43 protein-coding genes, 1 pseudogene and 1 riboswitch are annotated in these 51,539 nt (G+C 73.0%); of the genes and pseudogenes, 29 read left to right on the plus strand and 15 right to left on the minus strand.

Annotated features, from left to right (window positions below):
- On the minus strand, positions 1–122 hold a 122-nt coding region (locus ACZ4XX_RS34180; protein WP_468511775.1), incomplete at its 3' end, for an acyl-CoA dehydrogenase family protein.
- A gap of 128 nt (positions 123–250) precedes the next feature.
- Positions 251–931 carry a ScbR family autoregulator-binding transcription factor gene (locus tag ACZ4XX_RS34185; protein WP_468511738.1) on the minus strand — a complete coding sequence of 227 codons (681 nt, stop codon included), beginning with the start codon at positions 929–931 and terminating at the stop codon, positions 251–253.
- 130 nt (positions 932–1,061) lie between these two features.
- Here ACZ4XX_RS34185 and ACZ4XX_RS34190 point away from each other — a divergent pair, with 130 nt between their 5' ends.
- Genes ACZ4XX_RS34190 through ACZ4XX_RS34200 form a run of 3 tightly spaced genes read left to right on the plus strand, consistent with a single transcriptional unit; the run spans position 1,062 to position 3,764 of the window.
- Positions 1,062–2,012: a ScbA/BarX family gamma-butyrolactone biosynthesis protein gene (locus tag ACZ4XX_RS34190; RefSeq protein ID WP_468511739.1), complete on the plus strand. Its 951-nt coding sequence runs from the start codon at positions 1,062–1,064 to the stop codon at positions 2,010–2,012.
- 14 nt (positions 2,013–2,026) lie between these two features.
- Complete coding sequence (locus tag ACZ4XX_RS34195) at positions 2,027–2,977, plus strand: NAD-dependent epimerase/dehydratase family protein (protein WP_468511740.1); 951 nt, start codon at positions 2,027–2,029, stop codon at positions 2,975–2,977.
- 22 nt (positions 2,978–2,999) lie between these two features.
- Complete coding sequence (locus ACZ4XX_RS34200) at positions 3,000–3,764, plus strand: SDR family oxidoreductase (protein ID WP_468511741.1); 765 nt, start codon at positions 3,000–3,002, stop codon at positions 3,762–3,764.
- A 1-nt stretch (position 3,765) separates the two neighbouring features.
- On the opposite strand, the gene ACZ4XX_RS34205 is transcribed toward ACZ4XX_RS34200, so the two are convergent.
- Positions 3,766–4,428, minus strand: coding sequence for a ScbR family autoregulator-binding transcription factor (locus ACZ4XX_RS34205; RefSeq protein WP_468511742.1), 663 nt, complete (start codon positions 4,426–4,428; stop codon positions 3,766–3,768).
- A 242-nt stretch (positions 4,429–4,670) separates the two neighbouring features.
- A complete protein-coding gene (locus ACZ4XX_RS34210) occupies positions 4,671–5,174 on the minus strand; it encodes a hypothetical protein (protein ID WP_468511743.1) in 504 nt (167 codons plus the stop codon).
- A gap of 328 nt (positions 5,175–5,502) precedes the next feature.
- Here ACZ4XX_RS34210 and ACZ4XX_RS34215 point away from each other — a divergent pair, with 328 nt between their 5' ends.
- From ACZ4XX_RS34215 to ACZ4XX_RS34245, 7 genes are all read left to right on the plus strand, one after another.
- Positions 5,503–7,044, plus strand: a complete 1,542-nt coding sequence (locus ACZ4XX_RS34215; protein WP_468511744.1) for a vanadium-dependent haloperoxidase — start codon at positions 5,503–5,505, stop codon at positions 7,042–7,044.
- A gap of 177 nt (positions 7,045–7,221) precedes the next feature.
- Positions 7,222–7,761, plus strand: coding sequence for an HPP family protein (locus ACZ4XX_RS34220; protein ID WP_468511745.1), 540 nt, complete (start codon positions 7,222–7,224; stop codon positions 7,759–7,761).
- Between the two features lie 72 nt (positions 7,762–7,833).
- Entirely contained in the window at positions 7,834–8,745 is a 912-nt protein-coding gene (locus tag ACZ4XX_RS34225; RefSeq protein ID WP_468511746.1) for a sulfurtransferase, read from the plus strand.
- Positions 8,738–9,163 (plus strand): cupin domain-containing protein, encoded by a 426-nt coding sequence (locus ACZ4XX_RS34230; protein ID WP_468511747.1) that lies wholly within the window; start codon positions 8,738–8,740, stop codon positions 9,161–9,163. Before ACZ4XX_RS34225 ends, ACZ4XX_RS34230 begins: the two co-directional genes overlap by 8 nt.
- A 608-nt stretch (positions 9,164–9,771) precedes the next feature.
- Positions 9,772–10,248 carry a cobalamin B12-binding domain-containing protein gene (locus ACZ4XX_RS34235; RefSeq protein ID WP_030326396.1) on the plus strand — a complete coding sequence of 159 codons (477 nt, stop codon included), beginning with the start codon at positions 9,772–9,774 and terminating at the stop codon, positions 10,246–10,248.
- Entirely contained in the window at positions 10,245–13,544 is a 3,300-nt protein-coding gene (locus ACZ4XX_RS34240) for an FAD/NAD(P)-binding protein (protein ID WP_468511748.1), read from the plus strand. Before ACZ4XX_RS34235 ends, ACZ4XX_RS34240 begins: the two co-directional genes overlap by 4 nt.
- Positions 13,541–15,247, plus strand: coding sequence for an acyl-CoA synthetase (locus ACZ4XX_RS34245; protein WP_468511749.1), 1,707 nt, complete (start codon positions 13,541–13,543; stop codon positions 15,245–15,247). Before ACZ4XX_RS34240 ends, ACZ4XX_RS34245 begins: the two co-directional genes overlap by 4 nt.
- A gap of 233 nt (positions 15,248–15,480) precedes the next feature.
- Here ACZ4XX_RS34245 and ACZ4XX_RS34250 read toward each other — a convergent pair whose 3' ends face one another.
- On the minus strand, positions 15,481–16,059 hold the full coding sequence (locus tag ACZ4XX_RS34250) for a TetR/AcrR family transcriptional regulator (protein ID WP_468511750.1): 579 nt from the start codon (positions 16,057–16,059) through the stop codon (positions 15,481–15,483).
- Positions 16,060–16,203: 144 nt separating this feature from the next.
- Between ACZ4XX_RS34250 and ACZ4XX_RS34255 the strand changes: the two genes are divergently transcribed.
- Both ACZ4XX_RS34255 and ACZ4XX_RS34260 read left to right on the plus strand, forming a co-directional pair.
- Positions 16,204–16,752, plus strand: a complete 549-nt coding sequence (locus ACZ4XX_RS34255; protein ID WP_468511751.1) for a carboxymuconolactone decarboxylase family protein — start codon at positions 16,204–16,206, stop codon at positions 16,750–16,752.
- 148 nt (positions 16,753–16,900) lie between these two features.
- On the plus strand, positions 16,901–17,914 hold the full coding sequence (locus tag ACZ4XX_RS34260) for a LysR family transcriptional regulator (protein WP_468511752.1): 1,014 nt from the start codon (positions 16,901–16,903) through the stop codon (positions 17,912–17,914).
- A 144-nt stretch (positions 17,915–18,058) separates the two neighbouring features.
- On the opposite strand, the gene ACZ4XX_RS34265 is transcribed toward ACZ4XX_RS34260, so the two are convergent.
- On the minus strand, positions 18,059–19,150 hold the full coding sequence (locus tag ACZ4XX_RS34265; RefSeq protein ID WP_468511753.1) for an Lrp/AsnC family transcriptional regulator: 1,092 nt from the start codon (positions 19,148–19,150) through the stop codon (positions 18,059–18,061).
- 63 nt (positions 19,151–19,213) lie between these two features.
- Between ACZ4XX_RS34265 and ACZ4XX_RS34270 the strand changes: the two genes are divergently transcribed.
- Positions 19,214–20,524 carry an MFS transporter gene (locus ACZ4XX_RS34270; RefSeq protein ID WP_468511754.1) on the plus strand — a complete coding sequence of 437 codons (1,311 nt, stop codon included), beginning with the start codon at positions 19,214–19,216 and terminating at the stop codon, positions 20,522–20,524.
- Positions 20,521–21,825, plus strand: a complete 1,305-nt coding sequence (locus ACZ4XX_RS34275; protein WP_468511755.1) for an amidohydrolase — start codon at positions 20,521–20,523, stop codon at positions 21,823–21,825. The genes ACZ4XX_RS34270 and ACZ4XX_RS34275 overlap by 4 nt, the downstream gene beginning before the upstream one ends.
- 30 nt (positions 21,826–21,855) lie before the next feature.
- Here ACZ4XX_RS34275 and ACZ4XX_RS34280 read toward each other — a convergent pair whose 3' ends face one another.
- Positions 21,856–23,364, minus strand: a complete 1,509-nt coding sequence (locus tag ACZ4XX_RS34280) for a right-handed parallel beta-helix repeat-containing protein (protein ID WP_468511756.1) — start codon at positions 23,362–23,364, stop codon at positions 21,856–21,858.
- Between the two features lie 654 nt (positions 23,365–24,018).
- On the opposite strand from ACZ4XX_RS34280, the gene ACZ4XX_RS34285 reads away from it, so the two are divergent.
- The 6 genes from ACZ4XX_RS34285 to ACZ4XX_RS34310 all read left to right on the plus strand — a co-directional run bounded on the left by ACZ4XX_RS34285 (position 24,019) and on the right by ACZ4XX_RS34310 (position 29,610).
- Positions 24,019–24,225: a cold-shock protein gene (locus ACZ4XX_RS34285; RefSeq protein ID WP_468511757.1), complete on the plus strand. Its 207-nt coding sequence runs from the start codon at positions 24,019–24,021 to the stop codon at positions 24,223–24,225.
- 124 nt (positions 24,226–24,349) lie between these two features.
- A riboswitch (cobalamin riboswitch) is annotated at positions 24,350–24,527 on the plus strand.
- 80 nt (positions 24,528–24,607) lie between these two features.
- The gene (locus ACZ4XX_RS34290; RefSeq protein ID WP_468511758.1) at positions 24,608–25,663 is read left to right on the plus strand and encodes an ABC transporter substrate-binding protein; all 1,056 of its coding nucleotides are present in this window, start codon (positions 24,608–24,610) and stop codon (positions 25,661–25,663) included.
- Positions 25,660–26,718, plus strand: coding sequence for a FecCD family ABC transporter permease (locus ACZ4XX_RS34295; protein ID WP_468511759.1), 1,059 nt, complete (start codon positions 25,660–25,662; stop codon positions 26,716–26,718). Before ACZ4XX_RS34290 ends, ACZ4XX_RS34295 begins: the two co-directional genes overlap by 4 nt.
- Positions 26,715–27,584, plus strand: a complete 870-nt coding sequence (locus ACZ4XX_RS34300; RefSeq protein ID WP_468511760.1) for an ABC transporter ATP-binding protein — start codon at positions 26,715–26,717, stop codon at positions 27,582–27,584. Before ACZ4XX_RS34295 ends, ACZ4XX_RS34300 begins: the two co-directional genes overlap by 4 nt.
- A 32-nt stretch (positions 27,585–27,616) precedes the next feature.
- A complete protein-coding gene (locus ACZ4XX_RS34305; protein WP_468511761.1) occupies positions 27,617–27,982 on the plus strand; it encodes an ArsR/SmtB family transcription factor in 366 nt (121 codons plus the stop codon).
- A gap of 107 nt (positions 27,983–28,089) precedes the next feature.
- The gene (locus ACZ4XX_RS34310; RefSeq protein WP_468511762.1) at positions 28,090–29,610 is read left to right on the plus strand and encodes an MFS transporter; all 1,521 of its coding nucleotides are present in this window, start codon (positions 28,090–28,092) and stop codon (positions 29,608–29,610) included.
- A gap of 211 nt (positions 29,611–29,821) precedes the next feature.
- Here the strand turns inward: ACZ4XX_RS34310 and ACZ4XX_RS34315 are convergent, their stop codons facing one another.
- The 4 genes from ACZ4XX_RS34315 to ACZ4XX_RS34330 all read right to left on the minus strand — a co-directional run bounded on the left by ACZ4XX_RS34315 (position 29,822) and on the right by ACZ4XX_RS34330 (position 34,636).
- Positions 29,822–31,102: a radical SAM protein gene (locus tag ACZ4XX_RS34315; RefSeq protein ID WP_468511776.1), complete on the minus strand. Its 1,281-nt coding sequence runs from the start codon at positions 31,100–31,102 to the stop codon at positions 29,822–29,824.
- 155 nt (positions 31,103–31,257) lie between these two features.
- On the minus strand, positions 31,258–32,595 hold the full coding sequence (locus ACZ4XX_RS34320; RefSeq protein WP_468511763.1) for an ABC transporter substrate-binding protein: 1,338 nt from the start codon (positions 32,593–32,595) through the stop codon (positions 31,258–31,260).
- Positions 32,596–32,703: 108 nt separating this feature from the next.
- Positions 32,704–33,705: a carbohydrate ABC transporter permease gene (locus tag ACZ4XX_RS34325; protein ID WP_468511764.1), complete on the minus strand. Its 1,002-nt coding sequence runs from the start codon at positions 33,703–33,705 to the stop codon at positions 32,704–32,706.
- A 4-nt stretch (positions 33,706–33,709) separates the two neighbouring features.
- The gene (locus ACZ4XX_RS34330) at positions 33,710–34,636 is read right to left on the minus strand and encodes a carbohydrate ABC transporter permease (RefSeq protein WP_389041231.1); all 927 of its coding nucleotides are present in this window, start codon (positions 34,634–34,636) and stop codon (positions 33,710–33,712) included.
- A gap of 305 nt (positions 34,637–34,941) precedes the next feature.
- Between ACZ4XX_RS34330 and ACZ4XX_RS34335 the strand changes: the two genes are divergently transcribed.
- Positions 34,942–35,928, plus strand: coding sequence for a LacI family DNA-binding transcriptional regulator (locus ACZ4XX_RS34335; RefSeq protein ID WP_468511777.1), 987 nt, complete (start codon positions 34,942–34,944; stop codon positions 35,926–35,928).
- A 409-nt stretch (positions 35,929–36,337) separates the two neighbouring features.
- Here ACZ4XX_RS34335 and ACZ4XX_RS34340 read toward each other — a convergent pair whose 3' ends face one another.
- Positions 36,338–37,333, minus strand: coding sequence for a LacI family DNA-binding transcriptional regulator (locus tag ACZ4XX_RS34340; protein ID WP_468511765.1), 996 nt, complete (start codon positions 37,331–37,333; stop codon positions 36,338–36,340).
- Between ACZ4XX_RS34340 and ACZ4XX_RS34345 the strand changes: the two genes are divergently transcribed.
- The 3 genes from ACZ4XX_RS34345 to ACZ4XX_RS34355 all read left to right on the plus strand — a co-directional run bounded on the left by ACZ4XX_RS34345 (position 37,272) and on the right by ACZ4XX_RS34355 (position 41,875).
- Positions 37,272–37,442, plus strand: a complete 171-nt coding sequence (locus tag ACZ4XX_RS34345) for a hypothetical protein (RefSeq protein WP_468511778.1) — start codon at positions 37,272–37,274, stop codon at positions 37,440–37,442. The genes ACZ4XX_RS34340 and ACZ4XX_RS34345 overlap by 62 nt on opposite strands.
- A 289-nt stretch (positions 37,443–37,731) precedes the next feature.
- The gene (locus ACZ4XX_RS34350; RefSeq protein ID WP_468511766.1) at positions 37,732–39,183 is read left to right on the plus strand and encodes an RICIN domain-containing protein; all 1,452 of its coding nucleotides are present in this window, start codon (positions 37,732–37,734) and stop codon (positions 39,181–39,183) included.
- A 262-nt stretch (positions 39,184–39,445) separates the two neighbouring features.
- Entirely contained in the window at positions 39,446–41,875 is a 2,430-nt protein-coding gene (locus ACZ4XX_RS34355) for an RICIN domain-containing protein (RefSeq protein WP_468511767.1), read from the plus strand.
- Between the two features lie 82 nt (positions 41,876–41,957).
- On the opposite strand, the gene ACZ4XX_RS34360 is transcribed toward ACZ4XX_RS34355, so the two are convergent.
- Positions 41,958–42,629 carry a DUF4097 family beta strand repeat-containing protein gene (locus tag ACZ4XX_RS34360; RefSeq protein ID WP_468511768.1) on the minus strand — a complete coding sequence of 224 codons (672 nt, stop codon included), beginning with the start codon at positions 42,627–42,629 and terminating at the stop codon, positions 41,958–41,960.
- A 243-nt stretch (positions 42,630–42,872) separates the two neighbouring features.
- Between ACZ4XX_RS34360 and ACZ4XX_RS34365 the strand changes: the two are divergent.
- Positions 42,873–43,598 (plus strand): annotated as a pseudogene (locus ACZ4XX_RS34365) (helix-turn-helix domain-containing protein); the annotation flags it as partial.
- Between the two features lie 228 nt (positions 43,599–43,826).
- On the opposite strand, the gene ACZ4XX_RS34370 reads toward ACZ4XX_RS34365, so the two are convergent.
- The gene (locus tag ACZ4XX_RS34370; RefSeq protein WP_468511769.1) at positions 43,827–45,581 is read right to left on the minus strand and encodes a beta-galactosidase; all 1,755 of its coding nucleotides are present in this window, start codon (positions 45,579–45,581) and stop codon (positions 43,827–43,829) included.
- Between the two features lie 390 nt (positions 45,582–45,971).
- Here ACZ4XX_RS34370 and ACZ4XX_RS34375 point away from each other — a divergent pair, with 390 nt between their 5' ends.
- From ACZ4XX_RS34375 to ACZ4XX_RS34390, 4 genes are all read left to right on the plus strand, one after another.
- Positions 45,972–47,021, plus strand: a complete 1,050-nt coding sequence (locus ACZ4XX_RS34375) for a substrate-binding domain-containing protein (protein WP_468511770.1) — start codon at positions 45,972–45,974, stop codon at positions 47,019–47,021.
- A gap of 299 nt (positions 47,022–47,320) precedes the next feature.
- Positions 47,321–48,937 carry a sugar ABC transporter ATP-binding protein gene (locus tag ACZ4XX_RS34380; RefSeq protein ID WP_468511771.1) on the plus strand — a complete coding sequence of 539 codons (1,617 nt, stop codon included), beginning with the start codon at positions 47,321–47,323 and terminating at the stop codon, positions 48,935–48,937.
- Positions 48,937–49,980 carry an ABC transporter permease gene (locus ACZ4XX_RS34385; protein ID WP_468511772.1) on the plus strand — a complete coding sequence of 348 codons (1,044 nt, stop codon included), beginning with the start codon at positions 48,937–48,939 and terminating at the stop codon, positions 49,978–49,980. Before ACZ4XX_RS34380 ends, ACZ4XX_RS34385 begins: the two co-directional genes overlap by 1 nt.
- A gap of 405 nt (positions 49,981–50,385) precedes the next feature.
- Positions 50,386–50,898, plus strand: coding sequence for an SRPBCC family protein (locus tag ACZ4XX_RS34390; protein ID WP_468511773.1), 513 nt, complete (start codon positions 50,386–50,388; stop codon positions 50,896–50,898).
- 21 nt (positions 50,899–50,919) lie between these two features.
- Here the strand turns inward: ACZ4XX_RS34390 and ACZ4XX_RS34395 are convergent, their stop codons facing one another.
- The gene (locus tag ACZ4XX_RS34395) at positions 50,920–51,339 is read right to left on the minus strand and encodes a hypothetical protein (protein ID WP_468511774.1); all 420 of its coding nucleotides are present in this window, start codon (positions 51,337–51,339) and stop codon (positions 50,920–50,922) included.
- Between the last annotated feature and the right edge of the window lie 200 nt (positions 51,340–51,539).

Below are 51,539 nucleotides of genomic sequence, written 5' to 3' on the forward strand. Positions count from 1 at the left end.
CGGCCCTCCTCGTCCACCGCCGCGGCGAACGGCGCGATCTTCGCCTCCGCGAGCGCACGCACCGACTCCCGGAGCATGTCGTGCTCCTCGGAGGGCCGGTACAGGTCGAAGTCCTTGCCCATGATGTGGAACTCCCCTAGACGCTTTTGGCACTGAGTACCCTCAGCAAAACACACTCAGTGCCATGATGCCAGAGCGCCCCGACGCTGATCTGCGTCGGGGCGCTCAAGGAACCGGTTGGCCGGTTTTTTTAACCAGGAGTATCTGCGAGGTTTCCTTCTCCCCTTTGGAGTCGACGCACGTCGTACTCGGCGGCCAGTCGTCGTGCGCGTTCCTCGGTCATCTCGATCGTGGTCAGCAGGGCGGGGGTGCAGATCGTCGGCAGTACATGCCGGAGCAGTACCGTGATGCGATGGGTGAGATCGTTGCGATCGCACAGGATCTGGGACATCGTCTGGATGCCCGCGAAGGCGCCCGAGAACAGCTCGGCCGTATCCGTCACGTTCACGTGGACGAGAAGCTCCCCGCGGGCCTTCGCCACCGTCAGGACCTCCGAGACCTGGTCGATCCAGGCCCGGAACGGAGCCGCCCGGTCGACCCCCGTGGCGCCGCTGTCCAGGGCCAGCGCGACGCTCGCCCGCACCAGCGCGTCACGCTGCAGCCGGTGGGCGAGGAGGAAGCCCTGGTCCACCAGCTCCTGGAGCTTCACGGGCTGCGGCGTGAGGGGCTCGTCGAGCATCTGGGCGTCGAGCACGCCGAGGGCCAGATCTTCCTTGGAGGCAAAGTGGAAGTACAGAGCCCCCTTGGTCACCCCGGCGCGCACCAAGATCTCCCCGATGGTCGTGCGCTCGTAGCCACGCTCCGCGAAGACGGCCGCGGCCGACTCCAGGATCGCCCGCCGGGTTCGGATCGCACGCGCTTGCTGTGCCAAGGCGCCTCCTGCTGTATCGCTGACTGTGCTCGACGTGTGACGTGAAGCATTGAAAAGAAAACCGCGCTGTACGTACTCTATGGCGGGCGGGCCTGCCGCCCAGGGGTACGCGGGGACGCGAGGGGGAACCATGGATCAGAACTGCCGCGGTGCGACGACGCGCGTCCCCGGGGAGTTCGTCCATCGAGCGGACCCCGCCGACATCTTCCCCACCGGCTGGACGCAGCGGGGGGAGAATCGATTCTCCGTCTCTGCTCACTGGCCCGCCGTACATCCCTTCTTCACTCCGGTGACAGGGGACCGTCACGACCCCGTTCTGGTGGCCGAGACGATACGCCAGGCCACCATGCTCGTGGCTCACGCGGAACTGGGGGTACCCGTGGACGACCAGTTCGTCATGTGGGACCTCCATTTCTCCGCGGACCCCGCGGCGCTCGCCGTCAACGGCCTCCCGTCGGACGTCACCGTCGACATCCACTTCCCCGACCTCGGCACCCGCCGCGGCCGCGCCAGGAACCTGCCCACCCTCGTGCGGCTCACCCGGGGCGGACGCTCGCTCGCCACCGGCGGCGGCCTCGCGGGATACACCTCGGCCGCCGCGTACCGCCGCCTCCGGGGCGACCGGATGGCCGCGCTCGGCAGGCCCGTCCCCCTGATTCAGGGAGTCGCTCCGCACCTGGTCGGCCGCCGTCGGCCGCAGGACGTCGTCCTCGGCCCGGGTACCCGGCCGGGCCAGTGGCGGCTGAGAGTCGACACCAGCCACTCCATACTCTTCCGGCGCCAGAACGACCACGCGCCCGGGATGATGCTCCTCGAAGCCGCCCGACAGGCCGCGACGATCGCGGCCGGCGGCGGTGCGTTCATGCCCACCGCCGTGAACGTCTCCTTCGAGCGCTACGCCGAGCTCGACAGCCCCTGCTGGATAGAGGCCGAGGTCGTGCCCACCACCGACCGCACGACGACCGCGGTCCGGGTCACGGGCCGGCAGGACGGCCTGCCGGTCTTCGTGTGCACGCTCGCCTCCCCGTCCCCGGAACTCGCGGTGGCCGGCGTCGGCCTCGACGGCCGGCTCGCGGGCTGAACCGGCACGGAACGATGGGCCCTCGCATTCTGATCACCGGCGCGACCGGATTCATCGGCGGCCGGGTGGCGGCGAAGGCGGCCTCGGCCGAGGAGCCCGCACACGTCCGCCTGCTCGCCCGTCGGCCGGCGGCCGTCCCGGCGGAGCTCGCAGGACCGCGGACGGAGACCGTCCCCGGCGACCTCGGGGACTCCGGCTCGCTCCGCCGTGCCTGCGAGGGGATCGACGTCCTGATCCACTGCGCCTCGGCGATCGGCGGCGACGAGGAACCGGCCCGCGCGGTCAACGACGAGGGCACCCGTGCCCTGGTCGACGCGGCCGTGGCAGCCGGGGCGACCCGGATCGTCTCCCTGAGCACCGCGTCCGTCCACGGCCGCGGTCCCTTCCGGGCCGCCGCCCCCGGCACCCTGCCGCTCGCCCCGCTGTCGGCGACCAGCCGCACCCGGGCGGCGGGCGACCGGCACGTGAGGGACGCCGGCGGGACCGTCCTGCGGCCCCATCTCGTCTACGGCACCGGCGACCGGCGGGTGATCCCCGGCCTGGTCCGGCTCCTCACCGCCCTGCCGGGCCCCCTCGACGGCGGCACCTCGCTGCACTCCCTGATCGACGTGGACAGCCTGGCGGGCGCCCTGCTCGGTGCGGCGCTCTCGCCGGCGACCGAGCCGGGGCCGTACTACGTCCAGCACCCCGATCCCGTCCCCGTCGGGGAGCTGCTCGCGGCCGGCGAGGACCTGCTCGCCGGGCGGACCGGGAAGGCCCGAGGAGCGGCGGTGGACGTCGCCACCGCCCGCGCGCGGTTCGCCGGGGTCCCCTTCGCGCTGCACCACCTGGACATGCTCGCCACCGACCACTGGTTCGCGGACGACCGCCCCTGGCGGGAGCTGGGCTGCGATCCGGGGCCGGGCTTCACCGCGGGGTTCGCGGACCACGTTCGGTGGTACCGCGGTCTCCTCGACCACTCCTGAACAGAAGGCAGGCACCACCGACATGTCCGCGTTGGCCGGCAGGACCGCGATCGTCACAGGGGCGAGCCGCGGCATCGGAAGAGGTATCGCCGAGCGGCTGGCCGGGGACGGGGCCCTGGTCGCCGCCCACTACGGCAGCAACGAGAAGGCCGCCCGCGAGACGGTGGAGATCATCGAGGAGCGGGGCGGCCGGGCCTTCGCGTTCCGCGCGGACCTCGAAGCGCCCGACGCCGTCGACACGTTCTACACCGCCCTGGACGCGGGTCTGGCGGAGCGCGGTGCGGATCCCGGGTTCGACATCCTCGTCAACAACGCCGCCGCCAGCGGCTCGGGCCGCATCCAGCAGCTCACCCCCGAGGTGTTCGACCGGCTGTTCACGATCAACGTGAAGGCCCCGCTCTTCCTCGTCCAGCAGGGCCTCGGCCGGCTGCGGGACGGCGGCCGGATCGTCAACATCTCCTCCGCGGTGACGCGGCACGCGTTTCCCGACTCGGTCACCTACGCGATGACCAAGGGGGCCGTCGACACCATGACCCTCGCCCTCGCCAAGGAGCTGGGCCCCCGGGGGATCACGGTCAACGCCGTGGCCCCCGGCTACATCGCGACGGACATGAACGCGCGGCGCAGGGCGACCCCGGAGGCGAGCGCGGCCCTCGCGGCACTCTCGGTCTTCAACCGGATCGGGACGCCGGCCGACATCGCGGACGTGGTCGGCTTCCTCGTCTCGGACGACGCGCGCTGGATCACCGGCCAGTACGTGGACGCCACGGGAGGGACCGCGCTCTGACTCAGCCCACCGGTGCGGGTGCCGGTCCAGGTGCGGGGCCGGTGACGGCCGAACTGCCCGCCGGTTCCAGACCGGCGAGTGTCCCGGGGGCGGCGAGCATCGGCAGGAGCGTCCGCCACAGGCCGGTGACGGAGTCGGGCGACAGCCACTCGCCGTTGTCCCGGCACAGGGCCTCCAGACCGACGGTGGCGGCCACCACGGTGCGGGCGAGGTCCTGTCGGCCGCCGTGTCCGGTGGCGAGCAGGCCCTCGTCCGCCGCCTCCGTGAGCCGTTGCTGGACGCAGCTCTGCCACTCCAGCCGCAGGTTCAGGTCCGTACGACGGCTCCGGGAGCAGCTGAGCCGGAACCCGGCGCGGACGACGACGTCCTCGCGGAGCAGCCGGGCCAGGGCGTGCGTGGTGTCGGCGAGGTTCTGCAGGGCGTTGGCCCCCTGCCGGGACACGGTCCGGGCCGTTCTGCGCAGGGCGGTGGACGCCTCGTGCTCGACGGCGGCGGCCACGGCGGGCTTGCTCTCGAAGTGGAAGTGGAGCGCGCCGGGGCTCACCCCCGCGCCCGTGCTGATCGCCGACAACCTGGCCGAGGTGTAGCCGTGCCGGTCGAACTCCCCTGCCGCCGACGTGATCAGCGCCTCGCGGGTCCGTGCGGCCCGCGCTTGTTTGGTCACCCGTGGCTCCCGTAGCACCGTGCGTCGCGGTGAGGGCATGGGCGTGCGCCCCGGCGCGCCGTACCGCTCGACAAGTCCAAACCGACTGCTTGGTATCGTACGGGCTTTTCCTGCACTGCTGAGCGTTTCCGCGTGGATCGGGCGACCGGCGTCGTCGTCCGTTCCGGAGCGCGGACGCGGTGGCCGGGCTCGGCGGCAGAGGGCGTGCTCTGCCGTGACGCCGTGGCCGCGGGCCCCCGGACTCAGGGGCGCGGGTGTGTCGTCACCACGACCACGCCCGCGAGCAGCACCACGTTCTTGACGACGAACTCGCCGACCAGCGTGAGCAGCAGCGGGTTGGAGTGGGCGAAGGCCACCGACGGTGTGAGGACGAGCACCGCGAAGGTGCCGCAGAGGTGGGCGGTGAGCACCGGGAGAGCCAGCGCGCGGGCGCGCCCCGACATCAGCCAGAGGCCGAGCGCCACCTCGGCCCAGCCCAGTGCGGGTACGAACCAGCCGCCCGCAGGGAACGGCAGGACGCCGACGACGAGGGCGGCCGCCGGGCTGAGCCCGATGACCTTGAGGATCCCGAACCACACGAACACGCCGCCCAGGCCGGCCCTGAGCATGCCCAGGCCGTACCGGTGGAGCCGTGGCGCGAGCCGGTCGAAACGGCCGAGGAGAGTCGGGGAGGTGGACGGCGGCGGGGTGGAGGTCCCCGGAGCGGGAGTTGTGGCGGCAGGGATCACCTGCGAGGAAACGGTCATGCGCGGGCATCTCCATCACGAGTCGACGCGGGGCCGGGCGGGGCCGTGCGGGCGGATCGAGGCCGGGTGGGGCGGAGCCGGGGCGGCGGACCGTTCGGATCACGCCGAATCCCGGCAGGAGGGTCGGACGCCGTGGGCCACGCTAACCACGTCCCGAGCACCCCCGCGACGCCCATCGGTTCCTTGCATGGCCGCTATGGAAGAAGTCGATAGGGCGTTGCCGCACGCGATCAAATCTCGCCAGCCTGAGCTCTGTTCGAGTTTGTGTTTGATCCCTCGACTCGAACCGCGTCCATCCGCTCCCGGCAGCATGCGAAGGAATCCACGGATGTCCCACCGACCCGCCTCCACCACGACCCCCGAGGCCCGCACCGCCCTCACCCGGCGCCGGGTGCTCACCACGTCGGCCGCCGCGGCCGGGGTGCTCGCCCTGCCCGGCAGCGCCGCGTGGGCCGTGCCCACCAGCTTCGAGGCGGAGACGCGCACCGGCCGCCGCCGGCCCGGCGCCGTGACCGACCCCAGCGTCGTCATCCGCTGGAACCAGGCCGCGATGGACGCGATCCTCGGCCGCTACCAGGCCGCCGGCAACCGCTTCGGACCCGCCACCGTGAACGCCCGTGCCCTCGCGATCATCCACAACGCCATCTACGACGCCTGGGCCTGTTACGACCGCTGTGCCGTCGGCACCCGCTTCGGCGGCGCCCTGCGGCGGCCCCGCTCGGAGCACACCCTCGACAACAAGAACGAGGCCATCAGCTACGCGGCCCACCTCGCCCTGCTCGACCTGTACCCCGAGTACAAGGTCGCCATCGACAACATGCTCCGCAGCCTCGGACACGACCCCGAGCTGACCAGCCCCCGCCGCAACAGCCCCGCCTGGATAGGCCGCCGCACCGCACAGGCCGTCCTGGACTACCGCCACACCGACGGTGCCAACCAGCTCGGCACCCCGGCGTACTCCGACACCACCGGCTACCAGCCGCGCAACACCCCGCAGATCGCCGGGGCCTTCGACCCGGCCACGGTCACCGACCCGGCCCGCTGGACGCCGCTGATCGTCGGCGGCAAGACGCAGCGCTACCTCACCCCGCAGTTCGCGGTGATGAAGCCCTTCGCGCTGTCCCGCCCCGACCAGTTCACCGTCGCCGCCCCGCCCGCGTACCCCTCGGTCCGGATGACCGCCGCGATCGAGGAACTCATCGACATCAGCGCCAACCTGACGGACGAACAGAAGGCCATCGCCGAGTTCTGGCTCAACGACGACGTCACCCCGCCCGGCGCCCAGCAGATGTGGGGGCGGTACGTCTCCGCACGCGACGGATACGGTGTCGACGAGGACGCCCAGATCTTCTTCGGCCTCAACATGGCCGAGTGCGACGCGGCCATCGGCTCCTGGGCCGTCAAGGCCGACTACGACTTCGCGCGCCCCTCGACCCTCATCCCGTTCGACCGCCGCGGGCAGCAGATCCGCTCCTGGGGCGGCCCCGGCCGGGGCACCGTCACCATGGACGGCCTCGACTGGCAGGCGTACGTGGCCGTTCCGCCCTTCCCGGCCACGGTCTCCGGACACAGCACCTTCTCCGGCGCCGCCGCCGAGTTCCTGCGCCGCTTCACCGGCTCCGACTCCTTCGGCGACTCGTACCGCTTCAAGGCGGGCGCCTCCACCGTCGAGCCCGGCCTCACCCCGCGCACCGACGTCGTCCTGCACTGGCCCACCTTCAGCGACGCCGCCCGGCAGGCCGGCATCTCCCGGGTCTACGGCGGCATGCACTGGAGCTTCGACAACGAGCCCGGCATCGAGATGGGCCACCGCATCGGCAAGGTCGTCCACCGGCAGGCCATGCGCTACTTCGGCGGCACCCACCGCTGACCCGGGCAGGCCCGTCCCGCGGTGGAATCCGCACCCGCGGGACGCGCCGGCCGCCGGCCCGTCCTCCCCGCGCGGCCTGCCCCCCTCGCGCCCCTGCCCCCGCGCGCCCTGTCCTCGCGCGCGCCGCCCCGTCGCCGCCCGCCCCGTCGCCGCCCGCCCCGCCAAGGAGAGAACACCGTGAGCAACCAGACCCAGACCCCCACGGGTGCGGCGACCCCGCCCACCCGCAGCCGCTGGGCGGGCGGCGCCCCGCCCTTCCCCGGCAGCCGGCCCGCCGTCCTCGGCACCCTCGCCACCGTCGTGTCCCTGGTGATCCTGGTCGCCCTCGGCGAGGCCACCGACCAGCTCCTGATGATCGCCCCGCTGGCCGCCACCGCCATGATCATCTGCAGCACCCCCGTGCTGCCCCCCGCCCAGCCCCGCGGCGTCATGCTCGGGCAGGTCGGCTCCGGGGTCCTCGGCCTCGCCGCCGTCGCCCTGTTCGGCCACTCCCTCTGGGTGGCCGCCGTCGCCGCCGGCCTCAGCGTCGGCCTCATGCTGCTGCTGCGGGCCGTCCACGCGCCCGCCGCCGCCACCGCCGTACTCGCCGTCCTCCAGGACCCCGCGCCGCTGCGCTTCCTCGTCCTGCTTGCCGTCGGCAGCGCCCTGCTCGTCCTGGTGGGCCTGATCGCCTCCCGCCTCGGCGTGATCGGCAAGTACCCGACGTACTGGTGGTGACCGGCGTCCACCGGTGGTGAAACCCCCGCACCCCGCCCGCACTTCCGCGTACCCACCCTCAACGGAGCTCCCGTGAACCGAGACAGACTGCTCGTCAGCTGTGAGCAGATCATGGAACAGCTGCGCGACCCCGCGCCCGGGGACGAGAACACGGTCCTCGTCGAGATCACCGACGGCGGCAGCCCGCTGGGCCGGATCCCCGGCTCGGTCCGACTGGACTGGACGGGCGACCTCCAGGACCCGGTACGCCGGGACGTCATCGGCCCCGAGGCCTTCGCCGACCTCCTCGGCCGGCACGGCATCTCCGCCGACCACACCGTCGTCCTCCTCAGCGGCAACAACAACTGGTGGGCCGCCGCCGGATACTGGCAGTTCACCCTGTACGGCCACCGGGAGCTGCGGATCCTCGACGGCGGCCGGCTCCGCTGGGAGGCGCTCGGCGCCGAACTCACCCAGGACGTGCCGTCGCGCGAGCCGGTCACGTACCCCGTGCCGGCCACCGACGAGACGATCCGCGCCCGCCGCGAGGACATGCTCGACCACATCGGACGCCACCAGCTCCTCGACGTCCGCTCCCTGGAGGAGTACCTCGGGCAGAGCAACACCCCACCCGGCGTACCCGAGGACCTCGGGGTGCGCTGCGGCCACGCCCTCTCCGCCGAGCACATCCCCTGGCACACCGCCGTCCGTCCCGACGGCACCTTCCGCGACGACGGGGAGCTGGCCGCCGCCTACGCCGGGGTCCGCACCGACACCCCGACCGTCGTCTACTGCCGGGTCGGCTGGCGCTCCGCGCACAGCTGGTTCGTGCTGAGCGAGCTCCTCGGCCTTCCCGACATCCGCAACTACGACGGCGCCTGGCGCGAGTTCGGCTCGCTCATCGGCGCCCCCATCGTCAACGGGCCCGAGCCGTGGGGCCCCGACGGCATCCCGTCCATCGTCGCCCAGCGCGACGCCGGCTCGGAGGTCCGCGCCCATGCCTGACGTGACCGTCTTCCGCAACGTGCTCCGCAACGGCTTCGACCAGACCGACCTGCCCTGGGTGCCGTGGACCGAACCCGGCCGCGTCGGCGTCGAGTTCGTCGTCCTCTGGGGCCCCGACCCGGACGAGGACGAGGACTCCGCCTCGCTGCTGCTGCGCTTCCCGCCCGGCGCACACGGCGACTTCCACGAGCACCTCGGCCACGAGCTGATGCTGGTCCTCGACGGCACCCTCGACCACAGCGACGGGCGCCGCTTCCACCGCGGGGACCTCGTCGTCGAGGAGCCGGGCACCCGGCACCAGATGTCCAGCGCCGAGGGCTGCACCGTCCTCGCCGTCCGCGCCCGCCCCGCGGCCGCCCGCACACCCGGGGCCGGAGAGATCACCACGGGCGTCGGCGCCGGGCTCCCCGGAGCCTGAGCCACCCCCGGGTACGCCCCGGGCACGCACGCACGAACGCCCGGGCCCCGCACGGCTCCGAGGCCACCGGTCCGCCCCCACGAGGGCCCGGCGGCCTCGGACCCCGTGCGATACGGCCCCGCGCGTCTCGCACGCCTCGCTCGACGTCGTACGCGCCCACACCGCAGGCGCCCCCGACGCCCGACCCGTACGGGCCCGACGCCCGACCGGCACGCCCGACGTCCGACCCGTACGCGGGGCGGGGGCGCGGCGCCCGAACCGTACGCGCCGTGCTGCACGACAGGGGTTCGCCGCGTACGCGGCTGAGGCCCGCACACCGCCACACCCGCACCGCGCACGTACGCCACCCCTGCCCGCATCCGTGCGGACACACCGCCCGCTCCGTACGACGACCCGCTCGCGTCGGCACGGGCCCGGCCCACGCTCCGCACGGGCGGCCCGCCGGCCACGGCGAGCCGAGAGACGCCCTGCTCCGGCGCACCGAGCCGTCCACGCAGTCCGCGCGGCCCACGTGATCCGGGCCCGCCCACGCGGTCCGCGCCGTCCGCGTCCCGCCCGCACCACCTCCGTACGCCCGCCCCGTCCGCACCCTTCCGGAGAGAGACGCCATGACCCCGTCCGCACGGCCCCAGCCCCTGCGCAGCAGTCCCGAGCCCTCCCGCCGGGTCCTGCTCACCACCGGTTCCTCCGACGCCCACACCTGGAACCTCGTCCACCTCCAGCTCTTCCTGGAGGAGCACGGGCACTCCGTGCTCAACCTGGGCCCCTGCGTCCCCGAGCAACTGCTCGTCGACACCGCCCGGATGACCAGCCCCGACCTCGTGGTGCTCTCCTCCGTCAACGGCCACGGCCACCAGGACGGGCTCCGCGCCGCCCGCGCCCTGCGCGCCGACCGCAAGACCCGCACCCTCCCCATGGTCATCGGCGGGCTCCTCGGCATCTCCCCGGAAGGCGCCGCCACCCGCACCGCCGAACTCCTCGACGCCGGATACGACGAGGTGTACGCGGACGGAACCCCGCCCACCGCCCTGCTGCGCCGGCTGGCCGACCTCGGCGGCGCGTGTACCGGGCGGGCCGCGGCTTGACGACCTCCGCCCCGCCCCCGTACGCCCCCGGCGATCTCGGCGCCTTCGTCCAGGAGTCGGCCGCGGCCGGTGAACTGGTCGTCCAGCCCCGGATGGGGATGGTCGCGCCCGAGGTGATGGCCGGCGGAGTCGCCGCCGTCGCCGCCCTGCCCGAAAGGACGGTCTCCACCCTCACCATCGACAGCTACACCCGCGTCGGCGACCACGCCGCCGCCACCGCCGCCCTGCGGGCAGGCCGGCCCCTCAACGGGTTCCCACTGGTCAGCCACGGCCCCAAGACCACCGCACGGGTCGCCGCCGCGGCCGGACGCGCCACCCCCGTCCAGGTCCGGCACGGCTCCGCCGACCCGCTGGCCATCTTCCGCACCATGGCCGCCGCGGGGCTCGCCGCCTCCGAGGGCGGACCCGTCTCCTACTGCCTGCCCTACGGCCGTACCCCGCTCGCCGAGTCCGTCGCAGCCTGGCGCGACTCCGTGCAGTTCCTCACCGAGGAGAGCCGCGCGCACGGCCGCCGGGCCCACCTCGAATCCTTCGGAGGCTGCCTCCTCGGGCAGCTCTGCCCGCCGTCGCTGCTCGTCGCCGTCTCGCTCCTGGAGTGCCTGTTCTTCGCGGCCAACGGCGCCACCAGCGTCTCCCTCAGCTACGCCCAGCAGACCCATCCCGGCCAGGACACCGGTGCGCTCACCGCCCTGCGGCTGCTCGCCGACGAGTTCCTGCCGCCGTCCGTCGACCGCCACATCGTGCTCTACACGTACATGGGCGTCTATCCCAGGACCGTGCCCGGCGCCCGGCTGCTGCTGCGCCGCAGCGCCGAACTGGCCGTACGGGGCGGGGCCCAGCGCCTGATCGTGAAGACCGAGACCGAGGCGCACCGCATCCCGACCGTCGAGGAGAACCTGACCGCCCTGCGGATCGCCGCCGACGCCGCCCGCTCCGCGCCCCGGCGCGGCACGCACCCGGGCGCCAGGTCCGCCGCCGAGGCCGACGCCGAGGAGACGCTCGTCGAGGCGCGCGCCCTGGTCACCGCCGTCCTCGGGCTCTCCGACGACCTCGGCGTCGCCCTCCTCAAGGCCTTCGACCGTGGCCTGCTCGACGTGCCGTTCTGCCTGCACCCCGACAACCGGGGCGCCGTCCGGTCCACCGTCGCACCGGACGGGCGCCTGCAGTGGACGGATCTGGGCGCGCTGCCGCTGCTCACCACCAGCAGGAGGACCATTCCGATGACCTCACGCCAGCTCTCCGGCATGCTCGGCCGGGTCGCCCGTGAGCACGACCAGGCCGCGGCCGCCAACCCGCCGCCGGAACCGGTGCCGCGGGACACTCCGGCGCCCTCCGAAGAGCCGCTGCGGATCGCGTTCGTCGGCATGGGCCCGCGCGGTCTCTCCGTCCTGGAGCGGCTCGCGGCCCGCTGTGCCGAGGCGCCGCCCGCCCGGCCGATCGAGGTCTTCGCCGTGGATCCGTACGAGGCGGGGGCCGGGCGGATCTGGCGGACGGACCAGTCGCCGTGGTTCCTGATGAACACCCCGGCCCAGGAGGTCACCATGTTCTCCGGGCCGGCCGACGCCGGACCGCACCGGCCCGGCGCGGGACCGTCCCTCGGCGCATGGTGGGCCGAGGACGATCCCGCGGGAGCCGAGCCGGAGGGATACGCGCCCCGCGCCGTCTACGGCCGCTACCTCACCCATGTCATGCGGCGGATCGAGGAGACCCTGCCGCCCTCCCTCACCGTCCACCGCGTCCCCGCCCGGGTCATCTGCGCGGACCGGGGCCGCGGGGACGGCGGCGCGGACGGCACCACCCACCGGCTGAGACTCGACCGCGGTGACGTCCTCACCGTCGACCGGGTGGTCCTCGCCACCGGCCATCCCGTGAACGAGCTCGACGCGGACCAGCGCGCCTGGAACCGGTTCGCCCGTGAGCACAGCACACCCGCCCGCCCCGTCCGCTACATCGCCGGCGGCTCGGCGAGCGAGATGCCGCTCGCCGAGATCCCGGCGGGTGCGAGCGTCGGCATCCTCGGCATGGGGCTCACCTTCTACGACATCCTCACCGAGCTGACCCTGGGGCGTGGCGGCACCTTCACCGAGGGCTGCGACGGGCTGCTGTACCTGCCCAGCGGCAAGGAGCCCCGGATCCTCGCGGGTTCGCGCGGGGGAGTACCGCTGCTCACCCGGGGTGCCAACCAGAAAGGGCCCGAACACCGCTACCAGGCCAGGCTGTTCACCGCCGAACGGATGGCCGCGCTCAGGGCGGAGCACGCGCCGCTCGACTTCGAGGAGTCGGTCCTGCCGTGGCTGCTCGCCGAGGTCAACCTCGTCCTCCTCGCCGCCCGGATCCGCCAGGTCCACGGCCCCGAGGCCGCCCAGGAGTTCACCGAGCGCGGTGCGCAGGCCCTCGCCGACCGGCCCGACCCGCGGCCCGACCCGAGAATCCTGGAACGCCTCGCCGCCGGATACCGCGTCGACGCCCGGCCGATCGCCGGACTCGACGCGCTCGCCCGGCCGTTCGGAAGCCGGCGCTTCGGCTCCCCGGCCGAGTACCACAAGGTGCTGACCGAGTGGCTGCGCGCCGACCTCTTCGAGGCGCGCCAGGGCAATGCCGACGGGCCACTGAAGGCCGCCGCCGACGTCCTCCGGGACGTCCGGCAGACGATCCGTACCGTCGTCGACTTCGGCGGACTCACCCCCGCGTCGCACCGCTGGTTCCTCGCCGAGTTCGGACCGGTCGCGGCGATGGTCTCGACCGGGCCGCCGCCCCTGCGCTCGGAACAGTTCCTCGCGCTGCTCGCGGCCGGGGTCCTGGAACCGGTGGGCCCCGGCGCCCGGTTCGGGGCGGATCCCGTCGAGGGGCGGTTCGCGGTGGAGTCGGCGCAGGTGGAGAACTCCTGGGTGCCGCTGGACGTGGTCGTGGACGCCAGGGTTCCGGGCACCGATCTGACCGCCGACCGGGACCCCCTGATCCGGGGACTGATGGTGGACGGGGAGATCCGTACCTTCACCAACGCGGCCGAAGGCGAAGGGGAGTTCGCCACCGGAGGCCTGGACTGCACCGACTCCCCGTTCCACCCGGTGCGGGCCGACGGCTCGGTCGACACCAGCACCCATGTCCTGGGCATCCCGAGCGAGTTCACCCGCTGGTTCACCCAGGTGGGCAGCGGCCGGCCGGGCCTGTGGGGCTCGTTCACCCGGGACGCGGACGCGATCGCGGAGGCACTGTTGAGCGTCGCGACGCACGCGGGAGGCGGGCCGGCGGGCCGCCGGGCGACCGGCCGCGCGCTGCTCGGAGACGCGGGGTGAACGGCGCCGGAACGCCCGCCCATGAGGAGTACCGGGCCGCGCGGGATCTGCTGCTGAGGCTGCGCGGCGACCGGGAGACGGCCTGCGCCGCCTTCCGGTGGCCGCGCGCCGAGCACTTCAACTGGGCCCTCGACTGGTTCGACGTCATCGCCGAGGACAACCACCGGCCGGCCCTCGAACTCCTCGGCCACCCAGGTCCCGACGGTGCCGTCCCCGTCGTCGACCGGGTGTCGTTCGCCGAACTCTCCGCCCGCTCCGACGCGTTGGCCACGGCACTGCGCGAGCACGGCGTCGTACGGGGCGACCGCGTCCTGATCCTGACCGGCACCCGCGTCGAGCTGTGGGAGACCCTGCTCGGCTGCATCAAGCTCGGCGCGGTCGTCGTCCCCGGCTACCAGGACCTGACCGCCGCCGAGGCGGCCGACCGGATCGACCGGGGCGGCATCCGGCATGTGGTGAGCGCACCCGAACTCGTCTCACTGCTCGCCGAGTTGCCCGCGCCGGTATCGGTCCCGGGGGTCCGGATGGCCGTCGGCGGCGCGGGCCGGGCCGGCTGGGTCCCGTACCCCGACACCCGTCGACCCGGGCGGTCCCGCTTCGTCCCGGACGGGCCGACCCGCGCCGCCGACCCGTCCTTCTGCTACTTCACCTCAGGGACGACCTCGCTGCCCAAACTCGTCGAGCACAGCCACGCGGGATACGGCGTCGGGCACCTCTCCAGCCTGTACTGGAGCGGTCTGCGCCCCGGTGACCGGCACCTCAACCTCTCCGCGCCCGGCTGGGCCAAGCACTCCTGGTCGAGCTTCTTCGTGCCCTGGGCGGCGGAGGCGACCGTACTCGCGCCCCCGGACGGCGGCCTTCCGCCGGCTGTGCTGCCGGGCGTCCTCGCCGCACAGCGGGTCACCAGCTTCTGCGCGCCGCCCAGCGCGTGGCGGTCCCTGCTCCCGTACGTGAGCGGGGGCGCGGCCGCCCCCCGGCTGCGCGAGGCGACGGCGGCCGGAGAACCCCTGACCGCCGAGACGGTGCAACGGATCGAGGCGGCGTGGGGCGTACGGGTCCGCGACGGCTACGGCCAGACGGAGGCGACCGCACTCATCGGCCGCGCCCCCGGCGGCACGGAACCCCTCGCCCCGCTCGGACACCCGCTCCCCGGCTACCGGATCGTGCTGCGCGACCCCGAGACGGGGGAGCGGGGCGAGTCGGGCGAGGTCTGCGTCGATCTGGCGGAGCGTCCGCCCGGCCTGATGCGCGGGTACGCGGGCCTGCCCGAGCGCACGGCGGAGGCGTTCGCCGACGGTGTGTACCGCACGGGCGACCGGGGCGAGCGGTGCGCGGACGGCTCGATCCGGCTGCTGGGACGGATGGACGAGGTCTTCAAGTCCCACGGCCACCGGGTCTCCCCGATGGAGATCGAGGCGGTGCTCCGCACCCACCCGGAGGTGGCCGACGCGGCGGTGGTGCCGTGCGAGGACCCGGAGGGCGGTCTCGCTCCGTACGCGGTCGTGGAACTCCGCCCACAGCGGCGGGAGTCGATCACCGACGTACAGGGGCGCATCGGCGCGGAGCTGCTCGCGCTGGCCGCCGAGCGGCTCGCTCCGGTCTTCGTGCCGCGCGGGGTCGAGGTGATCGCACACCTCCCGCGCACCCGCTCGGGCAAGGTGCGACGGAGCGAACTGCGCCCGGGGGCGCCCGTCACGCGCTGACCGCGAACGGTCCCGAAGCCGCGGGCCCACATCTGTCCGAGTGGTGGGCCCGCGTCTGTTCCAGCGGTGGGCAGGCACCCGTCCGGGCGGCGGGCCGGCATCCCTCCCGAGCCGCAGTCCGGCCCCCGTCCGGGCGGCGGGCCGGGCGGCACTCCGCCCTCCGCCCGGGCCGCGGTTCGAACCCGCGGCCCGGGCGGGCGCGCGGACGGCTCCTGCACCCGCGGGGACGGCTCCTACACCCGCGCGGACTCCCTCTCCGCCGTCCGCAGCAGGATCTCCGCGACGCTCCTGGCTCGTACCGCCGCCTCCGGCGTGCCCTCGCGGAGGGCCGTCACGATCGCTCCGTCGCCGAGCAGGGCCAGTTGGCGGGCCAGTGCCTCGTGGTCGCGGTAGCCGCCCTCGGTGAGCAGGCGGTCCAGGACCGCGATGACCTTCTCCTTGTGCTCGGCCGCCACATGGTGGGCCGGGCTGTCCGGATCGGCCGTCTCGACCATCGTGTTGATGAAGGCGCAGCCGCGGAAGGACGCCGCGGCGAAGCGTTCGGCGAGGCCGTCGAAGAGTGCCAGCGGCAGCTCATCGGGGGAGCGCTCGCTCACCGCGATCCGGCCGTCGAGCCAGGCGCGCCACATGTCGTCCCGGCGCCGCAGGACCTCGACGACGACATCGTCCTTGCTGGGGAAATGGCGGTAGAAGGAGGCGCGGCCCACTCCGGACTCGGACAGGATCCGCTCGATGCCGACGGCCCGGATCCCCTCTTCGTAGAACAGACGCTCCGCCGCGCTGAGGAGCCGTTCTTTCGCGTTCGTGGCCATACCAGACGGTACCACTCGGTGCCGTATAGGTGATCCCGCAAGTAAAAGGGGAGCGACCGCCTCCCGTTGCGCCAGACGGAACCGATCGGTACCGTCCTGATGGTACCGATCAGTTCCGTCTTGGTCCGGCTCAAGGAGAGCTCCATGCCCCGCCTGCCCCAACTGACCGTAGAGACCGCCGACGAGGAGCAGCGCGAGCTGCTCGAAGGCACCCTCAAGCAGCTCGGCAAGCTGCCCAACCTGTACGCCGCCCTGGCCAACGGCCCCGCCGCCCTCCGCGGTTACCTCGCCATGCGCGAGGCCCTCGTCGGCGGCAGCTTCAGCGCCCGGCAGCGCGAGCAGCTCGCCCTCTTCATCGCGCAGCACAACGACTGCACCTACTGCGTCTCCGCGCACACCCTGCGCGGCGGCAAGGTCGGCCTCAGCGAACAGGAGCTGCTCGACACCCGTCACGGCACCGACGCCGGCGACCCCCACATGGACCAGGTCCTCCGCTTCGCCGCCGCCGTCATGGCCACCGGCGGCCGCGTCAGCGACGCGGCCCTCACCGACGCCCGCGCCGCCGGCGTGACCGACGCCGAGATCGCGGAGATCGTCGGCCACGTCGCGCTCAACGTGCTGTCGAACTTCTTCAATCACGTTGCGCAGCCGGACTTGGACTTTCCGTTGGTCCCGGCCCAGCTCGCCGAGTAGAGTCTTCGCGGCCGAGCAGGGGTGCCGGGCGCGAAGGAGCGTCCGGCACCCCTGCGGCTGTTTCAACCGACTGGGGCGATCGAAGCGGGTGGGCGACCAACCACCTGATGTGAGGAACTGCCGCTCGCGCGGCAGGGGGGAATTTCACGTGGACATCGACGCAAGAACCCTTCGCACCTTCCGCGAGGTGACCTTGACGGGGTCGTTCACCCAGGCGGCGCGACGCCTCGGGTACTCGCAGTCCAGCGTCACGGCACAGATGCGTGCGCTGGAGAGGCAGGTGGGCGAGCCCGTCTTCGAACGGCTCCCCAACGGCGTCCGGCTCACCCACGCCGGGACCGTCCTGTGCGACTACGCCCGCCAGATCCTCACCCTCGTCGGTGAGATGGAGACCGCCCTGCGCCGGCCCGCTGCCCATCCGCCACGGCTGACCGTGGGCATCGTCCCGGCCCTCGCGTACGGACAACAGCTCGCCCGCGTCACCCACATCGGGCGACGGCTCCTCTCCAACGTCCAGCTCGCCCTGCGCGTCATGGGAACCGCCGAGGTCCACGACGCCTTCCGGGCCGGCGCGATCGACGGCGCCCTCGTCCTCACCGTCGTCGACGCCGAGGACCCGGCCGTCCGGCTCGCCGACCAGCTGCACACCGAACGCCCCGACGAACTGACCGAAGTACGGCTCCAGGAAGTCGAGTTCATCCCCGTAACCAGCGTCGGCCACCGACGCGGCAACCTCGGCCGGCAGGTCGTCATCGCCGACCCCGACTGTCCCTCCCAGCGCTGGCTCCCCGAGTTCCTCCGGCTGCGCTGCGACACCCCGCCCGAGATACACGAACTCGGCTCCATGGCGGGTGTCCGCGCGGCCACCCAGTCCGGCCTCGGCTGCGCCATGCTCCCCATGGCCCTCGCCGCCTCCCACCAGGAGGCCGGGGGACTGCGCCCGCTCCCCGGCGTGCCGCGGATGCGCTGGAACGCCTCCCTGGTCCTCGGCCGTTCCGACACCCGGCCCGCCGTCGACTGGCAGAACCTGACGGAGACCCTCCGCCAGGCGACCGCCCTCTCCTGCGCGGTCCACCCAGGCGAGCCCGGCCCCGCGAGCCCGGTCGACGTGCTCGGCGACCCGGCCCCGGCCCTCGACCCGGACCCGAGCATCGCCTCGTAACACCCACCTCACAGACCGGTGCCACGGCGCACCGCCACCTCCCCCCGGCCCCACCCCCGACCGGGTCCAAACGGGAGCGACGGCGCGCCGTGGCACCTCCCTCGTCCCGGCGCCTCGTGGCGGCGCCTCCCTGGCCCCGGCGCCTCAGTGCCCGGGCAGTCCCAGCGGGACCCTGCCCGTGGCCCGCCCGTGCTCGTCGAGGAGCCAGCTCATGCGCTTGGGGGAGTGCAGGGCCACCGTCCGGTCCCGTACCTCCAGGGCCGGGAACCGCTCCGCGAGCAGCGCCTCGAAGGGGTCCACTGCGCCCAGCCCGTGCAGCCAGACGAGGACGAGCAGGTTGTACGGGCCGCTCACCGACACGCACATCCGCACCTGCTCCAGCCGGGCGAGCGCGTTTCCCGTCTGCTCCAGGAGCGCGTGCGGCACCGACGTCCGGTAGACCACCATCGTGGAGAGCCCCGCCATCGGGTGCGCCAGGTCGCAGCGCAGGGTGATGTCCCCGTCGCGGATCATCCGCTGGAGCCGGCGCCGCGCCGTGTGTTCGCTCATGCCGGTGAGCGCGGCCAGCTCCCCGTACCCGAGCCGTCCGTCGGCGCCGAGTGCGGTGAGCAGCGCCTGGTCCTGCGGGGACGGCCGCTCGTGGAGATGGGTGCTGTAGGTACGCGGCCGGACGGTCGGCGCCCCGCCCAGGCCGGCGCGTTCGGCGGGGTTCATCGCCCGCATCCGCCAGTCGCGCCCTTCCCCGTACAGCGTGATGCCCAGCCGGGTCCGGGTCGAGCGGACCCCGCGCAGCCCGCCGATGCCCCGGTGCACCGCGCGTCCCAGGGACGGCAGGTCCGGCGCGGCGACGGAGAGGAACAGGTCGAAGTCCCCGGCCGTCTCGTCGACGCTGAACACCCAGGGCAGCGCCGTCACCGCCGCGCTCACCCGGTCGAAGGCGCGCGGCCGGCACCGCACCTCCACATAGGCGACCGTGGCCGTCTTCGCCGCGTCGTACGCGGTGACCCAGGCGAGCCCCTCGGCGCGGAGCCGTTCGAAGCGGCGGGCGGCCGTCGTCGCGTTCACGCCGAGCGCCTGTCCGATCCGGGTCCACGGGGCCCGAGGGGCCGCCTGCAGCGCGTCGATCAGCGCCAGATCCAGCTCGGAGAAGCCCGCGACGGCACCCTCCCCGCCGGAATCCGGCGCAGGGAGGGTTCCTCTGATGCTTTCCGGCATTCCGGAAGGGCTCTCGCTCACGGACCGGATCGTAGGGGCACTTCCGGCCGACCACCAGATTCGGCCACCGGCGACAGGAGTGCCGTGCCTGCTCCGACCCTTCCCGCGTCCCCCGCGGCGCGGTCCGCGCACCGCAGAACCGTGCGCGTCACGGTCGTCCTGCTCTTCGCGGCCTGGCTGGTCGACTACGCCGACCGGCTCGTGATCAACCTCGTCCTGCCCTCCCTCGGCGCCGAGTTCGACCTCGACCGCACCCAGCAGGGCCTCGTCGTCTCCACCTTCTTCCTCGCCTACGCCCTGTGCCAGATCCCCGGCGGCCTGCTCGCCGACCGGTTCGGCGGCCGACGGGTCACCCTCTGGGCGCTGCTGACCTGGTCGGTCTTCACCGCCCTCACCGGTTTCGCCTGGTCCTTCGCCGTCCTGCTCGCCCTGCGCTTCGCCTTCGGCGCGGCCGAGGGGATCTTCCCGCCCGCCGCCATGAAGGTCCTGGTCGAGCGCACCCGGCCCGAGGAACGGATGAGCGCCAACGGCACGGTCATGAGCTCCAACGCCCTCGCCGCCGTCATCACCCCGCTGGCCGTGGCCCCGCTCGTCGCCGTCTTCGGCTGGCGCTCGGCCTTCTGGTCGACCGCAGCCCTCGGCGTCCTCGCCCTCGTCGCCGTACGCCTCTGGCTCCCGGCCCCGCTGCCCCGCCCGGAAAGCACGCCCCGTACGGAGAGCGCCGAGGGCGCCGGGGGAGAGACCGCCCGTTCCGCCCTCCGCGCGGTCCTGCGCAAGGGCGTCCTGTGGCGCTTCGCCCTCATGATGTTCGGCTACAACACCATCGTCTGGGGCCTCAACACCTGGGTCCCGTCGTACCTCAGCGAGGAGCTCGGCGTCTCCCTCACCTCCGCCGGAGCCCTCATCGCCGTCCCCGCGCTCGGCGCCGCGCTCGCCACCGTCCTCGGCGGACGGCTCGTCGACCGGCTCGGCGGCCACCACCGCAGGATCATCGTCCCCGGTATGACCGTCGCGGCCGTCGCCCTGCTCCTCATGGCGAACGCGCCGTCCGTCCTCGGCTTCGTCGTCTTCGGCACCGTCGCCGTCTTCGCCGCCTCCCTCGCCTACATGCCGATCTTCGCCGTCCCCCTCGCCGGTCTCTCCCCGGCGTACGTGGGCGTGGGCAGCGCCGTCGTCATCTTCGGCGGTCAGGTCGCCGGCATGGTCGCCCCGCCCGTCATGGGCGCCCTCGCCGACGCCTTCTCCTTCCAGGTCGCCTTCGGCTTCCTCGTCCTCGGCGCGCTGATCGCCGCCGTCATGGCCTGCCTCACCCCCCAGGACGCGGCCGCCTTCCGCGCCGCCGCCGACGAACCGTCGCCGTACCCCTCCCTCCGCACCGCAAAGGACTCCGCATGACCGTCGAGACCGCCGCCGCGCCCGTCGCCCCGCTCCTCTCCGGGCTCGAGGCGCGACTGCCCGAGCTGCTCGCCCTCTACGAGGACCTGCACGCCCATCCGGAGCTCTCGTTCCAGGAGTTCCGCACCGCCGGGGTGGTCGCCGAGCGGCTGCGGGCCCAGGGCTGGGAGGTCACCGAGGGCGTCGGCCGCACCGGAGTCGTCGGCGTCCTCGCCAACGGTCCCGGCCCCGTAGTCCTGCTCCGCGCCGACATGGACGCCCTCCCCGTCAAGGAGGAGACCGGACTCCCGTACGCCTCCACCGCCACCGGCACCGACCCCGACGGCGACGTGGTGCCCGTCATGCACGCCTGCGGGCACGACATGCACGTCACCTGTCTGCTCGGCGCCACCGCCCAGCTCGCCGCCCACCGGAAGGCCTGGCACGGCACCGTCGTCGCCGTCTTCCAGCCCGCCGAGGAGGTCGGGGGCGCGCCCGCGATGCTCGAGGACGGTTTCCTCGACCGCTTCCCGCGTGCCGAGGTCTGCCTCGGCCAGCATGTGGCCCCCGCCCCGGTGGGCTTCGTCGGTACCCGGCCGGGACCGGTGATGGCGGCCTCCGACAGTTTCCGGGTGACGCTCTTCGGCCGGGGCGGCCACGGCTCCTCCCCGGAGACGGCCGTCGACCCCGTGGTCCTCGCGGCGGCGGTCGTGATGCGGCTGCAGACGGTGGTCTCCCGGGAGATCGGCCCCGCCCAGACCGGTGTCGTCACCGTCGGCTCGCTGCACGCCGGGACGAAGGAGAACATCATCCCGGACACCGCCGAACTGCGGATCAACGTCCGCTCGACGACTCCTGCCGTACGGGACCGGATCCTCGCCGCCGTCACGCGCATCGTGCGGGCCGAGGCCGTCGCCTCGGGCGCCCCCAGGGAGCCCGAGTTCACCCCGCTCAACTCCTTCCCGGTCACCGTCAACGACGCGGCGGCGACCGCCGTCGTACAGGACTCCCTCACCGAAGTCCTCGGCACGAAAAGGGTCTTCACGCTCACTCAGATCATCACCGGCAGCGAGGACTTCGGCACCTTCGGGACCGCGCTCGGCGTCCCCTCCGTCTTCTGGCACTTCGGCGGCGCCGACCCCGCCCTCTACGCGGGCATCGACCCCGGCTCGCTCCTGGAGGACGGCCTCCCCGACACCGTCCCCGCCAACCACTCGCCGCACTTCGCCCCCGTTCCCGGGCCGACGATCCCGCTCGGCGTGACCGCCCTGCTCGCGGCCGCCGCTCCGTGGCTGACGGGGTCGGGCACCCCCGGCGCCTGACGCCGGCCGCCGGGAGTGCGACGACAGGACCTACATCCCGGGGCCGTTGTAGGCGCCGCGGTGCGGCTTGGAGGTCGCGGACACCGGGTTGCCCCAGTAGTCGCGGCCCCCGCTGCCGCTGATCACGGAGCCGTTGTCCAGTGCCGGCGACGTGGCGCGCAGCCTGTACCCGTCGGCGGAGCCGAGCGAGTCGCCGCCCGTGCCGGGGTTCACGAAGTGCGGGTCGCCCACGATGCCGTTGGCGGTCGGCCTCGGCACGCCCTGGAAGACGTTCCAGAGCCAGGAGATCCCCGCGGCCGTCGGGAGCCGGGAGTCGGTGGTGCCCACCCAGATGTTGTTCTCGACGACGCTCTCGTCGGGGAGGGTGATGCTGAACTTCCTGTCGGTGCAGTAGAGGACGTTGTTGTACATGCGCAGCGCGGACCGGCCCGCGCTGACGCTGCTCATCCGGCAGTCGTTCTCGGAGATGTTGTAGCGGACGACCTGCTGGGCGCCGCCGATGGTGCCGCACCCGTCGCAGTCGAGGAAGAAACCGCCGATGTTGTCGCGGCTGAAGTTGTACTGGATCAGACAGGTACCGGTGTTGCCCCAGTCGCAGTCGAAGGCCTGGCTGTCGGCCACGGACATCCGGGTGATGCCGTACACGGCGTTCTTCTGGATGGTCGGGTTGTGGTCGCCGAGCACCCAGATGCCGGCGAAGTTGCCGCCGGAGAAGGGGTAGACGCCGTTGCCGACGCCGGAGGCGTTGTTGTACTGGATCATGGGCGCGTCGGCGTAGCTCGCGATGATGCCGTCGCCGCCGACGTCTCTGACGACGTTGTGTTCGATCAGGACGCCGGAGCCCTTGACCGCCATGGCGCCGACCCGGATCTTGAGGCCGCCCCCGCCGGTGTTGCTGATCTCGTTGTGGTGGACGTGGACGTCGTGGAGCGTCGAGTTCGTGCCGCTCGCCCCCGTGACGATCCCGGCGGACTGGACGAAGTCCTCGGTGGTCGGGCTGTTCTTGCTCGTCTGGCCGGCGACCCGGTCGACGACCAGGTACCCGATGTCGAAGCCGCGGTGCGCCCGTCCGTCGGTCGCGGAGATCCGCAGTCCGGTACGGCGGGCGAGGGTGGCGGCGGGGTTGGTTATCTTGAGGTTGCTGATGCGCCAGTGGTCCTGATTGGTCAGGGAGACGGCGTTCGGGGCGCCGCCGCCGTCGATCACGGGCAGGGCGCCGGTGCCGTGACTCGTCAGCGTGATGGGGGCGCCGGCGGTGCCGCTGCCCTGGGGGGCGAGGGACCCGGTGCAGGTGGTGCCGGACGCGAAGGCGAGGGTGTCCCCGGCCGCGTACGTCCTCCCGTTGGCCTGGGCGATGCTGTTGAACGGCGCGGCCTGGCTGCCGTCGCCGGCGGCCGGACGCGAGCAGTCCACGTAGGTGGTGCTCCCGGCGGCCGAGGCGGGCGGGGCGGGGAGGGCGACGCTGCCGGCGAGGGCGAGCGCGACGGCGACGAGCCCGCCGACCGCCGCACGCCGCCCCGGGAATGCCTCCATGGTCATGACGCGACACCTTTCTCGAGGTCTGGTGCCGCCAGAAGCTAGGTGGGGCCGATGAGCGAGTCAATGCAGAAGTGTCGAATGATCGAATATCGATCAGGCTGCGGTTGATTGGTCGACTCAGGGGTCGGGGCGGTCGTCCCGGGCCGGGCGAGGAGGCGGGGTCCGAGGGGCGGCTCCGTGACCGGCCCGATGGCTGCAGCGGGCGCACGATGACGCGTTCTCGCGAGAGTGCTCGGTCCCTGCTGTGCGAGCAGGTGCTCGACGCGGCCTACCGCCTCGTCGCCGCGATCACGCCGAGGATCGCGTACCCGGGCGGCAGGGCCTGACCGGTACGGCGTCAACCTGACGTGGGGCAAGAGGAAGAGGCCCGGTGTCGGACACGGGGGATCTCCGACACCGGGCCTCTGTTGAATATTCTACGAGACGCGGGGGAGTGGTCTGCACCACCCGCGCCGATTCACTCCGCCGCCGAGAACGCGTACGGCCCCGGCCCCGGCATCAGGCCCGCGAGAAGGCCCGGCAGGGCGCTGGGGAAGCCCTGCCGACGGGCGAAGGGCGGCCGCACGGGGTACACCTCCCCTGAGGCGCGGATGTGGCCGACCGGGGCTCCCGCCCCTCCGCCGCGCCCCCGGTGACGACGACGAGGAGGCCGCCGTGGACGGCAGAAGCAAAGGGTTCGTGCAGTCCTTCAACCGTGCCGGCGGGTACGGGTTCGTCGTTCCCGTGGGCTCCGAGGAACAGGTGTACTTCAGCGCCGAGGACATCGAGGGCGAGGGCCGCACGCTCTCCGAGGGGCAGCAGGTCTCCTTCGTCCTGGTCCTCGGCGACGGCCGCTTCGAGGCGAAGGAACTGCGCGTCTGACGGACGGCTCCTCGTAGGCCCTGCCGTCACGCTCCCGCCCGTCCCGCGATCTCGGGCGACGACGGGAGCGTGATGACAGGACCTGGCCCCGGGCGGGAAGGTGCGCCGGTGGTACCGTGCCGAGGCCAGTCGCACCTTTGTACGCACCTGAACGGGTACGTGCACGGGTCAGGGAATCCGGTGCGAGACCGGAACTGACGCGCAGCGGTGAGGGCGACGGGCGGAGCATCGGCCACTGGGCGGCACGACGGGCCCGGGAAGGCGCTCCGTCCGGCTGACCCCGAGTCCGAAGACCTGCTGGCGGCCCCGGCGGCACGCTGTCGTGCGGGGAGCACCGTACGACAGGCTCCGCGTATGAGCCGTGGCCGCAGAGGAAGTTCCCGTGCCGCTCGCACAACCCGTCCGTTCCGCCGCGCTGTTCCTGACGGCAGGCCTCCTGCTCCTGACCGCGACCGGGTGCGGGGGCGGGACCACCGCCCCCTCCCCGAAGCGCGCCGCGGCTTCCGGGGCGGAGTATCCCGTGACCCTCGACGACAACTGCGGACAGCGGGTCACGGTCGACCGGGCCCCGCAGCGGGCCGTCGCCCTCGACCAGGGCGCGGCGGAGATCATGCTCTCCCTCGGCCTCGCCGACCGCATGGCCGGCACCGCCACCTGGACGGACCCGGTGCTCCAGGGCCTGGAGGAGGAGAACGCCAAGGTCCCGCGCCTCGCCGACCGCTACCCCTCCTTCGAGAAGGTCCTCGACGCCGAACCCGACTTCGCGGCGGCCTCCTTCTCGTACACCCTGGGCAAGGGCGGAGTGGCGCCCCGCGAGCGCTTCGAGGAACTCGGCGTCCCCACGTACCTCTCGCCCACCGACTGCGTCGGCAAGGACAACAGCGGCGACGGCGACGGAGTCCGCACCCGGCCGCTGACCATGGAGACGGTGTACGGCGAGATCCGTGACCTGGCCCGGGTCTTCGCGGTGCCGGAGCGCGGCGAGAAGCTCGTTGCCTCCCTCAAGTCCCGTGTGAAGAAGGCCACTTCCACCGGAGGCTTCGAGGACGTCACGGTCCTCTACTGGTTCGCCAACGCCGAGGCGCCCTACATGGCGGGCTGCTGCGGCGCTCCCGGGATCGTCACCCGGACCCTCGGAGCGAAGAACGTCTTCGACGACACACGCGCCGAGTGGCCCCAGATCAACTGGGAGACCGTCGCCGACCGCGACCCCGACGTCCTCGTCATCGGCGACCTGACCCGCCGGTCGCAGTCGGCCGAGAGCGCCGCCAAGAAGATCGAGTTCCTGGAGTCGGACCCGGTCACCCGGAACATGAAGGCGGTACGCGAGAAGCGGTACGTGCTGCTCAGCGGCCAGGCGATGAACCCGACCGTCCGCACGGTCGACGCCGTCGAGAAGGTGGCGGCGGCGCTCCGCTCGTACGGTCTCGCGAAGTGACCGCGCCACCGCTCACCCGGTCGGCGGCGGTCGTACGCGGAGGGGGCGCGGCGCTGCTGTGGACGGTGGCGGGGCTCGCCGTCCTGGCCGTCTCCGTCGCCGTGGCGATCACCATCGGGCCGGCGGAGATCGGTGTCGGCGACGTGTGGTCCGTGGTCGCCGCCCATCTCGCCGGGGGAGTCCCGGACGTCTCTCCGATCCGGGACGGCATCGTGTGGGACCTGCGACTGCCCCGCACCCTCCTCGCCGCCGTCTGCGGCGCCGGACTCGCGGTCTGCGGGGCGGTGATGCAGTCGCTGCTGCGCAATCCGCTCGCCGACCCCTTCGTCCTCGGCGTCTCCTCCGGCGCCTCGACCGGAGCGGTCGCCGTCGTCGTCCTCGGCGCGGGCGGGGGAGTCGTCACCGTCACCGGAGGGGCGTTCCTCGGGGCGGTGTGCTCCTTCGCCCTCGTGCTGCTCCTGAGCCACACCCTCGGCGGCTCCACGGACCGCGTGGTCCTCTCGGGCGTCGCCGCGATGCAGCTCTTCTCCGCCCTCACCTCGTTCGTCGTGATGACGGCGGCGGACGCCGAGACCACGCGCGGGGTCCTGTTCTGGCTGCTCGGCTCGCTCGGCGGGGCCGGCTGGGGCGACGTCGGCGTGTGCGGCGCGGTGCTCGCGGTGGCCCTGCTGATCTGCGGCGGACACGCGAGGACCCTGGACGCGTTCGCGTTCGGCGAGGAGGCCGCGGCGGCGCTCGGCGTCGCCGTCCTCCGGACCCGGCTCGTCCTGCTGTGCGTCACCGCCCTCCTGACGGCGGCCCTGGTCTCCGCCGCCGGAGCGATCGGCTTCGTCGGCCTCGTGCTGCCGCACGCGGCACGGGCGCTCGCGGGCCCGGGCCACGCGAGGCTGCTGCCCGTCACGGCCGTGACGGGCGCGGTGTTCCTGGTGTGGGCCGACACGCTCGCGCGGACGGTCCTCGACCCGCAGGAGGTACCGGTGGGTGTGGTGACGTCGCTGATCGGCGTACCGGCGTTCGTGCTCGTCCTGTACCGCACGAAGGGGGGCGCGCGATGACGGCGAACCCGCCCACCGGCTCCCGCACAGCTCCCGCGGCCACCCTCGCCCCGGCAGCCGCCGAGGCCCCCCACCCGCCCACCGCCGGGCTCCGGGCCGATCGTGTCTCCCGTGCCCTCGGTGGAGTCCTCGTCCTCGACGGGGTCAGCGTCACCCTCACCCCCGGCACCGTCACCGGGCTGCTCGGCCCCAACGGTTCGGGGAAGTCGACCCTGCTCAGGCTGCTCGCCGGCGTCCTCGCCCCGGACTCCGGGGTCGTCGCCCTCGACGGCGATCCCCTGGGGTCGCTCGGCCGCCGGGCCGTCGCCCGGCGCCTCGCCACCGTCGAGCAACAGGCAGACACCCAGACCGACCTGACCGTTGCCGACGTCGTACGCCTCGGCCGCGTCCCGCACCGCCGCGCCTGGACCCCGGCATCGGCGGCCGACGAGACCGCCGTGCGTTCCGCCCTCGCGCGCACGGGGCTCACCGACCGGGCCCGGCAGCCCTGGCGGACCCTCTCCGGCGGCGAGCGCCAGCGCGTCCAGATCGCCCGGGCCCTCGCCCAGGAGCCGCGCGAGCTGCTCCTCGACGAGCCCACCAACCACCTCGACATCCAGCACCAGCTGGACCTCCTGGCCCTCGTCGCCGAGCTGCGCCTCACCGCCGTCGTCGCCCTGCACGACCTCAACCTGGCGGCGATGTACTGCGACCGGCTGGTGGTCCTCGCCGCCGGCCGCGTGGTCGCCACCGGCACGCCGGGGGAGGTCCTCACCGAGGAGCTGATCGCCGATGTCTACCGCGTCCGCGCCGCCGTGACCCGCCCCGACCCCGAGGGACCTCCCCACATCCGCTTCCTGGGCACGGTCCGGAGCGCGGGCGGCTGAGGGGCGCCCGTCCGCCTGCCTACGATGGGCCCATGTCTGAGCGTGTAGATCCCGCGGTCCCGGCCGCGTCCCGGCCGCACGGGCGGACGCCGGGGGCGCTCGAACTCTCGGCGGCGGCGGAGGTGTTCGGCCTGCTCTCCGATCCCACCCGGCTGCACCTGGTCTGGCTGCTCACCCGCGGCGAGGCCGATGTGACCGCCCTGACGGAGGCCTGCGGGGCCGCGCGTCCCGCCGTCAGCCAGCACCTGGCCAAGCTGCGTCTGGCCGGGCTCGTCCAGTCCCGCAAGGACGGACGCCGCGTCGTGTACGCCATGCCGGACGGGCACCTCAAGCGGCTCGTGGTCGAGGCGATCAGCCGCGCCGATCACGAGGTGAGCGGCGAGCCCTGGCACGACTGAGGGCCTCACCGCAGCCCGGCCCCTGACATCAACATGTGCGCAAGTGTGCACATGTCCGCTACGTTGGTGACGTCCGCAGTCCGCCGTGGCCGACCGGGGGCGTCCTCATGCTGTCCGTGCTGCGCAACCCCACCTATCGCCGCCTCTTCGGCGCGCAGGTCGTCGCCCTCACCGGCACCGGCCTGGCGACCGTGGCCCTGAGCCTTCTCGCGTACGACCTGGCGGGCACGAACGCCGCCGCCGTCCTCGGCACCGCCCTCGCGATCAAGATGGCCGCGTACGTCGTCCTCGCCCCGCTCGTCGGTGCCCTCGCCGACCGCGTGCCCCGGCGGGCGCTGCTCGTCTCCATGGACCTGGCGCGCGCGGCGGTCGTGCTCGCCCTGCCGTTCGTCAGCCGGGTCTGGCAGGTGTACGTCCTGATCCTGCTGCTGCAGGCCGCCTCGGCCGCCTTCACTCCGGCCTTCCAGGCGACGATCCCGCAGGTGCTGCCCGACGAACGCGACTACACCGGCGCCCTGTCGCTCGCCCGGCTCGCCTACGACCTGGAGAGCCTGGCCAGCCCGGTGCTCGCCGCCGCGCTGCTGACGGTCGTCCCGTACGCCTGGCTCTTCGCCGGCACCGCCGTGGGCTTCGCCGCCTCCGCCCTCCTGGTCCGCACGACGACCCTGCCCGCCCCGGCCCCCGGCCCCGACGCGGAGGATCCCGACCCGGCGGATCCCGACCCGGTCCCGGAGCCGGATCGCGACCCGGGCCGGCCGGCGAAGCCCGCCGGTGGCACGGCCTCCTGCCCCCGTACGTACACCAGGGCGGTCTCCGGCATCCGGCTCGTCCTCGCCGCCCCGCGGCTGCGCGCCCTCCTCGCCCTCGACCTGGCCGTCGCGGCCGCCGGGGCCGTCGTCCTCGTCGACACCGTGATCCTCGTCCGCGACACCCTCGGCCGCCCCGCCGGGGACGTACCCCTCGCCCTCGGCGCGTACGGCGCGGGATCGATGACGGTCGCCCTGTTGCTGCCGCGCGTCCTGGAACGGGGCGGCGACCGCGCGGTCATGGTGCAGGCCGCCTTCGTCCTGCCCGGAGCCCTGGGGCTGCTGGCCCTCGGCCTCGCGGTCACACCCGGGGCCTGGTCCTGGCCCGCGCTGCTCGTGGTCTGGCTGGTCACGGGCGCCGCCGGCTCGGCCGTGCTCACCCCGGGCGGCCGGGTGGTGCGCGGTTCCGTCCGGAGCGGCGACCTGCCCGCCGCCTTCGCGGCCCGGTTCTCCCTCTCGCACGCCTGCTGGCTGCTCACCTACCCGCTCGCCGGCTGGCTCGCCGCGACGGCGGGCCCGGCCGCCTCGGCGGGCGTCCTCACCGCCGTGGCGCTGGCGGGGGCCGCGGGCGCGGCGAGGCTGTGGCCGCGTCCGGCCCCGACCACGGGTCGGCGGGCGCACGTCCGGGGCACGGAGTCCCCGGCCGGAGAGGCCCCGGTCGCAGCGGTCCCCGTTGCGGAGGCCCCGGTCGCAGCGGTCCCCGCCGTCGAAGCCCTCGTCGCGGAGGCACCCTCGGCGGAAGCCCCCTTCGCGGACGCCCCCGCCTCTCCTCAGCGCGGCAGCCGCATCTCCAGGCCGTCCAGGACCACCTCGAGCCCGTAGAAGACGGCAACCGGCTCCTCATCCTGGCCGGCATGCTGGTCATGGCCGGTTCCTCCGCCCTGCTGACCACGGTCGACGCCCGGTCCGGCTTCACCGTCCCGGCCGTCGCCCTCGGCCTCCTCGCCGCCTGACGCCCCCGCCGGACCCCCCTGACGCGAGAGAGCCGGTACCCCGAAAGGGGTACCGGCTCTCTCGCGTCGTTCGGTCCTGGTCACTCGCCCGGCGCCGGCGGCAGCGCGTCCATGAACGAGCTCACCGAGAACACCGCGCGCCCCGGGCCGGCCGGCCCGTACCCGGGCGGTGCCGTCAGCCCGTACTCCTGCAGCGTCGCCGTGTACGCCTCGAGGAGCCGCAGGTGGTATTCGAGCGGCGCCCCGTCCGGGTTCTCCCGGCCCAGGGGGGTCGTCGGCTCCGGGCACCAGGTGGTGAACCGGGGGGTGATCCCGCGCGACATGAAGAACCGCAGGCCCTCCCGGGTGGACGCGATCGCCTCGTCCACCGTCAGGAAGCCGGAGGGCCTGGCCATCTCGACGCCCGCGACGAAGTTCGGGATGACGTTGCGCGGCCCGAAGACCTCGGCGGAGTCCAGGATGCGGCGGTGCCACTCGTCCCGGCCGATGTAGCGCTCCTTGCCGGGGCAGTACAGCTCGAAGAGCCGGCGGTCCCACACCTCGTAGTTCGGGTGGTAGATCCGGATGCCGTAGTCGTGGAACCTCTGCACGTCCTCCTTCGGCAGCGCCTGCGCGACGACCTTGCCGATCCAGCGGCCGGGGAACCGCTCCTCGATCGCGCGCGCGTACTGCCCGTAGAAGTCGGCCTCGTCCTTCCCGCCGACCTGGGACGTGACCGCCCCGCCCGTGAGGGTGTACGCGGTGGAGGTTCGGGCGGTGTCGTGGCGGTCGATGATCTCCAGCGCCTCCAGGACCTCGTCGACCGGCTTCACCCCGGTGTACGGGCGGCCCGCCGCCTTGTGCTGGCGCCAGTTGTGGTTGATGTCGCAGTACTGGCACTCCTCCTTGGCGCCGAAGTACTGGCAGACCCGGAAGACCGTCAGATAGATCAGATAGCCCCACTGGATGGTCGGCGCGACCTCCATCACGGACTTCCCGTTGGCCAGCGGGTGCCGGTAGTACTCGGGCATCGGCGGCAGACCGACGTCGGCGATCCTGACGCCGTCGAGGAACAGCGCGAGCGCCCCGTCGCCGTCCGGCGCCACCCGGTAGGGGGACGACGGGTTGACCCGTACCGACACCACCGTGCGGCGGAGCCCGTACGGCCCGCCCGTGAGCACGATCTCCTCCGGCGGGCGGTTCAGTGCCGCCTCCCCGAGCTCCGGCAGCGTGCGGTGGTCGAAGGAGAAGATGAAGTACGACTTCGGCTTCACCTCGCCCCCCTCGTTCCCGGACAGCGCGGACGGGTCGAAGGCGAGCCCGCCGCGCAGCAGGTCCTCCTTGAGAACGGCCTCCGGAGGGACTCCGGGGAAGCGGTCCATGAGGGATTCGACGACGGCGGTACGGGTCGGGGCGGCGCTGGACACAGGCGGATCTCCAGGTGAGAGACGACGGAGCCGACACGCCTCACGCTACGCGCGGGGGCGCCGGACTCGTCGACCGGGACCCGCCCGGCGGCCGGTGAACGTGGCTCCGGTTACTTGTTGACCGTGAAGCCCTGGTCGTTCCCGTACGTCACGCCGGCCTCCTGCCACTGCTTCAGGCCGTCGGTGAGCGTGGTGGGGGAGACGTACGCCTTGCCCACGGTGTCGTTGAAGATCGAGTTCGCGTACACCTGGTAGGGCAGGTAGGACCAGTCCTCGCCGACGTTGCGGGCGGACTCGGCGAAGATCCGGTTGGCCTGCTGGCCGCCGAAGTACGGGAAGGCGGTGTCGAGGAACGCCTTCGACTCCAGGTCCGCGCGGGTCGCGGGGAAGGCGCCGGCGGCGACCCGGGCACTGGCTCCGGCGCCGGTGGTCGCGAACTCCGTGAAGGCGTAGGCGAGTTCCTTGTTCTTGGCGGCCTTCGGCACGGCGAGCGAGCTGCCGCCGTTCTCCGCGCTCGTCTTCTCGCCCTTCGTCCACTGCGGCAGCGGCGCGACCCGCCAGTCGCCGGACGCGGAGGCGACGCCGGACGTCAGGTTGGCCGGCATCCAGGCGCCGATGGAGAGGGTGGCGAGGGAGCCGTCGGCCAGGCCCTTGTACCAGGCGTCGCTCCACGAGCTGATCGGCGCGACCAGCTTCTCGTCGAGGAGTTTCTGCCAGGTCGCGGTGTACTTCTTGGTGCCCTCGTCGCCGAAGTCGATCGTGACGTCCGTGCCGTGGGTCCGGTACGGACGGCCGCCGGCCTGCCAGATGAGGCTGGTGGTGGCGCCGGCGTCCCCGGTGTCGTTGGTGATGAAGATCTTCGGGTCGGCCTCGTGGAGGGCGCGGGCCGCCTCCACGTACTCGTCCCAGGTCGTCGGCACCTTGATGCCGTGCTTGTCGAAGACCTTCTTGTTGTAGAAGAACGCCATGGGCCCCGAGTCCATGGGCAGCGCGTAGATGGCCTTGTCCCGGGTGACGGCGGTCCACGGGCCCGAGGTGAAGGTCGTGCCGTACTTCTGGGCCCCGTAGGAGGCGAGGTCCTCGACGGACTTGCCTATGGTGAACTGGCCGAGGGCGTAGTACTCGACCTGTGCCACGTCGGGGGCGCCGGAGCCGGCGGCCATCGCGTTCTGCAGGGCGGTGTACTGCTTGTCGCCGGTGCCCGCGTTGACCAGCTCGATGTCGACCTCGGGGTACTTCTTCTCGAAGTCCTCCGCCACCTTCTTGAGCGTGGGCTCCCAGGCCCACACGGTCACCTTGCCGCCCTTCTCGAGCGCGGCCGCGACGTCCTTCGGTCCACTGTCGCCACCGCCGTCCGAGGCGTCCGAGCCGCAGGCCGTGGCGGTCAGCGCGAGCGTGGAGACGACGGCGAGGGCGCCGAGGAGTCGGCGGGTGATGTGCGTTCTCATGGGCTGTGCTCCTGGTCGAGGGTACGGCGGAGGGAGGGAAGGAGGGAGAGGGGAAAGGTGAGGGGAGACGGGAGAGTGCGGGGGAGCGGTGCGGGGGTGCCGGAGGTGTCACTCCTTGACGCTGCCCGCGGCCAGGCCGGACTGCCAGTACCGCTGGAGCAGCAGGAAGATCGCCACGATCGGCACGATCGTCAGCAGGGAGCCGGTGATGATGAGGTCGAACACGGCCTCGCCGCCCGCCGTCTGCGCCTGGGCGTTCCAGGCGTTGAGGCCGAGGGTCAGCGGGTACCAGTCGGGGTCCTTGATCATGATCAGTGGCAGGAAGTAGTTGTTCCAGGTCGCGACCATCGAGAACAGCAGCACCGTGACGGTGCCCGGCATCAGCAGCGGCAGCGCGATCGTGAAGAAGGTGCGCAGCTCGCCGGAGCCGTCGATGCGTGCGGCCTCCAGGAGCTCGGTGGGGACGGACTCGGCGGCGAAGACCCACATGAGATAGAGGCCGAAGGGCGAGATCAGCGACGGGATGATCACGGCCCACGGGGTGTTCGTGAGGCCCATGTTGCTGAACATCAGGAAGGTGGGGACGGCGAGGGCGGTGCCGGGCACGGCGACGGCCCCGAGGACCACCGCGAACACGGCCCGGCGTCCCGGGAAGTCGTACGTGGCGAGGGCGTACCCGCCGAGGACGGCGAGGACGGTGGCGCCGCCCGCGCCGGCGACGACGTACAGCAGGGTGTTGAGCAGCCAGCGGACGAAGACGCCGTCGTCGTACGAGAGGGTCCGGCCGATGTTGTCCCAGAAGTGGCTCTCGTCGGCGAACCAGAGTCCGAAGGAGTCGAGCAGTCCGTTCTGGTCCTTGGTGGCGTTGACGACCAGCCAGGCGAGCGGCAGCAGGGTGTAGACGAGGACCAGGCCGGTCACGAGGGTCAGCGGCACGCTGGGGCGGGGGTTGAGCGGGGTGTGCGGGGGACGCTTGCGGGGCTTGGGGGTACGGGTGCCCGTAGCCGTGCGGGCGTCCGTACGGGGGTGTGCTTCCGTGGCGCTGCCGGGTGTACCGGGGGCGGCCGGCGTACCGGATCCGGAGGCCGCGCTGGTGAGGGAGGTGGTCATCGGCTCAGCCCTTCCGCATGCCGCGCAGCTGGACCGCGTAGGCGATGATCGCGGTGAGGACACCCATCACGATCGCCACGGTCGCCGCGTAGTTGTGCTGCTGACCCGAGAAGGACAGCGAGTAGGTGTAGAGGTTGGGGGTGAAGTCGCTGGTGATCGCGTTGGGGGCGAGCTTCTGCAGGATGCTCGGTTCGTTGAACAGCTGGAAGCTGCCGATGATCGAGAAGATGGTGGCGATGACGAGCGCGCTGCGGATCGCGGGCAGCTTGATCGAGGTGACGACCCGCCACTCCCCGGCGCCGTCGATCGCCGCGGCCTCGTAGAGCGACCGGGGGACGACCTTGAGCGCGGCGTAGAAGATCAGCATGTTGTAGCCGACGAACTCCCAGGTCACGATGTTGCCGATGGAGGCGAGAACGAGGGAGGGGGAGAGCGGGTCCGGCAGGGAGATCCCGAACGCGTCGTCGACGTTCCCGACGAGGCCGAACCGCGTCCCGTACATGAAGCCCCAGATCAGGCTGGCGACGACGGCGGGCACGGCGTAGGGGAGGAAGATCGAGACGCGGAAGAAGGTCCTGCCGTAGAGCCGGCCGCTGTCGATCGCGAGGGCGACGAGCAGGGCGATGCCGAGCATGACGGGCACCTGGACCAGGAGGAACAGGCCCACCCTGGTCAGTCCCTCCCAGAAGCGGGGGTCGGTGAGCGCCTTGCCGTAGTTGTCGAGGCCGACGAAGGAGGTGCCGCCGATGAGCCGGTCCTGGAAGAGGCTCAGGTACAGCGCGTATCCGATCGGCGCGAGGAAGACGAGGCCGAAGACCGCGACGAACGGGCCGGCGAACCCCCAGCCCACGAGGGCCTCCTTGCGGAGTCGGAAGCGGGCTCGTGGGCGGGGCGGTGGTGCTGCCGTAGCGCGCGTCGACAGGAGCGTCATGGCGGGGTTCCTTGCGTCGGTGACCGAGCGGGTCCGGAGACGGGGAGCGAGCGGAGCGGGGCGGGTGGCGTGGGCGAGGCGAGAGGGCCTGGCGGCCGTGAATCGGCCCCGCGTGGGCTGGCCGACGAGAAATGTTTACGTAATCATCGGTAGCGTGATGGTGACACTCCCACTGGGGGGCGTCAAGCGTGAAGCAGCGGTGAATGAGAGGGATTCGGGTGTCGGAGAAGAACACGGCAGGCGGCTCGGCGAAGGCCGGCGGCGACGGCCCGCGAGGAGCGCGCGGCAGGCCGCGCCGGGTCTCCATGGCGGACGTCGCCCAGCTCGCGGGGGTCTCCTCGCAGACGGTCTCGCGCGTCTCCAACGGTGACGCGGCCGTCGTCGAGAGCACCCGCGCGAAGGTCCTCGACGCCATGAAGGAGCTGGGCTACCGGCCCAACAGCGCGGCCCGCGCCCTCAAGCGCGGCGAGTTCCGGGCCATCGGCGTCATCACCATGGGCCTCTCCAGCACCGGCAACGTCCGCACCCTCGAGGCCATCGCCGGATCGGCCTCCCGGGCGGGATACGCGGTCACCCTCATCCCGCTCGACGCACCCACCCAGGACAACGTCAGGGGCGCCTTCACCCGGCTCGACGAACTGGCCGTCGACGCCGTCGTGCTCATCATGGAGGTCCACCTCCTCGACACCGCGTCGCTCACCCTCCCCCCGCACGTCAAGGTCGTCGTCGTGGACTCCGACGCCACCGGCCGCTTCCCCGTCGTGGACACGGACCAGCGGCAGGGCGCCCGCACGGCGGTGCGGCACCTGCTCGACCTCGGGCACGCCACGGTCTGGCACGTCGCGGGCCCCGAGGAGTCCTTCGCGGCCGGCCGGCGCGCGGAGGCCTGGGAGGCGGTCCTGCGCGAGGAGGGGCGGAAGGTGCCGCCCGTGCTGCGCGGGGACTGGACGCCCGAGTCCGGTTACGAGGCGGGGCTCCGGCTCGCCGACGAGCCCGGCTGCGGTGCGGTGTTCGTGGCCAACGACCAGATGGCCCTCGGCGTGCTCAGGGCCTTCCACGAGCGGGGCCGACGGGTGCCCGGGGACGTGAGCGTCGTCGGCTTCGACGACATCGCGGAGGCGGCCTCCTTCATCCCGCCGCTGACGACCGTGCGCCAGGACTTCGCGCAGGTGGGGGAGTTGTGCGTGGACGCGGTGCTGAGGGAGCTGCGCGGCGAGACGGTCACGGGGGTACGGCTCGTGCCGACGACCCTGATGGAGCGGGCGAGCACGGGGGCGCCGGGGGGCCGGTGAACCCGGCGCGGGACGCGGCGGAGACCGGGCCGGGGCCCTTGCGGGAGAAGGGAAGGGTCCTGGCGGTGGCGCGGTGGCGCGGTGGCGGGGTGGTGCGGTGACGGGGTGACGGGGTGGTGCGGTGACGGGGTGGTGCGGTGGCGGTGGCAGGGCCGCGGCGGACGTGACGGCCGCGGTGGTGCGGCGGTGGTGGGCAGGGGAACGGTGGCTGCGACGGCCGTGGTGTGGCGGCTGCGGTGGCGGCTGCGGTGGCGCGGTACGGGGGAGGCGGGGCGGTGCCTCGGTGGGGGCGGGGTGCGCGGAGGGGCAGGCCGAGAGCCTCGGTGGTGGCGGCGGTGGCGGCGGTGGCGGTGGGGCACGGAGGGCGCATGGTCGAGTCTCCCCCGTGGCGGGCGCAGCGCGAGGGGCGTCAGGCCGCGGCCCCCGGCGGTGGCGGGGCCGTACTGGAGCGGACCACCAGGACCGGTTCCACCGCCCTGCGGCGGGGCCCGTCCGTACGGCCCTCGATCTGGTCGAGCAGCAGCGAGACGCAGTGCCGGCCGACCACCTCGAAGTCCTGGTGCACCGTCGTCAGTGGCGGAGAGAGGTACGCGGCCTCGGCGATGTCGTCGAAGCCGGCCACGCTGATGTCTCCGGGCACGTCACGCCCCGACTCGCGCAGGGCCCGCAGCATTCCGAGCGCCATCTGGTCGTTGGCGGCGAAGACGGCGGTCACCTCCCGGCGGCGCGCGATGCCGAGGCCGGCGCGGTAGCCGGACTCCGCCGTCCAGTCCCCGTACAGCACCGGGGGTACGGGCGCGCCCGCTGCGGCGAGGGTGCGTTCCCAGGACTCGGCGCGCCGCCGCGCGGCGAACGAGTCGCGGGGGCCCGCCAGATGCCAGACCGTCCGGTGCCCGAGGCCGAGGAGGTGGCTCACGACGCCGTGCGCGCCGTGGGCCTGGTCGAAGTCGACGTTGGGATACCGGTGGCCGGTGTCGCCGTCGGCGACGACCACCGGCATCGACGGCGGGAGATGGAGGGACGGGGTGTCGAGCATCTGCGACTCGACGAGCACGATGCCGTCGACGGACTGCAGCATCAGATGCTGGAACGCGCGCCGGACGGCGGCCTCCGTCTGGGCCCTGATGCCCATGAAGTTGACGGAGAAGTCGGCCTCGCGGGCGGCGTCGGCGATCGCGGCCAGGGTGCGGGCGTTGCCGTGCGCGCCGACGTCGAAGCTGACCACGCCCAGGGCGCCGAACCTGCCCGTCACCAGGGCGCGGGCCGCCGTGTTGGGGCGGTAGCCGAGCGTCTGCATGGCGGAGAGCACCTTCTCGCGGGTGCTCGCGTCGACGTTCTCGCGGTTGTTGGCCACGCGTGACACGGTCTGCGAGGAGACGCCCGCCATCGTGGCCACGTCCGCCATGGAGGGCCACTGCCGGGCCGGCCGCGACCGCGGGGACTTCGTCTTCCTGTCCGTCACCACGCGCGGGACCTTCCGGAGGGAGCTGGAGGCCGCCCGCGCGCGCGGGTGACCGTACTGCCGTACTGCGTGCATGTTGACGCAAACATCAAGGGGGGTCAAACCCTCGGCGGATGTTGTCCGATTCCTTGACAGCCCGATTCGCCCCTCCCAGACTCTCCCCCGAAGCGCCCGTGTTAACGCGAACATCGAAGGGTGACACCTCCGCGACACACGGCGCTCGTCCAGGCCTCGGCGTGCGCGTTCCCGCCCCCGGCCGGCTCCCCGCACCCTCCGGTGCCACCGGCCGCCCCGCCTCGCCCTCCCTTTGCCCCCTCCCCACAGCCACGAGGTACGCGATCATGCGACGCACTCCCTCGGGGACGTTCACGGTGCTCACCGCGCTCTGTGCCGTCCTCTTCTCCCTGCTCGGTTCCCTCCTCGGCCCGGTCGGCACGGCCCGGGCCGCCACCGCGACCGTCACCAACGCCACCACGTTCACCGACCCGGCGGGCAACCCCGTGCACGCCCACGGCGGCGGAGTCGTCAAGGCCGGCTCGTACTACTACTGGTTCGGCGAGAACCGGAACGCCGACAACACCTTCCGGTACGTCTCCGCCTACCGCTCCACCGACCTGCGGACCTGGGAGTTCCGGAACCACGTCCTCACCCAGAGCACCGACCCCGAGCTGCAGTCGGCCAACATCGAGCGCCCCAAGGTCATGTACAACGCGGCCACCGGGCAGTTCGTGATGTGGATGCACAAGGAGAACGCCACGGACTACGGCGAGGCGCGCGCCGCGGTCGCCGTCTCCTCGACCGTCGACGGCGACTACACCTGGCTCGGCAGCTTCCGCCCGCTCGGCCACATGTCCCGTGACATCACGACCTTCGTCGACACCGACGGCGCGGGCTACATGATCTCCGCCGCCAACGAGAACGCCGACCTCCACGTCTACCGGCTGACCGCCGACTACACCGGCATCGCCTCCCAGGTGCAGAAGCTCTGGCCCGGACAGTGGCGCGAGGCTCCCGCCCTCTTCCAGCGCGACGGCGTCTACTTCCTGCTCACCTCCGGCGCCACCGGCTGGTCCCCCAACCAGCAGAAGTACGGCACCGCGACCAGCGTCACCGGAAGCTGGAGCGGCCTGAAGGACATCGGCGACGGGACGGCGTACGGCTCCCAGACCGCCTACGTCCTGCCCGTCCAGGGCACCGCCGGTACCTCGTACCTCTATCTCGGCGACCGCTGGGGCAACTCCATGGGCGGCAACGTCAACGACTCCCAGTACGTCTGGCTGCCGCTCCGCTTCCCCACGAAGACGACCATGACCATGGACTACTTCCCGCAGATCACCGTGGACACGGCGACCGGCACGGTGAAGGGCCTCGGCAGCTGGGAGACGCTCACGGCCGCGCACAGCGGCAAGTGCGCCGACGTCGCCGACCGGTCCACCGCCGACGGCGGCGTCGTCATCCAGTGGAGCTGCGGCGGCAACAGCGTCAACCAGCAGTTCTGGCTCCGGAGCGTCGGCAGCGGCCAGGTGCAGATCGTCGCCCGCCACAGCGGCAAGTGCCTGACCGTGAGCGGTGGTTCGACCGCCGACGGCGCCGCCGTGGAGCAGTACCCCTGCGACGGCCGGCCCGGGCAGCGGTGGAGCGTGACCGGCGCGAGCCCCGGCGTCCAGCTGGTCGCCGTCCACAGCGGCAAGTGCCTCGACGTCACCAACACGTCCACGGCCGACGGCACCGCGCTCGTCCAGTGGACCTGCAACAGCGGCACCAACCAGCGGTGGAGCCGCACGGCGGCCTGAGCACCGCCGTACGGGCACGCCCGCCCGAGCCCTGACCGCGCCCGGGCCCGACCGTCCGGGCAGGCCCGTCCGACGCGCCCGCCCGACCGTCTGAGGTGCCCGTCCGACCACGCCCGCCCGGGCCCGCCCGTCCGGCCACGACCGCCCGCGCCCGCCCGTCCGACCACGCCCGCCCGTCCGACCACGCCCGCCCGGGCGCGTCAGTCCCGTGTCCCTCCGAGCACGTCCGACCCACGCCATCGCACCCCCAGGGAGTGACCACGTGCAGCCCTCCTTCGCCCGAAGCGCCTCCGGGCGACGCCGGAACACCCGGCTCGGCGCCCTCGCCGCCACCGCCGCGCTCGCCCTGCCCGCCGTCGCCGCCGCCCCGGCGGCCTCCGCGCCCACGGCGGCCGCCGCCGCGGGCGAAGCGCTGACCGTCCGGCCCGACCCCAGCTACCAGCAGCCCGCCTTCGAAGGCTGGGGCACCGCCCTCGCCTGGTTCGCGAACGTCACCGGGGGATGGCCCGACGAGCGGCGCAACGCCCTCGCGGACGCCCTCTACGGCGCGGACGGCCTCGGATTCACCGTCGCCCGCTACAACATCGGCGGCGGCGACAGCCCCGAGACCGCCCCCTACATGCGCGCCGGCGGCGCCGTACCCGGCTACTGGAACCGGCCGGGAGCCGAGTCCCCCGACTGGTGGGACCCGAACGACCCCGCCCACTGGAACGACGCGGCCGACGCCAACCAGCGCTGGTGGCTCTCCGCCGCCAAGGCCCGCGGCGCCGACACCTTCGAGGCCTTCTCCAACTCCGCCCCGTACTTCATGACCCGCAGCGGGCTCGTCTCCGGTGCGACCGACCCCCGGCAGGACAACCTCCGCGCCGACCAGTACGAGCGGTTCGCCGCCTACCTCGCCGGCTCCCTCAGGCGGGCGGAACAGGGCTCCGGCGTCACCTTCGACTCGATCTCCCCGGTCAACGAGCCCAACACCGACTACTGGCGGGCCGGCGGACGCCAGGAGGGCTCCCACTGGGATCCCGCCTCGCAGGCCCGGATGATCAGCACGCTGCGCGCCGCCCTCGACGCCCGCGGCGACACCACCCCGATCGCCGCCATGGACGAGACGAACCCGTCGACGGCCCGCGTGAACTGGGAGCAGTACGCACCCGCCGTCCGCGACTCGGTGGGCAGGATCAACACCCACACCTACGGGACGGGCGGGCGCACCGGGGTCCGTGACATCGCCAAGGGCGAGGCCACCCCGCTGTGGATGTCGGAGGTGGACCTCGGCGGCAGCGTGCCGCAGAGCTTCACCGACATGAGCCCGGGTCTCGACCTGGCCCGCCGGATCAACGACGACATCAGGGAACTGGAGCCCAGCGCCTGGGTGCTGTGGCAGGCCGTCGAGGACTACGAGAACATGACGCCGGGCCGCGAGAACTCCAACTGGGGCCTCATCCAGACCGACTTCACCCCCGCCGACGCGGCCACCGAACCGATCCGCAGGAACAAGAAGTACGGGGTGATGGCGCAGTACAGCCGGTTCGTCCGGCCCGGTGCCCGCGTCCTCGCCACCGACGACCCCGACACCCTCGCGGCGGTACGGCCCGGAGGGCAGGGACTCGTCCTCGTCCACACCAACCGGAGCGGATCCGACCGTGAACTCACCCTCGACCTCGACGGTTTCGGGACGGTCGGCGGGAACGTCGAGCGATACACCACCGACGCGACCCGGGACGTCCAGCGGGGTACGGACCTCGCCACGGCGGGCAGGACGCTGAAGGCCACCGTCGGCGCCGGCTCCGTCACCACCTTCGTCCTGCCGGGGGTCACGGGAGTGAACACCGCCGCGACGAGCGCACCCGTCGGCGCAGCCCGGCAGATCCTCAACGACCACAGCGGGATGGCGCTCGCCGTCACCACCGTCGCGGGCCGGGACCTGCCGGTGCAGCGCACATCGAACCCGGCGGACACCGCTCAGCAGTGGACCTTCGCCAAGCTCTCGGCGACCGACTGGGGCAGTGCGGCCACGTACCGCGTCACCAACGCCCGGACGGGCAAGGCGCTCACCGTGACGTCCGGGTCACTCGGCTTCGCAGCCCCCGGAACCGGCGCCGAACAGCGGTGGATGCGCTCCACCACGGGCGACGGACACGCCACCCTCGTCAACAGCGCGTCCGGCCTTCTCCTGGACGTCTTCGGCGCGGCGACGCACGACGGGGCGGAGGCGGGCGTCTACCGGCCGACGACCGGGGCCAACCAGTCGTGGACCTTCCGCCCGGCCGCGTCCGACACCTGGCGGACTCCGGTGTTCCGGCACAGCTCCAAGTGCCTCGACGTGACGGGTGCCTCGACGGCCGACGGCACCTCCGTCGTGCAGTACGGATGCAACGGGGGAGCGAACCAGCAGTGGGCGCTCCGGCCGGCCGCGACCGGCCATGTGAACGTGGTCGCCCGGCACAGCGGCATGTGCCTGGACGTCAGCGGCGCTTCGACCGCCGACGGCGCCCAGGTGTTCCAGTACACCTGCAACGGCGGCCGGAACCAGGAGTGGGCGGTACGGCAGGCCGCCACCGGCCACATCACACTCGTGGCGCGACACAGCGCCAAGTGCCTCGAGGTGCCGGGGTCTTCCACGGCGGACGGGGCGGCCCTGCGCCAGTCCGCCTGTACCGGCGCCACGAACCAGCAGCTGCGGTTCGGCTGACGGACGCGGCGCGGCCGCGCACGCCGAAGGGGCGGCGTCCTCCGACATCCGGTCGGAGGGCGCCGCCCTCGGGCGGTCCGCATCAGAGGCTGCGGGCGGTGATGTCGCCGTAGGAGGTGGTGGCGTGGATGTTCAGGCCGGCGGCGGCGCCGTCGGTGTTGGCGAGGGCGTTGTGGACGCGGCCGTAGGCGGTGCCGGCGTCGAGGGTGGCGGAGACGCCGCGGGCGGCGCCGACCGTGATGTCGCCCGCCGCGGTGCGCAGGACGACGGTGCCGCCCATGGCCTCGGCGATGCGGAGGTCGCCCTTCTGGGTGCTGATCTCGGCGGAACCGCCCAGGCGGCCGACCGTGATGTCACCGGCGAGCAGGGTGATGCGGGCGCTCGCGGTCTCGTCGAGCTTGACCGGACCCTGCGCGGCCTCGAAGACGACGTCGCCGAGGCGGCCGACGCCGCGGAGTTCGGCGGCGGCGGTCTTGGCCTCGACGCGGGACCCGGCCGGGAGCTGGACGGTCACCTCGACCGATCCGGGGTCGCCGAGGATCTTGTTCTTCGCGGGGGCGGCGGTGATCCGCAGGACGCCGTCGGTGAACTCGACCGCGACCTGCCCGGCGGCCTTCACGTCGGAGCCCTTGGCGGCGTTCGCGGGACGGATGTCGACGGTGACGTCGTCCCGGTCGGCGGCGATGAGCTGGATGCGGCCGGCGGGGATGTCGAGGACGGTGGTGAGGGCGGCGGTGGCGGTGAACGTCTGCATGATGCTTCTCCTTCGTGGGGCGGCCCCGCTCTCGGGGCTCGCTGTTTCCGATGAGAGAAAAGCTACGTTGCGTTCATGGGGCTGGCAACAGGTTCGTTGCACAGGAATCCCGTTATCCCAGGCGAGGGGCGCAATTTCATTGCAATGGGTCTGCGTGTAACGCAACACGCCTCTCGTCAATCGTTGCAATGAACTGGCGGTGAACGCTATAGTGCGGTCTCCGAGGACCATGAAGGAGGCCCGATGCCGGGAGGCAGGCTCACCCAGCAGGAACGTCAGCAGATCGCGCTGGGACTGGCGGACGGCCTCGCCTATGCCGAGATCGCCCGGCGTCTCGACCGTCCGACCTCGACGGTCACGCGTGAGGTCATGCGGAACGGCGGCCCCACCGGCTACCGTTCCGACCTCGCCCACCGGGCCACCGGGCAGCGGGCCCGCCGCAAGCAGGTCACGTCCCGGGACGCGAAGGCGCCCGTGCGGGCCGACGGGCGCGACGTCGAGGCGGTGCGCGAGTTCGAGGAGATGTTCACGACCGTCCTCATACAGTCGGGGACGCCGAAGATGATGGCCCGGGTGATGGCCTGTCTCTGTGTCACCGACTCGGGCAGCCTCACCGCGTCGGAGCTCGTGCAGCAACTCCAGGTCAGCCCGGCGTCGATCTCCAAGGCCATCGCGTTCCTCGACGGCCAGGGGCTCGTCCGTCGGGAGCGTGACGAGCGCCGTCGTGAGCGCTATGTGGTCGACGACGACATCTGGTACCAGTCGATGATCGCCAGCGCCCGCTCCGCTCTCCAGATCGTCGAGACCGCACGCCAGGGTGTGGGCGTCCTCGGTTCCGGCACGCCGGCCGGCGCCCGCCTCGAGGGCATCGCCCGCTTCCTCGAGTTCGTCTCCGAGAGCACCGCACGGGCCGCGGAACAGGCCCGCTCGATACTTTCCACGAAGCCCGCGCCGGCGACGCCCCCGACAGTGCCCCCGACGGCGCAGCCCGCGCCGACGACGCCCCCGATAGTGCCCCCGACGGCGCAGCCCGCGCCGACGACGCCCCCGATAGTGCCCCCGACGGCGCAGCCCGCGCCGACGACGCCCCCGGACGGCTCGGCCTGAACCGAGGGTTGCGGATGCGGACGGCCGGCGCCCCGATCCCTTCCGGGGATCGGGGCGCGGCCGCCGAGAAGCCTGCTCCGCCGGGAAGTCCTACTCCTCCGTCGGGCCGAGGTCCGGCGTCGCGCGGAACGTGACCGTACGCGCCCGGTGGCCTGCGTGGAGTTCCAGGACGACGAGCTCGTTCCTGCCGGAGCGCAGCACCGGGGCGGGCACGTACAGGGAGCGCTGCGGCCCCCGGGACCAGTAGCGACCCAGTGGGAAGCCGTTGATCCAGGCGTTGCCCTTGGTCCAGCCGTCCAGGTGGAGGAAGGTGTCGGCGGCCTCGTCCACCTCGAAGCGGGCCCGGTGGAAGGCCGGCCCGACGGGCGTCGCCGTGCCGGGGGCGAAGGGGATGCCGGCCGGGTCGGCCAGGGGGAGGGGGCGGTTGGTCCAGCCTGCGAGTTCGGCCCCGTCCAGGAGGACCTTCCCGAGCAGGCCCTTGCGGTCGTGGATGCCCTGCCCGTAGTTCACCCGCCCCTGGTTCTCGACGAGGACGGTGAGGGCGCTGCCCGCCCTCGGCACGGTGAACGCCAGTGCGTGCTCGTGCTGTTCGCGCTCCAGGACGCCCACGGGCTGCCCGTCGACGAACACCTGGGCACGGTCCCGGACCTGCTCGATCTCCAGGAGCGCAGGCCCCCTGACGGGCAGCGTCGTCTCGTAGAGGACGAACCCGAAGTCCTGCTCCAGCTCCTCCATCGTGAGCGGGCGGCGTGACTCCACGGTCGACGGGGAGAGCGCGGCCGCGTGCGGCAGGAGCTCGGCGCTCTCCGTCAATACGACGGGGGGAAGGGCGAGTTTGGGGCCGGGGGCGGGTGCCGGCTCGCTGGGAACGGGGGCGTACTTGGCGATGACGTCACGGAACGCCGTGTACTTCGCCGTCGGGTCGCCGGCCTCGTCGAGCGGGGAGTCGTAGTCGTAGGACGTGACGGTGGGGCGGTAGGTCCCCTTGTCGTTCGCGCCGTTGGTGAAGCCGAAGTTGGTGCCGCCGTGGAACATGTAGAAGTTGACGGACGCGCCGGTGGCGAGCAGTTCGTCCAGCTCCCGGGCCGCCGCGTCCGGGTCCCTGACGACATGGTGCGCGCCCCACCGGTCGAACCAGCCGATCCAGAACTCCGATGTCATCAGCGGGCCTTCGGGGCGCTGCGCGCGCAGGTCGGCCAGGTGGTGGGCGGAACGGCTGCCGAAGTTGGCCGTGGCGAGGACCCCGGGCAGCGCGCCGCGCTCCAGGTCCACCGGCTGGTCGCAGGTGAACAGGGGGACGTCGACCCCGCAGCGGCGCAGGGAGGCCGCGAGGTGCTCCAGATAGGCGGTGTCGTCGCCGTACGCGCCGTACTCGTTCTCGACCTGTACGGCGAGGATCGGGCCGCCCTGGGAGGCGAGGTGCGGCCGGAGCGGTGTGAGCAGGCGGGTGAGGTAGTCGTCGACGGCCGCCAGGAACCGGGGATCGCGGGAGCGCAGCCGTATGTCCGGTTCGGCCAGCAGCCAGGACGGGAGTCCACCGCCCTCCCACTCGGCGCAGATGTACGGGCCGGGCCTGAGCAGGACGTGCAGCCCTTCGGCGGCGGCGAGTTCGACGAAGTGCGGCAGGTCGAGGCCGCCGTCGAGCCGGAAGGTGTCGGGGCGCGGCTGGTGGAGGTTCCAGGGGACGTAGGTCTCGACGGTGTTGAGCCCCATGAGCCGGGCCTTGCGCAGGCGGTCGGCCCACTGTCCGGGGTGGACCCGGAAGTAGTGCAGTCCGCCGGACAGGAGCCGGAAGGGTCGGCCGTCGAGCAGGAAACCGGCCTTGTCTGTCTCGAGAACGGGCATGGGGTGGCGGCTCCTGTGCTCGGGGATTGCTGCTAGGACTATGTTTACGTAAACATCTTCGTAGGGCAAGCCCCTTCGGTACGTCGACGGTCCGGGGGTGGAATTCGGGCCCGGCTCTTGACGGCGGAGCGTTCGGGCGGTCTCATATGTCGCATCACGTTTGAACGTGTTGAGTTTTGGGTGTTTGTGGCCCGCCGGTCGCACCCCTCGTCGGCGCCCCGCCGCCCTGCTGTCCGTCACCTCCGGACCCCTCGCCTCCGTGTCATCCGATCCGTTCTCGTGCCGCCCGGTACGCCTCCGTGCCGTCCGAGCACCTCACTGCCATCCGAACCGTTCCCGCGCCGGGCCGGTCCCTCGTCGTATGTGACCGGCACCAAGGAGATCCCGCAGATGTCCCGTACCTCCCGTCGTCGTGCCGCCGTGGCCGCCACCCTCCTCGTGGGCCTCGGGCTCACCACCGCCTGCTCGTCCGGCAAGGCCGAGTCCGGCGACTCCGCCGGGGCGGCCGCCGCCCCCAAGTCGGGGAGAATCTCCCTGACGTACCTTCAGAAACAGGGTGACCAGGAGTACTTCGTAGGCGAGGCCGCCGGAGCCAAGGCCAGGGCCGCCGAGCTCGGCATCGACCTGAAGGTCGTCAACCTCGGCAACGACGCCAACAAGACCGTCAGCGAGGTCCAGGCCGCCATCGCCCAGAACACCGACGGCGTGATCGTCGTCGTCCCCGACCCGGCCGTCGGCCCCCAGGTCGTCCGCACCGCCCGCGACGGCAAGGTCGCCCTCCTGACCTCCGACGACCAGATCTGCGCCACCGGACCCGACCCGGCCGCCTGCGCCGAGGCGGACCTCGTGCCGCGGATCGGCTTCAGCGGGGCCCAGATGGGCGGCGAGGTCGGCAAGCGGGCGGCCGCCGAGTACGCCAAGGCGGGCTGGAAGGCGTCCGAGACCAGGATCATCTCCGCCTGGAAGCAGGACGTCACGGTGTGCGGCGACCGGGTGAAGGCCGCGCGGACCGCCTTCGACGCGGCCGTCCCCGGGGTGGAGGCCGTCGACGTCGCCACCGACAACACGCCCACCGGCGCACAGGACAGGGTCGCCGCCACCCTGACGGCCAACCCCGGCGTGAAGAACTGGATCGTGTGGGGCTGCAACGACGAGAACGTCGCCGGCGGCGTCACCGCCCTCACCAACGCCGGCCTCGGCCCGGACCGGGTCATCGGCGTCGGCCTCGGCGCGTACCTCGCCTGCAAGGAGTGGGGCTCCGGCAGGCCGAGCGGCATGAAGGCCGCGCTCTTCATCAACGGCGAGGACGTCGGCACCCTCGCCGTCCAGACCATGTACGACAAGCTCAAGAACGGCAAGGAGTTCCCGGCCGAGGGCTTCGCCCCCACCACGATGGTCGACGCCGCCACCTGGAAGTCCTCCGGGCTGACCTGCGGTTGACGGCTGCTCGGAACGGCCGGGAGCTCGACACGGCCGGTCCGCCCGTGTGCTCGACACGGCCGGTCCGCCCGTGTGCTCAGCGCCGCCGGTCCGCCCGTGCGCGAACGACCCAACGGCTCTCGCCTCCGCCCGACTTCGTGCGAGCCACCCCTCCGACGCGTCCCGGCCCGCCCCCGTCCCCCGCTGCCGGCGGGTCGGGACGCCCCCACCCGAACCGCACGCGGCATGCGCGCCACGGTCCGCATGCCCCCTGCGCCCCGCCCTCCTGCCCTCTCCCGCCACCCCCGCGAGGTCCCCGTATGACTCCCGCACGCAGCCCGTCATCCGCCGCCCCGCCGGTGCTCGCCGTCGACGGCATCGTCAAGCGCTTCGGCGGCGTCCAGGCACTCGGGGGCGTCACCCTCGACTTCCCCGCCGGCCGGGTCACGGCCCTGATGGGCGAGAACGGCGCCGGCAAGTCCACCCTCCTCAGGATCCTCACCGGCGACCACACGCCGGACGAGGGCCGGGTGCTCGTCGAAGGGCGGGCCGTCACGTTCGGCTCGCCGGCGGCCGCCCGCGCCGCCGGAGTCCGGGTCATCCCGCAGGAACCCGAGATCATCCCGCACGTCACCGTCGCCGAGAACGTCTGGGCCGGGGCGCTGCCGCGCCGGCGGGGCAGGTTCCTCGACCGCCGTGAGCTCGTCCGCCGGGTCACGGCGGACCTGGCGGACCTCGGCTTCTCCGACGTCCTCGACCCCCGCCTCCTCGGCGCGCAGCTGACTCCGGCCCAGCGCCAACTCGTGGAGATCCTGAGGGCGTTGACCGGGGAGGTGCCGCCACGTCTGATCGCCTTCGACGAGCCGACGTCCTCGCTCTCCGAGCACGAGGTCGACGCACTGTTCGGCCTCATCGGCCGACTCCGCGCGGAGGGCATCGCCCTCGTCTACGTCTCCCACCGGATGCGCGAGATCTTCCGGCTCGCCGACCGCATCGCGGTCCTCAGGGACGGAGTTCCGGCGGGCGTGGTGGAGGCCTCGGAGACCGACGAACGCGCCCTCGTCCGGCTGATGGTCGGCCGCGACCTGTCGACCATGTTCGTACGGGAGCGGCGACGGGAGGGCGAGCGGCCCGGCGACGTCGTCCTCGACGTCCAGGACGTCAGCACCGACGACGTCCGCGGCATCACCCTCCAGGTCCGCGCGGGGGAGGTGGTCGGCCTCGCCGGCCTCGTCGGCGCCGGCCGCTCCGAACTCGCCCTGGCGCTCGCCGGGGACCGCCCGATCCGGCAGGGCAGGGTCGCCGTGGACGGCGTACGGCTCCGGGGCGGACGACCCGGCGAGGCCATCCGTGCCGGACTCGGACTCGCCCCGGAGGAACGCAAGGCGCAGGCCCTCTTCCTGCACCGGTCGATCCGCGACAACACCGCGCTCGTCGTCCTGGACCGCATCCGCCGCTTCCGCTTCGTGCGCCGTGGGGCGGAACGCGCACTCGCCCGGGAGTACGTCGCCCGCCTGCGGGTCCGTACGCCCTCCGTCGAGCAGGAGGTCCGCACGCTCTCCGGCGGCAACCAGCAGAAGGTGGTCCTCGCGCGCTGGCTCGCCAGGAAACCCAAGGTCCTGATCCTCGACGAGCCGACCCGGGGCATCGACGTCGGCGCGAAGGCCGAGATCTACCAGATCGTCGCGGGCCTCGCCGCCGAGGGCGTCGCCGTCCTCGTCATCTCGTCCGAACTCCCCGAACTGCTCGGTCTCTCGGACCGCGTGGTGGTCATGCAGGGAGGCAGGATCACCGGCGAGCTCGACCACGCCGACGCCACCGAGGAGGCCGTCCTCGCCCTCGCCATGGCGGACGACCTGACACACCCGCCGGCCGACGACCCGACGCACCGGCCTGCCGCCACCCCCACCCCCACTTCCGCCCCTGGAGCCCCCTGATGCCGTCCCTCACCACCGACCCCCGCCGCCCGACGGCCGACTCCCCGGGGCCGGGTGCCCGCCCCGCCGGGCGCGGCGGGGTCCTCGCCAGGGTCGGCGGCCAGAACCTCGGTCTCGTCGGGGCCCTGCTCCTCGTCGTCGTCCTCTTCGGCACCCTCGACGAGAACTTCCTCAGCCTCACCAACATGCGGGTGATCGCGGAGGCCGCGACCATCACCGGCCTGCTCGCCGTCGTCCAGACGGTCGTCGTCATCTGCGGCGGACTCGACATCTCCGTCGGCTCCCAGGTCGGAGTCGCCTCCGTCGTCAGCGCCATGGTCTTCACCAGCACCGGACCGAACGCCGTCGTCGGTGTGGCCGCGGCCCTCGGCGTCGGCGTCCTGGTCGGTGTCCTGAACGGGCTCGTCATCGTCCACGGCCGGGTCAATCCGACCATCGCCACCCTCGCCGGCCTGGCCGCGTACAAAGGTCTGGCACAGCTGCTCTCGGACGGCCGCGCCCAGGGGTACGTCCTCGACGACGACCTGTTCGTGTTCCTCGGCCGGGGCAGCATCGCCGGGCTTCCGGTGATGGTCTGGATCCTCGCGGTCGTCGCCGTCGTCGTGCACGTCCTCCTCACGTACACCGACGTCGGCCGCAACATCTACGCCATCGGCGGCAACGCCACCGCCGCCCGGCTCGCCGGCATCCGCATCAACCGGTACCTGATCGCGGTGTACGCCCTGATCGGCATCGTCGCGGCGGTCGCCGGCATCCTGCTCACCGCCCGCACCGGATCCGGGCAGCCCACGTCCGGCAGCGAGGGCCTCGAACTCAAGGCCATCACGGCGGCGGCGCTCGGCGGCTGCGCCCTGCGCGGAGGCAAGGGCGGCATCGGCGGCACCCTCCTCGCGGTCGCGCTCCTGGGCTGTCTGGAGAACGGTCTCACCGTGCAGGGCATCAACTCCTTCTGGCAGAACGTCGCCCAGGGAGTCCTGCTCGTCGTCGCGGTGGTCGTCCAGCAACGCCGCACCGGCGAACGCGCGGTCGGCCTTCCCGACTGACCGCAGGCGGTCAGCCCTTCTCCCCGGTCAGGCCGGTACCGGTGCCGGCGCCCGCGTCGGCACCGGGCAGGCCCCGATCCGGATCCCGGTCACCGCGCTGACGTACCGGGCACCGCACCCGTCGGAGGGGACGACGAGCTGGGCGCACCTCGACGTGCTGAGGGGCGCCGGGCTCGTTACGCTGCGCAAGGAGGGGCCATGCGGGCCATCAGGCCGGCGCGACTCCCTGACCAGGCCCGACAGCCTGGCCCGACCCGCAGGCCCGATCCCCAGGCCCGACATCCAGGCCCGACTCCCAGGCCCGATCCCCAGGCCCGACATCCAGGCCCGACTCCCAGGCCCGACACCCTGGCCCGACCCCCAGGCCCGGCTCGCCGAAGAGGCCGAACGAAGCGAGAAGCCCTGATGACGATCCCCCCGACGCCCATGGACACCGTCACGCTCGAGCGGCGCATCGCCGCCCGTCCCGAGACCGTCTTCGGTTTCCTCGCCGACCGGGAGAAGTGGCTGTCGTGGATGGGCGTCGACGGCTCGTTCTCCTTCGAGCCCGGCGGCTCGTACCGCACCCGGGTCACCGGCGAGGACATCGCCTCCGGGCGCTTCATCACCGTCGACCCGCACCGGCGGATCGTGTTCAGCTGGGGCTGGGAGTCCGGTCCCGTGCCCGTCCCGCCGGGGTCCAGCACGATCGAGATCACCCTCGCCCCCACCCCGGACGGCACCCTTCTCCGCCTGATCCACAGCGGCCTGCCCTCCACGGAGGCCTGTGAGGCCCACGCGGAGGGCTGGCAGCACTACGTGGACCGGCTCGCGACCCGCGCCGAGGGCGGCGACCCGGGGCCGGACGCGTGGCTACGGGACAGGCCCGAGGGCGGGCGGAACGCTCCGGAGGGCGAGTGGAACCCCTTCGAGGGCTGAGCGCCCGACGCGGGTGCGGGGTCAGGCGCCCACCGGTACCGGCGCGCGGCCCGGGGACGCGGCGCCCCGTTCGCGGACCAGCCGGAGGCCGAGTCGCAGGTACGCGCCGAGGTCCGCGCGCGGGGCCTTGCGGACGAGCTGGCGGATCGCCTGCATGGCCTCCCAGGCGGAGGTGTGCGCCAGGGACCCGCCCCAGGTCTCACCGAGACCGTCCGAGAGATACGCGCTGAACCCGAGCTGAGGGGCTTCCGCCCGGCGCCGCTCCTCCTCGTGCGCGTCCAGAGCCCGTACGAAGAATCGTTCCGCCTCTACGGGGGGAAGAGCGGAACGGATGATGCGCAGGTACGGCGCGACAAGCGACGCGACCTCGGGGCACTCCCCACCGGGAACGACCGTGTCGTGGCGAACGGGAGCGGCGTCGTGTGCGCGTGTCTGAGTCATGCACCTATCGATACGTCATCTCATCCCAGGAACGTCCATGGCGCGCCCACGCACGACACCGGTTCGCCCCACGGAGGCAGGGGAGCCCCGGGGGGGGGGGGGGGGGGGGGGGGGGGGGGGGGGGCTGGGGGGGGGGTGGGGGGGGGGGGGGGGGGGGGGGGGGGGGGGGGGGGGGGGGGGGGGGCGGGTTTTTGCGGGGG

The sequence above is a fragment of the Streptomyces sp. NPDC029956 genome (assembly GCF_055574655.1).

What these genes read in the sequence shown, in the direction of transcription:
- ACZ4XX_RS34190 (WP_468511739.1), top strand. Translation starts at nt 1,062, where the DNA reads ATGGATCAGAACTGCCGCGGTGCGACGACGCGCGTCCCCGGGGAGTTC.
- ACZ4XX_RS34195 (WP_468511740.1), top strand. Translation starts at nt 2,027, where the DNA reads ATGGGCCCTCGCATTCTGATCACCGGCGCGACCGGATTCATCGGCGGC.
- ACZ4XX_RS34200 (WP_468511741.1), top strand. Translation starts at nt 3,000, where the DNA reads ATGTCCGCGTTGGCCGGCAGGACCGCGATCGTCACAGGGGCGAGCCGC.
- ACZ4XX_RS34210 (WP_468511743.1), bottom strand. Translation starts at nt 5,174, where the DNA reads ATGACCGTTTCCTCGCAGGTGATCCCTGCCGCCACAACTCCCGCTCCG.
- ACZ4XX_RS34215 (WP_468511744.1), top strand. Translation starts at nt 5,503, where the DNA reads ATGTCCCACCGACCCGCCTCCACCACGACCCCCGAGGCCCGCACCGCC.
- ACZ4XX_RS34230 (WP_468511747.1), top strand. Translation starts at nt 8,738, where the DNA reads ATGCCTGACGTGACCGTCTTCCGCAACGTGCTCCGCAACGGCTTCGAC.
- ACZ4XX_RS34235 (WP_030326396.1), top strand. Translation starts at nt 9,772, where the DNA reads ATGACCCCGTCCGCACGGCCCCAGCCCCTGCGCAGCAGTCCCGAGCCC.
- ACZ4XX_RS34250 (WP_468511750.1), bottom strand. Translation starts at nt 16,059, where the DNA reads ATGGCCACGAACGCGAAAGAACGGCTCCTCAGCGCGGCGGAGCGTCTG.
- ACZ4XX_RS34255 (WP_468511751.1), top strand. Translation starts at nt 16,204, where the DNA reads ATGCCCCGCCTGCCCCAACTGACCGTAGAGACCGCCGACGAGGAGCAG.
- ACZ4XX_RS34275 (WP_468511755.1), top strand. Translation starts at nt 20,521, where the DNA reads ATGACCGTCGAGACCGCCGCCGCGCCCGTCGCCCCGCTCCTCTCCGGG.
- ACZ4XX_RS34280 (WP_468511756.1), bottom strand. Translation starts at nt 23,364, where the DNA reads ATGACCATGGAGGCATTCCCGGGGCGGCGTGCGGCGGTCGGCGGGCTC.
- ACZ4XX_RS34300 (WP_468511760.1), top strand. Translation starts at nt 26,715, where the DNA reads ATGACGGCGAACCCGCCCACCGGCTCCCGCACAGCTCCCGCGGCCACC.
- ACZ4XX_RS34305 (WP_468511761.1), top strand. Translation starts at nt 27,617, where the DNA reads ATGTCTGAGCGTGTAGATCCCGCGGTCCCGGCCGCGTCCCGGCCGCAC.
- ACZ4XX_RS34310 (WP_468511762.1), top strand. Translation starts at nt 28,090, where the DNA reads ATGCTGTCCGTGCTGCGCAACCCCACCTATCGCCGCCTCTTCGGCGCG.
- ACZ4XX_RS34315 (WP_468511776.1), bottom strand. Translation starts at nt 31,102, where the DNA reads ATGGACCGCTTCCCCGGAGTCCCTCCGGAGGCCGTTCTCAAGGAGGAC.
- ACZ4XX_RS34320 (WP_468511763.1), bottom strand. Translation starts at nt 32,595, where the DNA reads ATGAGAACGCACATCACCCGCCGACTCCTCGGCGCCCTCGCCGTCGTC.
- ACZ4XX_RS34325 (WP_468511764.1), bottom strand. Translation starts at nt 33,705, where the DNA reads ATGACCACCTCCCTCACCAGCGCGGCCTCCGGATCCGGTACGCCGGCC.
- ACZ4XX_RS34330 (WP_389041231.1), bottom strand. Translation starts at nt 34,636, where the DNA reads ATGACGCTCCTGTCGACGCGCGCTACGGCAGCACCACCGCCCCGCCCA.
- ACZ4XX_RS34335 (WP_468511777.1), top strand. Translation starts at nt 34,942, where the DNA reads ATGGCGGACGTCGCCCAGCTCGCGGGGGTCTCCTCGCAGACGGTCTCG.
- ACZ4XX_RS34340 (WP_468511765.1), bottom strand. Translation starts at nt 37,333, where the DNA reads ATGGCGGACGTGGCCACGATGGCGGGCGTCTCCTCGCAGACCGTGTCA.
- ACZ4XX_RS34350 (WP_468511766.1), top strand. Translation starts at nt 37,732, where the DNA reads ATGCGACGCACTCCCTCGGGGACGTTCACGGTGCTCACCGCGCTCTGT.
- ACZ4XX_RS34360 (WP_468511768.1), bottom strand. Translation starts at nt 42,629, where the DNA reads ATGCAGACGTTCACCGCCACCGCCGCCCTCACCACCGTCCTCGACATC.
- ACZ4XX_RS34370 (WP_468511769.1), bottom strand. Translation starts at nt 45,581, where the DNA reads ATGCCCGTTCTCGAGACAGACAAGGCCGGTTTCCTGCTCGACGGCCGA.
- ACZ4XX_RS34375 (WP_468511770.1), top strand. Translation starts at nt 45,972, where the DNA reads ATGTCCCGTACCTCCCGTCGTCGTGCCGCCGTGGCCGCCACCCTCCTC.
- ACZ4XX_RS34380 (WP_468511771.1), top strand. Translation starts at nt 47,321, where the DNA reads ATGACTCCCGCACGCAGCCCGTCATCCGCCGCCCCGCCGGTGCTCGCC.
- ACZ4XX_RS34385 (WP_468511772.1), top strand. Translation starts at nt 48,937, where the DNA reads ATGCCGTCCCTCACCACCGACCCCCGCCGCCCGACGGCCGACTCCCCG.
- ACZ4XX_RS34390 (WP_468511773.1), top strand. Translation starts at nt 50,386, where the DNA reads ATGACGATCCCCCCGACGCCCATGGACACCGTCACGCTCGAGCGGCGC.
- ACZ4XX_RS34395 (WP_468511774.1), bottom strand. Translation starts at nt 51,339, where the DNA reads ATGACTCAGACACGCGCACACGACGCCGCTCCCGTTCGCCACGACACG.